Here is a 56111-nt window from a genome sequence, read left to right on the forward strand (position 1 = left end):
CCCCCCCCCCCCCCCCCCCCCCCCCCCCCCCCCCCCCCCCCCCCGCGCTCCCATCACCCATCGAGTGGGCAGTTCGGGCCCTGAGGTCGGGGTTATGGGGCCCGAACTGCCCACTCGATTGGGCTGGGGTGGGGGGTCGGCGAGGGCGCGGGCGGGGGGCGGGGGCGGGTGTCGGGGGTGGCGCTTAGGCTGGTGGGGTGAGCGAAGCGAAGCGGGCGGCGGGGTGGAAGTCCCGGCCGATTCCGTCGCGCACGCCGATTCCCGAGCGCACACCCACCCCGGGCAGCTCGAAGGCGCCGGGCGGCGACCGCGCAGCATCCGGCGCCATGCCGAGCGCGGGGGAGCACGTCTTCGGCGGAGGCCCCGACGACGGCACCTCGACCATGCTGCACATCGACATGGATGCGTTCTTCGCCTCGGTGGAGCTCCTCGAGCATCCGGAACTCCGCGGCCTGCCCGTGATCATCGGCGGTGCGGGCGGGCGGGGCGTCGTCACCAGCGCAACCTATGAGGCACGTCGGTTCGGGGTGCACTCCGCCATGCCGACAGCCCGTGCCCTGCAGCTCTGCCCGAAGGCCATCGTGCTGCCGAGCCACCACGAGAAGTACCGGCACTATTCGGCGCAGGTGATGAATGTCTTCCGGGACGTCACGCCGCTCGTCGAACCGATCAGCATCGACGAAGCGTTCCTCGACGTGGCGGGCGCCAGGCGCCTGCTCGGGTCGCCGTCTGCCATCGGTGCCGCCGTGCGGGCGCGCGTCTACGCCGAGACGGGGCTCACCTGCTCCGTCGGCGCGGCGTCGACGAAGTTCATCGCCAAGATGGCCTCGGGCAGGGCCAAGCCCGACGGGATGCTCGTGGTGCCCGCCGCCGAGTCGCTGGCGTTCCTGCATCCGTTGCCCGTCGGCGCCCTGTGGGGTGTCGGCGCGAGCACGGCCGAGGCGCTCACCCGGCTCGGAATCCGCACGGTCGGCGACCTTGCCGCCACCCCGCTGCAGACGCTCGTCTCGCGGGTCGGTGAGGCGTCAGGCCACAAGCTCCACAGCCTGGCGAACGGTCACGATCGGCGCTCGGTGGTGACCGAACGGGTGGAGAAGAGCATCGGCCACGAGATGACGTTCGAGTTCGACATGTCGGATCCGCGCCAGCTCCGCCTCGAACTGCTGCGCCTCTCCGACCAGGTCGCGGTGCGGCTCAGGCGCGCCGGCCTCGCGGCGAAGACCGTTGCGCTGAAGGTGCGGTTCAGCGACTTCTCGACGATCTCGCGCTCCCGCACGCTCACCGAGCCGACCGATCTCGCCCAGACCATCTCCGACGCGGCGCGCGATCTCTTCGACCATGTCGGACTCGACCAGCGCGTGCGCCTGATCGGCGTGCGGGCCGAGAACCTCGTCGAGGCGCACGAGACCGTGCATCAGCCCTCGCTCTGGGAGGACGAGTCGGCGGCCCCGTCGAGCTGGCGCGACGCAGAGGTCACGGTCGACCGTGTCGCCGCGAAGTTCGGCCGCGACATCCTGAAGCGCGCTTCGCTGGTCGAGCCTGGCCCCCGCGAACGCCGCCGCCCCGACCGCCCCGCTCCGCCCGACCGGCCCGCTCCGCCCGCCTGACCCGCAGGCCCGGCCCCGCCCGACCCGATCCGAGGCCCGAAGGAGGCGCAGATCGCGGCCGGGAGGGCGGGGTGGGCGGGGGCGGCAGCGTCAGGCTCGGCGGTACACGGTCGCCGAGTGGGCCGGGAGGGTGCCGAGCGGTGAGCGGGTGGATGTCGCGGGTCCGGCGTCTCTGAGTACGTCCGCGGTCGCGAGCAGCAGTTCACCCGCGGCGGCACCGGCATCGATCGTCGCCGCGTCGACAGGGGCGTCCGCGAAGTTGATCAGGATGCTGATGTCACCACGGCGGAGCTCGAACCAGCGCGCTGCCTCGTCGAATCGCACCGACACCTGCGTGAAGCGAGGGTCGGTGAACTCGGGGGCCTCCCGGCGGAGCGCAGCCAGTTCGCGGTACAGGCGGAGGAGCTTCGTGTGCCGGGTCTCGCCCGAGCCACCCTCCGCCTCCCGCCAGTCGAGCTTCGAGTTCTCGAACGTCGACAGCTCCTGCGGGTCGGGCACCGACGCTTCGTCCCAGCCCATCTTCGCGAACTCCGCGATCCGCCCCTTGGCGGTCGCCTCGCCGAGCTCAGGCTCCGGATGCGACGTGAAGAACTGCCACGGAGTCGAGGCCGCCCACTCCTCACCCATGAACAGCATCGGGGTGAACGGCCCGAGCAGCGTCAGCACCGCGGCGATCGCGAGCTGGCCATCCGTCAGCGAAGCGGTGAGCCGGTCGCCGGTCGCCCGGTTTCCGATCTGGTCGTGGTTCTGGTTCGCCACCACGAGCCGCCAGGAGGAGGTGTGGTCGGTGTCGATCGGCTTGCCGTGGTTCTTCTCGCGGAACGACGAATACGTTCCATTGTGGAAGAACCCCTCGGTCAGCACCTTGCCGAGCGCCGCGAGCGAGTCGAAGTCCTCGTAGTAGCCGGTCGTCTCGCGGGTGAGCGCGACGTGCACCGCGTGGTGGAAATCGTCGCTCCACTGCCCGGTCAGCCCGTACCCGGAGCTCTCCCGTGGGGTGAACATCACGGGGTCGTTGAGGTCGCTCTCGGCGATGAGGGTGAGGGGTCTGCCGACAAACGACGAGAGGGCGTCCACCTCGGTCGACAGCTCGGCGAGCAGGTGCGGGTCGGATGAATCGTGCAGTGCGTGCACGGCATCGAGCCGCAGCCCGTCGACGTGGTAGTCGTTCAGCCACATCAGCGCGTTGTCGATGATGTACCGGCGCACCTCGGCCGAGTCCGGCCCGTCGAGATTGATTGCCGAGCCCCAGGTGTTCGCGGCGGCGTCGTTCAGGTACGGACCGTACAGCGGCAGATAGTTGCCGCTCGGCCCGAGGTGGTTGTAGACGACGTCCTGGATGACGCCGAGACCTGCCGAATGGCAGGCATCCACGAAGCTCTGGTACCCCTCCGGGCCGCCGTAGAGTTCGTGCACGGCAAACCAGAGCACGCCGTCGTAGCCCCAGTTGTGCGTGCCGTTGAACGCATTCACGGGAAGCAGCTCGACGAAGTCGACCCCGATCGACACCAGGTGGTCGAGCTTCTCGATCGCGGCGTCGAGGGTTCCGGCCGGCGTGAACGTGCCGAGGTGCAGCTCGTAGATCTCGCCGCCCGCGAGCTGTCGGCCCTTCCACGCCTGGTCGTGCCAGGTGAACGTTGTGGGGTCGTAGCTGCGCGAGAGTCCGTGCACGCCGGCGGGCTGGCGCCGGGAACGCGGATCGGGCAGCACCTGCTCGTCGCCGACGCTCGGCGCCACCTGGTCGTAGACGGGGCCGGGCGCACCCGCGTCGGCGTAGGAGTCTCCGTCGTCGTCGGGAGCGTCGTCGGAGTCGGCCGGAACCACCACGTAGCCGTAGTTGGCCTCGACGAAGCCGTCGAGCCCGGGGGCGGTCCACCAGCCGTCGCCGCGCGCCTCCATCACGACAGAACGGAGCCCGTCGCCAGCACCAGCGCCCGCAGCATCCACGTCCGTCGTGGCCGGGTCGGCGCTCGCCGCCGCCGTGGCCGCTGCCAGGTCGACCGCCTCGTCGGAGGCCGCCACCTCGCGCAACCGCAACGTCACCGCTGACGCCCGCGGCGCCCACACATCGAATTGCTTGATCGTCATGACTCTTCGCCTCTACGCTTCGGTTGCCGGCACGAGCAACGCGACCGGGTACTCATCGAGCAGTTCTGAGAGCATCACGCGCGAGCCGTCGAACGACCGACCGGTGATCACGTCGACGACGCGGTCGACGTCGAGGTCGAGGCACGTGTCTCCCCAACCGCCGGCGGCAGCCAGGCCGACCGGTAGGCGAGTCGCGACGGTGACGGCTGAGTCCCGGTCGAAAGCGACGACATGAGCCGAAGCCGACCCGGAAGCCACGAGGGGACGGTAGCCCTGGAAGAACCCCGGCCGATCCCGCTTCAGCCTGAGCGCCCGCGAGGTGACGAGCAGTTTCGCCGCTCCCGTCTGATCGATTGCGGGACGCAGCCCGCCGTCGATCGACGCCAGAAGAGCCCGGCGCTTCGCATAGTCGACGGGTCGCCGGTTGTCGGGGTCGACCAGCGACGTCTCCCAGAGTTCGCTGCCCTGATAGACGTCGGGCGAGCCGGGGGCGGTGAGCTGCAGCAGCTTCAGCGAGAGCGAGTTCGACCAGCCGGGCTGCTCCACCTTGGAGATGAAGGCCGACAGCACGTCGGCGACAGCTGGGCTGTCGAACACGCTGTCGATGAGCGCGTGCATCTTCTCTTCGAAAGCCTCATTCACGTCGAGCCATCCGGTCGAGTCGCCAGCCTCGCGCGACGCCTTCTCGGCGTAGGCGTGCAGGCGCTCCCGTGAGGCCGGCCACGCACCGATGACGGCCTGCCAGAGCAGGTTCTCGAGCTGCGCGTCGCCGAGCGGGGCGAGCGTGCGGAGCTGCTGCAGAGTGGATGCCCATTCCGCCGGCAGCTCGGAGATGACACTGATGCGCGCCCGGGTGTCCTCCCCGCGCTTGGTGTCGTGTGTCGACAGGGTGGTCATGGCGTTCGGGTAGTTCCGGAGGCGCATCACCTGCCTTCTGTGGAACTCGGCCACATCCACCGCGAACTCGCCCGGATCGGCGCCGACCTCGTTCAGCGACGTGAGCCGGTTGTAGCGGTAGAACGCCGTGTCCTCGACACCCTTCGCCATCACCATGCCGGAGGTCTGCTGGAAGCGCCTCGCGGCCTCATTCGAGGCATCCGAGAGAGCCGGAAGGATCGCCTCGATCGAAGCGGCGAGTTCGGGCCGGTGCGACACGGACAGGGCAGCGGCGGCTTCGAGCTGGTTGAGGCCGAGCGGCAGGTAGGAGCGGTAGACCGGGAAGCAGGTGAGCAGCTCGGCGATCGCGTCGGCGACGGAATCGTCGTGGGCGTCGATCCCGGATGCGCCCGGCCCCGAGGCGCCGGGCCCTGCCGCACCACCTGCGAGGGCACCCGCAGCGCCGTCGAGCGCTCCGCTGGCTGCGAGGTCGCGCTGGATGCGCAGCACCTCCGAGCGGAGGATGCCGTCGGCGATGCCCCGCTTGGTGGTGTGGATGAGCGACTCGAACGACGACGGAACGGGCCGGTCAGCCGTGGCCGAGGCCTCGTCAAGGGCATCCAGAGCCGCCTGACCGGCCGGGTCGACGAGCACCCGGTCGAAGTCGGCCAGCGCGTCGTACCCGGTCGTGCCCGCCGTGGCCCACGACGACGGCAACGGCTCCCGCCCCTCGAGGATCTTCTCGACGAGCACATAGCCGTTCGAGGTGAGCGTGGCGAGCCGTTCGAGGTAGACCTCCGGATCACGCAGACCGTCGGGGTGGTCGATCCGCAGCCCATCGGCGAGCCCTTCGCGGAACCAGCGTGCGATCTCGACGTGCGAGTCGTCGAACACGACCTGCTCCTCGACCCGGATGCCCGCCAGCGAGTTCACGGCGAAGAAGCGTCGGTAGTTGAGCTTGTCGTCGGCGCGACGCCAGTCCATCAACTCGTAGTGCTGGCGGGCGAGAACCTCGGTGGGGGAGCCCGGCGCCTCGGTGCCCGGAGCGATCGGGTACACGTTGTCGTAGTAGTGCAGCTCGTCGCCCACGATCTCGAGGCCCTCGATCTCCTCGCCCGCGACCGGTGCCGAACCGAGAACGGGGATCCGCACCTTGCCGCCGCCGAACGACCAGTCGACGTCGAAGTACGACGCGAAGGCCGACGAACGACCGTTCTTCAGCAGATCCCACCACCACCCGCTGATCGTCGGCGTCGCGACCCCCACATGGTTCGGCACAATGTCGATCAGCACGCCGAGCCCCAGAGCGCGTGCGGCTGCCACCGCTTCATCCAGACCCGCGGCACCGCCCCGGTCGGGATCCACCAGCGAGTGGTCGACCACGTCGTAGCCGTGATCGCTCCCCTTCTCCGCCTTCAGAAGCGGAGAGAAGTAGAGCCAGTCGGCTCCCAGATCGTGGATGTAGTCCGCCGTGGCCGCCGCGTCGTCCAGGGTGAACGACGGGGTGATCTGCACGCGGTAGGTCGACTTGGGGGCAGGAGCAGGCATGGGACTCGTCTCGTGGAGGCCCCGCGGGGAACCCGGCGTACCGGGCACCCGCGAGGCGATGGAGGGGCTAGCCGGCCGACGGCCGGGTGGCGGGGATGATCGTCTGGATCGCACCCGTCATGCTGCTGAGGGAGGCAGCCACGGAGTGATCGGGGTCGGTGGTCTCGCGCCGATGGGCGCGGAGCACCATCATCGACTTCGGCCAGACGGTGAGCACGTCACCGGGCCGGGAGGGCGCCTCGTCGGTGGCCTGGCCCGCGGTGTCGATCACGACGTCCCACGCGGAACCGTATTCGGCCGCGGGGAGCGTGAACGCGACATCCGAGTCGTCGGCGTTGAAGTAGACGAGGAAGTTCACGTCGACCACCCGCTCACCGCGGTAGTCGCGGCCGCGGATGCCCTGGCCGTTGAGGAACACGCCGAGCGAACGGTGAAGCGGAGCATCCCATTCCTCCGGCTCCATCTCGAGCGCATCGGGGTTCAGCCACACGATGTCGGGCAGCGGCTCGCCGCGCCCCCGCCTGACCGGCCGGCCGTCGAAGAATCGCGAACGCCGGAACGTCGGGTGCTCCTTGCGGAGCCGCATCAGCGCGGCGGTGAACTCGGTGAGGGGTTCGTCGGCGCGCTTCCAGTGCACCCACGAGATCTCGTTGTCCTGCGCGTAGGTGTTGTTGTTGCCGTTCTGGGTGCGGCCGAGTTCGTCGCCGTGCAGGAGCATCGGCACGCCCTGGCTGAGCAGCAGGGTCGCGAGGAAGTTGCGCTGCTGGCGCGCTCGGAGGCTCCGGATGGCCGTGTCCTCTGTGGGGCCCTCTGCGCCGCTGTTCCAGCTGCGGTTCGACGACTCCCCGTCGTTGCCGTTCTCGCCGTTGGCGTCGTTGTGCTTCTCGTTGTACGACACGAGGTCTGCAAGCGTGAAGCCGTCGTGGGCGGTGACGAAGTTGATCGAGGCGACCGGGCGACGGCCCGAGTGCTCGTACAGGTCGGCGGATCCGGTGAAGCGCGACGCGAACTCGCCGAGTGTCGACGGCTCGCCGCGCCAGAAGTCGCGCACCGTGTCGCGGTACTTGCCGTTCCACTCCGACCACTGGGGCGGGAAGTTGCCCACCTGGTAGCCGCCGGGTCCGACATCCCAGGGCTCCGCGATCAGTTTCACCTGCGAGACCACCGGATCCTGCTGCACGAGCTCGAAGAAGCTCGACAGGCGGTCGACGTCGTAGAACTCGCGGGCCAGGGTCGAGGCGAGGTCGAAACGGAAGCCGTCGACGTGCATCTCGGTCACCCAGTACCGCAGGGAATCCATGATCAGCTGCAGGGAGTGCGGGTGCCGCACGTTCAGCGTGTTGCCGGTTCCGGTGTAGTCCATGTAGTACCGCTTGTCGTCATCCATGACCCGGTAGTACGCCGCATTGTCGATGCCCCGGAAGGAGATCGTCGGGCCCAGATGGTTGCCCTCGGCGGTGTGGTTGTACACGACATCCAGAATCACTTCGATGTTCGCCGCGTGCAAGGCCTTGACCATGCCCTTGAACTCCTGCACCTGCTGGCCTCGTTCGCCTGCTGAGGAGTATGAGCTGTGCGGGGCGAAGAAGCCGATCGTGTTGTAGCCCCAGTAGTTCGAGAGACCCTTCTCGAGCAGGGTGCTGTCCTGCACGAACTGGTGCACGGGCATCAGTTCGAGCGATGTGATGCCGAGTTTCTGCAGGTGCTCGATGGTCGCCGGATGCGCGATGCCGGCGTAGGTGCCGCGCTGGTCCTTCGGGATCTCGTGGTTGAGCTCGGTGAGCCCCTTCACGTGCGCCTCGTAGATGATCGTGTCCTGGTAGGGCACCTTCAGCACGCGGTCGCCCGACCAGTCGAAGAACGGGTTGATCACGACGCCGAACATCATGTGCTTGGCCGAGTCGAGGTCGTTCTCGCTGTCGGGGTCACCGAAGTTGTACGAGAAGAGGGACTGGTCCCAGTCGATCGTGCCGCTCGTCGCCTTGGCGTACGGGTCGAGCAGAAGCTTGTTCGGATTGAAGCGCTGACCGTTCGCCGGGTCGTACGGACCGTGCACTCGGTAGCCGTAGCGCTGGCCCGGCTGCACCTGGGGCAGGTAGCAGTGCCAGACGAAGGCGTCGACCTCGTGCAGCAGCACGCGGGTCTCCGCCCCCTTCTCACCGAACAGGCAGAGCTCGACCTTCTCGGCACCCTCACTGAAGAGGGCGAAGTTGGTGCCGCTGCCGTCGAAGGTCGCCCCCAACGGATACGCGGATCCAGGCCAACTGTCCACAGGAAACTCCTCAAAGATTGCACGGCCCTACGGCGCCCCGGGTGGGCGCTCGTCGCGGGCCGGTCCTACTGTACGTGTGGCGCGATCTCAGCCGCGATGAATTCGAGGTGCTCCAGATCGTGAAGATCCATCACCTGCAGGTAGAGCCTCTCGACGCCCAGCTCGGCGAGCCGGTTGATGCGGTCGATGGCTTCGGATGCCGTGCCGGCGATCCCGTGCTCGCGCAGTTCTTCGGGCTGGCGGCCGACCGCCGCGGCCCGGCGCGCGAACTCTGCTTCATCGGCGCCCGCGACCACGATCAGCGCCGCCGAGTACGTCAGGCTGTCGGGGTCGCGTTCCACACTCTCGCAGGCTGCGCGCACGCGATCGAACTGCGGGCGGATCTGGTCGAGCTCGGGGAACGGCGCATTGAACTCGGTGGCGAAGCGCGCGGCGAGTGACGGCGTGCGGGCCTTGCCGCTGCCGCCGACGATGACCGGGAAGGGGTCCTGCACCGGCCTGGCCAGCGCGGGCGTGTTCTCCAGCGTGTAGTGCTCGCCCGTGAACGAGTAGGTCTCGCCGGCGGGGGTTCCGTAGAGGCCTGTCACGATCTCGAGTTGCTCTTCGAGCATCCCGAACCGCTTTTCGGGAAAAGGGATGCCGTACGCCCTGTGCTCGGCCTCGAACCAGCCGGTGCCGAGACCGAGTTCGGCGCGGCCCCCCGACATGGCGTCGACCTGGGCGACCTGGATGGCGAGGATGCCCGGCTGCCGGTAGGTCACGCTCGAGACGAGCGTGCCGAGCTTGATCCGGCTGGTCTCGCGGGCGAGCCCGGCGAGGGTGGTCCAGGCGTCGGTCAGGCCGGGGAGCCGGGAGGCGTCACCCATGGCGAGGTAGTGGTCGGAGCGGAAGAACGCGTCGAAGCCCAGTCGCTCGGTCGCCTGAGCAACGGCGAGAAGGTCGTCATAGCTGGCGCCCTGCTGTGGCTCTGTGAAGATTCGCAACTGCATGGGCCCAGTTTTTCACACTTCCGGTGCGAGCCGGGCGCTCTGCCCTCAGGGGCTGCCGCTCTGTGCGGCTACGCTGCCTGGCGGATGCGCACCCGGTGCCAGCGTTCCGGTGCGCTCCCGAAGCCGACGCGGATGCGGTCCTCCTTCAGCGGATGCGCTCCGTCATAGAGAACGGTCACCCCACCGCCGGCGCCCGAGAGCTTGAACGTGGCGGCGCCCGAACGCGGCACGAGGCTGCGGGCCGCGCCATCCGCCGACGTGAACGAGATGATCGTGACGGTCGACGTCAGCCGCGAGATCAGCCCGGCCGACATCGGAGGTGCGACCGTGACCGCCTGGCCCGGCGCGCGGGTGCCCTTCCGCAGCAGCCATGTCTCGGTCATGTGCCTGTGCGCGCGCACAGCGAGGAACAACCCCGCGATCACGATCAGCACGGCAAGAACGATGAGTACCTGCATGGAACCTCACACTATGGGATACTTGCCGTAACACGGGAGTCCGGTGAGCCGGGCTGAGAGGAAGGTTCTCAACCTTCGACCGTCGAACCTGATCTGGATCATGCCAGCGCAGGGAGGACAATCTCTCGAGCCGTCGCTGTGCTGACTGAAACAGGCGTTCTGCCCGTGGGAGTCTCCGCTCGCGGCGTCTCACAACCCGTGCCCTACACAATTCGTATCGACGAAAGGGCACGACAGTGCACGCCACAACCTCAACCCTGAAGACCTCCTCCTCTTCCTCTTCCCCGGCGACTCCGGCCGGGGGCGGGCGCTTCCGCTGGCGGGTGGTCGACATCATCGTCGCCAGCGTCATCGGTGTGGCCGCCGGCCTCATCTTCTGGGCGTGGGGGCTCGCCTACAACCCCGTGACCACTCCGCTGAGCGCGGCGCTGCCGGGGCTCCAGGGGCTGTTCAACGGCGGCTGGCTGTTCGCTGGCGTGCTCGGGGGGTTGATCATCCGGAAGCCCGGCGCCGCTCTCTACACCGAGCTCGTCGCCGCCATCGTGTCTGCTCTGATCGGAACGCAGTGGGGCATCACGACGCTCGTCTCCGGAGCGATCCAGGGAATCGGCGCGGAGATCGTGTTCGCGCTGTTCCTGTACTCGAGCTACCGCATCTGGGTGGCGCTGCTCGCGGGAGTCGGAGCGGGCATCGCTCTCTCGATCACCGACCTCACGCTGTCGTACCCGGGATCGGACACTCCCTTCATCCTGACCTACTCGGCGACGTCGATCGTGTCGGGAATCGTGCTCGCGGGGCTGCTGTCGTGGCTGGCGATGCGCGGTATCGCGGCGACCGGCGCGCTGAACCGTTTCGCGGCCGGGCGCGAGACTCGGGCGCTGGTCTGAGCGCCGCACCCCGCGCGTCGTTCTCTCTCGCGCCTCTTTCTCGCGAGAACGACACCCCCTGCCGAGAGCGACAGCCAGACGTGTCGGTCTCGGCCCGAGGTGGCATTCTCGCGAGCGGAGGGGGCGGCGCATGAGCGGCGGCGCTTCGGTGTCGGCCCGGGGCTGGGGCTGGCGGCACGCCGGTCGGCGGGCCTGGGCTGTCGAGGGGCTCGACCTCGAGATCGCGGCGGGGGAGCGGGTGCTGTTGCTCGGGGCATCCGGAGCGGGCAAGTCGACGCTCATCAGCGCCCTCGCGGGGGTGCTCGGCGCCGCCGACGAGGGCGAGGAACGCGGGACGCTGCTCGTCGGCGGCACCCGGCCCCAGGATGCCCGGGGCCGGGTCGGGCTGCTGCTCCAGGACCCGGATTCCCAGGTTCTGCTCGCGCGGGTCGGCGACGACGTCGCCTTCGGCTGCGAGAACCTCGGCGTGCCACGGGACGAGATCTGGCGACGGGTCGGTTCCGCGCTCGACGCCGTGGGGCTCCACCTTCCCCTCTCCCACCCCACCTCGTCGCTCTCGGGCGGACAGAAGCAGCGGCTGGCGCTCGCCGGGGTGCTCGCGATGCAGCCCGGGCTCCTGCTGCTCGACGAACCCACGGCGAACCTCGATCCGGCCGGCGTCGAGGAGGTACGGGATGCCGTCGCCCGCGTGCTCGCGCACTCGGAGGCGACGTTCGTGGTCATCGAACACCGCGTCGCGGTCTGGCGGCACGTGGTGAACCGCGTGGTCGTGCTCGCACCGGGCGGGGGCGTGCTGGCCGACGGCCCGCCCGAGGAGGTACTCGCCACGCGTGGTGCGGAGCTCGCGGCATCCGGTGTCTGGGTTCCGGGCTTCCCGCCCGCCCGCCCCCTTCGAGCGGCGTCACCGCACGGCTCCGCGCCGCTGCTCGGGGCACCGCTCCTGCGAGCATGCGAACTCGCCGTCGCCCGGGTGAAGGGCGTGCCCGTGGCGAGCGGTCTCACGCTCGACGTCGATCCCGGCGTGGCGACCGTCATCACCGGCCCGAACGGTGCCGGCAAGTCGACGCTCGCGCTCACCCTCGCGGGCCTGGTCGCGCCCGAAGGAGGCGCCCTCGAGGCGGGAGACACACTTGCGGCCGGCGCAGGATCCCACCCCATCCGCTGGAAGTCGCGCGAACTCCTCACCCGCATCGGAACGGTCTTCCAGGATCCCGAGCACCAGTTCCTCTCGAGCACCCTCCGCAAGGAGCTCGCCGTCGGCCCCGCCGCCCTCAGGATCCCGCAGCGGGAGATCGACGAGCGGGTCGACGAACTCCTCGCCCGCCTCCGTCTCACAGCGCTCGCGGAGGCGAACCCGTTCACGCTCTCGGGCGGCGAGAAGCGCCGCCTCTCCGTCGCCACCGCCCTTGCCACCCGCCCCGCCCTCCTCGTTCTCGACGAACCCACTTTCGGCCAGGATTCCCGCACCTGGGCCGAACTCGTCGCCCTCCTCGCCGAGCTACTCGACTCCGGAACGGCCCTCGTCGCAGTGACGCACGACGCCGACTTCGTCGACGCGCTGGCCGACCGCGAGTTCCGGATGCCCGGGGCTCCGGTTCCGGGCGGTGCCGCGTGAGCGCCCACGAGATCCGGATGCCCGGCTCGGCCCCGGCAACCTTCACGGCACGAGGTGCCGCAGCATGAGCATCCTGAACCCGGTGCGCGGCACGCAGGCCGTCTACGCGATCAACCCGGTCGCCAAGCTCGTCGCGGCCCTGCTGCTGAGCCTCACCCTCGTGCTCTCGATCGACTGGGTCTCGGCCGGTGTCGCCCTCGTGCTCGAGGCGGTGCTGTTCTTCTGGGCCGGGCTCGGGCTCCGCACCTTCCTTCTCCGCACGCTGCCCGTGCTGATCGCCGCGCCCGCCGCCGCACTCACCACGCTGCTCTACGGGCGACCGTCGGGGCAGGTCTACCTGCAGTTTGCGCTGGTGAACGTCACCGACGGCTCGATCGAGCTCGCGGTGGCGACCGGGCTCCGGGTGCTCGCCATCGGACTTCCCGCGATCGTGCTGTTCGTGACGATCGATCCGACCGACCTCGCCGACGGCCTCGCGCAGGTACTGCACCTGCCCAGTCGCTTCGTTCTCGGCGGGCTGGCGGGGCTCCGGCTCGTCGGTCTGTTCCTCGAGGACTGGCGCTCGCTCGAACTGGCCCGGCGCGCCCGGGGCGTGGGAGACTCCGGGCGTTTCCGGCGTTTCTTCAGCCAGGGCTTTGCGCTGCTGGTGCTCTCGATCCGTCGCGGCAGCAAGCTCGCGACGGCGATGGAGGCGCGGGGATTCGGATCCTCCGGCGAGCGGACCTACGCCCGGGCGTCCGTCATGGGCTGGCGGGAAGGTGTGCTCATCGCCCTGGCCGTCATCGTGGCGCTCGCGGCTGTGCTGGTGTCTGTGTCAACCGGACACTGGAATTTCATCGGCAGCCAGAGCTAACCGCTGCCGCCCGGTACGGTGGGAGCATGACTGATGCAACACAGACCCCGAATTCCTACGTCGTCGAATACAGCGACGGCCCCCTCGTCGGGCAGACCGACACGCGGATCTTCGTCGGCGGAGAATACGACACGACGTTCGGCGTGATCGCCCTCGTCGACGGTATCGAAGCGAACTTCGAGTACCACGCGACCGGCACCCGCGAGCTGAACGGCCAGACCCACGTCACGTATTCGTTCGATGCCGCGAACAGCGACTCCCCGGTGAGCGACGAAGACGGGCAGGAGCCCGGCGAGGCTCTCGTCTGACCTCTCGCCCTGCCGCCACCATGGAATGCGCTGAGCCGATCCTGACCCGTCTGGGCCGCAGTTTCGCTGGGCGCATTCCTACAATCGGGCCAGCAGCGCTGGGGATCAGCCGGGCGAGGCGATGAACGCCCCGATCACGTCGAACGGATGCGCCAGGCGCCAGAGCGGCCCGGGATCGGTGAGCGACCCGTCGAGCGTGAGCGGCGCATCCACCGCCCCCTCCGGCAGGGCGAACGTCACCGTTCCGGCCGGAGCGCCGGAGCGTGCCGTTGTGAGCGTCAGCGGAGTAGCGGTCTGCGTGACGGGGGTGGTGGCCCAGAGCATCCGCGACTCCGCCTCTGTCGTGACTGCGCGTGCCGTCTGCCCCCAGGCGGCGGTGTACTCCACGAAGGGTGTCTGGGCCGCCGCGAGTTCGGTCGGCTTCAGACCGGTGGATGCGCTCGCCACCAGCGCCGTGAGGTCGGCCTCGAGCGTGGGGTAGTCGGGCTCCCTCAGCATCGCGCCGTAGATCGTCGCCACGCCATCCGCGCCCGCAAGTGGAACCGTCGCCCGGTACAGCAGGCACAGCCCGGCTTCATCGGTGTAGCTCAGCGACAGGCCCGTGACGCCCTGATCCGGCAGGTAGACCGCGAGGTTCTGCACCTGCCGGTTGCCGTTCACGGTCGTCGACGGCAGGGCCATGATCTCGGCGATGACCGGGGTCTCGAAGGCGAGCTCTGCGATGCGGGTGAGGTCGGAGGCTGTTCCGACGGACGTCTCGCTGAGACCCGTGGTGTCCGTGATGGTTGTGCCGGTCATCCCGTTCGCCGCCAGCCAGGCGTTCGCGGCCGTGACGTAGGCCTCCGTCGTGCCGAAGGCCCAGCGCGCGAGGGCATCGGCGTGGTTGTTGCTGGATCCGAGCAGCATCGCGATGAGCATGTCGCGCTCCGACCAGCTCTCGTTCGTGATGAACGACACCGCGCGGGAGCTCTCGGAGATGTAGCGCACGTAGTCGGCGTAGTCCTCGGACGTGATGACGACAGGGTCACCGGGAGTGCCTGCGTCGAGTGGATGCGCGCTCAGCACGACGAGCGCCGTGATGATCTTGGTGGTGCCGCCCAGGGGCACCGGGTCGGCGATGCCCGCGGTGGTGACGGCACTCGCGGGAGGGGCTGTCGGTTGCGCGGTCGCGCCCGGGGTGGCGGGCGTGCCGGCTGCAGCGGGGGTGGCGGCTGCGGCTCCGGATGTCGCGGCGGCAGCGGTTTCGTCGGCCACCGTGACTCCGCTCGCGCCGGTCGACGGCAGCGCCGGCGCGGCAGCGGCAGGAGTGATGGCGGCGGTGTCGAGCACCCGCGCGGTCGCGGCCGGCAGCGGCCCGAGCAGTGTGGCCGGTCCGTAGACCCCGATCCCGAGGATGACAACGGCGCCGATCGCGATCACCACGCCGCGCCGGATGCGATGTGCGGCGGTCGAGGTCATGCCCCCAAGCTAGCGCGGCACCGCCGTGATCGCCGCGACCGACCCGCGCGCCTCGCCTCGCGGCCCTCGGAGGGGTCGGTCAGGCCCAGCCGAGCTCGTGCAACCGCTCGTCGTCGATGCCGTAGAAGTGCGCGATCTCGTGCACCAGCGTCACGTGGATCTCGTCCCGCAGCTCGTCGAGGTCGGCGCACATACCCAACAGCGGCTCGCGGAACAGCACGATGCGGTCGGGCATCTCGCCGAAACCGTACTGCCCGCGTTCCGTCAGGGCGATGCCGTCGTAGAGGCCGAGCACGTCGAGGGATCCGTCTTCGGGGCGATCCTCGACGACGAAGGCGACGTTGTCGAGCCCGTCGATCATGTCGTCGGGGAGAAGATCGAGTTCTGCCACAACGAGCTCTTCGAAGGCGACGGCGTCGAGCTCGAGCATCCGGAACCTCCAGGCGAAAGTAAAACGAGCGACCCGACAGTGTCGGGCCGCTCGTTTCGGTGGGGTGAGTAACGGGGCTCGAACCCGCGGCCTCCTAGACCACAACCAGGCGCTCTGCCAACTGAGCTATACCCACCATGGCCCCGCCCGAGGGCGAAGCACTTTTTGGAACGAAACGAGTCTACAGCTTCGCGGCGAACTCGTTCACCACTTCTGCCGAGATGGCCTTCAGATCTGCCGACGGCGGCCCGGGGGGCGCCACGAAGATCGCCTTGCGGTAGTACTCGAGCTCGCGGATCGACTCGAGGATGTCGGCCAGAGCACGGTGCCCGCCGTCTTTCGCGGGTGCGTGGAAGTAGATCGGCGGGAACCATCGGCGCGCCAGCTCCTTGATCGAGGAGACATCGACGCTGCGGTAGTGCAGGTGGGCATCCACCCGCGGCATGTACTTCGCAAGGAACATGCGGTCAGTGCCGATGGTGTTTCCCGCAATCGGAGCCTTCAGCTCGTTGGGAACGAACTTCAGGATGTATTCGAGCACCTCGAATTCTGCCTCCGCAAGGCTCACGCCGTTCGGAATCAGCTTGTCGAGGCCCGACGTGGCGTGCATGTTGCGCACAAAGTCGCCCATGTGCTCGAGGGCGGAGTCGTCGGGCTTGATCACGATGGTGAAACCGGGGTCGAGGAGGTTCAGCTCGAAGTCGGTGATGACGACGGCCACCTCCACGAGTTCGTCGACGCTGAGGTCGAGGCCGGTCATTTCACAGTCGATCCAGACCAGTCGGTCTGATTGTGCACTCATGCTGCGAGTCTACCGTCGGCCCCCGACACCGGCCGGGCCGTTGCCCGCCTCGCACCGTGCGATATGGTTGAAGCTGCAACTGAAGTGGAGTGTCACCCGTGTCACCAGAACCTCTCGCCCAGACGCCCGCTCAGACGCCCGCTCCGACGCCCGGCCAGATCCTGCTCGTACGGCACGGCGAGACCGCGTGGAGCCTGACCGGCCAGCACACCGGTGTCACCGACATCCCGCTCACCGCCAACGGTGAAGAGCAGGCGCGCGCAGTGGGCCGGGCGCTTGCGGGTCGCCGGTTCAGCCAGGTGCTGACGAGCCCCCGCCTCCGCGCCCGCACGACCGCCGACCTGATCGGATTCGGCGACCAGGCCGTCGTCGAACCGCACCTCGCCGAGTGGGACTACGGAGCCTACGAGGGTCTCACGTCTCTGGAGATCAAGGCCGAACGCGGGCACTGGAACCTCTGGACCGATGGTGTGCCCGCGGGTGCGACGCCGGGGGAGAACAATGCCGAGGTGCAGTCTCGGGCCCTCCGGGTTCTCGGTCGGGTGCGGGCCGACGTGCTCGCCGGCAACGACGTGCTGCTGGTCGCGCACGGCCACATCCTGCGCGCACTCGCCGCAGCGTGGGTCGAGCTGCCGCCCACGGGTGGGCAGGTGTTCGCGCTCGGAACGTCGACCATGAGCGCCCTCGGCTACGAGCACGATGTGCCGGTCATCCTGCTGTGGAACGCCCCCGCGCCGCGCGCCGGCGTGTAGGTCTCGGCTGCCGAAGCCCGCGGTGGCGGTGCGGCTGCCGAAGCCCGCTCACGGTGTGAAGACGACCCGTCGCGGGTCTGCCGTGTCGAGCCACGCCGATTCGACGTCGCGGAGCGGGATGCTGCGGGTCTCGACCTCGAACGAGCCCTCGGAGATCGCGGCGACGAGCGCGGGGAGTTCGCCGAGGATGTTTTGCGGGCTCACGGAGCCCTGGCCGCTGCCCACGATGCTGAGCCGCGCCGAACGGAGTGCGGCAGACGGAATGGATGCCGTGGCCCCCGCAACCGAGCCGATCTCGATCCACGTCAGCGGTCTGCCCTCGTCGGCGCGGTGTGTGACGACAGCAGTCATCGCTCGCGCGGTGGGTTCGCCCCAGAGGTAGTCGAGCACCACGTCGACCTCGGCGGACGCCCTACCCAGGCGCTCGGCGACCTCCGCCTGGTCGCCGTCGAGCAGCACGGTCTGGATGCCGCCGCCGGCGCTCGCCTCGGCCAGCAGAGCGGGGTTCCGTGCCGCAGCCACGATGGATGCCGCACCGAACCGTTTCGCGATCTGCACCGCGAGGCGCCCGGCGTTCCCGGTGGCGCCGAGTACGAGCACGTTCATGCCGGGAGCGAAGTCGATGCGTCGGCGGAGGGCGATCCACGACGCCATCGCCGGGTTCATGATGGCCGCGATGGCGACCGGATCGGTGTCCCCCGGCAGCACGATGCTCCGACGCGTGTCGATCACCGTCTGCTCGGACATCGACCCCATCGTGGTGTCGGGCAGCACGAAATAGCGGAGCAGGCCATCCGCACCCCGGCCGACACCGTCGATACCGGGGACGAGGGGGAGTTCGCTTGTGCTGGTGTAATGCGACCCGTCGGCCTGCGAACGCACCCGGGGGTGCAGGCCCGCGGCGAGCACGTCGACGATGATTTCCGTCGGGGCGAGCGCCTCGGGCGCGGCGATCTCCTCGCAGCGGGGAGCTGAATCGAACGAGGTGACGACGGCTGCGAGCATGGGATCCTCCGTAAATCGGTTGGTATTACGAATTAAACTAGTTGGGATCACGAATCACGTCAAGTAGACTCCAGCCATGTCACAGCAGAGCCGGGACGACCAGGATGCTCTCATCGACGCCCTCGCGCAGACGGCTTTCGTCGTGACCGCCGTGCTCGGCCGGATCGGCCTGGAACACGACCTCTCGCTCACACAGCTCCGGATGCTCGGGGTGCTCCGCGACCGCCGCCTCCGCATGTCGGGGCTGGCGTCCTTTCTGGGGCTTGAGAAGTCCACGCTCTCCGGGTTGGTCGACCGCGCCTGCGCCCGCGGCCTCGTCGAGAGGTCTGCTGATCCGGATGACCGGCGAGCGGTCATCGTCGCGCTCTCCGCACGCGGGGCTGAGCTCGCAGCCGAGGTTTTCGCTGAGGTGTCAGAGCAGCTGCTCCCCCTGCTCGCCGCGCTCGGGCCGGCCGAGCAGAGTCGACTCCGTGCCCTCCTGGCCGGTCTGCTGGCCTCGCCCTGACAGGGCGCACCGGATACACTGTGGCGTGCGTGTGGCAGTGGTGCCACGTACCGGGCGCTCAGAATCGAAGGATCCACCTCCGTGGTGGGCCGTCGGATGGGAAGACTATGGACGCGTTCCTTTCACACACCGGTATTGCTGCACCGCTTCGACGAAGCAACGTCGACACCGACCAGATCCTGCCGGGCAAGTACCTGAAGCGAATCACCCGCACCGGCTTCGAAGACGCGCTCTTTGCCGAGTGGCGCGGCGACAGCGATTTCGTGCTGAATCTGCCGCCGTATCTCGGCGCCTCGATCCTGGTCGCCGGACCGGATTTCGGCACCGGTTCCTCCCGCGAGCACGCGGTGTGGGCGTTGCAGGACTTCGGCTTCCGCGTTGTCGTGTCCCCCCGCTTCGGCGACATCTTCTTGAGCAATGCGGGCAAGTCCGGACTTCTCGCGGCGCTGGTCACCGCGGAAGGCAGCGAGACGCTCTGGCGGGCTGTGGAGGCAGAGCCCGGCCTGGCCCTGACGGTCGATCTCGAAAAGCAGACCATCGACGCGCCCGGGGTCACGGTTCCTTTCACCATCGACAGCTACACCCGCTGGAGGATGATGAACGGCCTGGACGACATCGCGATCACGCTTCAGAGCAATGGGGAGATCGACGCCTTCGAGCGGCAGCGCCCGGCATACAAGCCGTCGCTGAGCTGAACCCTCCCGAAGGCTGAACGCTCAGGTCGAGTTCGCATCCGCCGATGGGGTAATCACTACGCCCCACCGGGAAACATGCCTGATCTCCCGAGCATCGCCTCAGGATGGATTCCGAGCGCGGACGTGACGAAGCGGGAAGCTGTGAGCAGGCCCGGGAACGACAGCCCGGTCGGGATACCACTTCGCTCGGCGAGATAGTAGAGGTCCTCGGTCGCGATGTTCCCGGTCGCCGCGGGGGCGAAGGGGCATCCACCGATACCGCCGCTCGAGGCATCGAGGCCCTCCACGCCCAGCTCCAGTGCTTCCGCGGCATTTGCATATCCGGTGTTCCGCGTGTTGTGCAGATGCAGGCGCAGGGGGAGGGTGGTCAGGAGCCGACTGGCCGTGACGAGGCGTCGCACGTCTGTCGGTACAGCGACGCCGATGGTGTCGGCGAGGGCGATCTCGTCGAGGTCGTGGTGACCGAGCTGTTCGACGATGCCGGTGACGCGGTCCGCGGGCACTTCGCCCTCGAACGGGCATCCGAAGGCAGCCCCGATCGTCACGCTCACGCGCAGTCCGGCGTTCTTCAGCAGGGGAACGATGTGGTCGAGCGCCCGGAGGGAGTCTGCGGTCGACATGCCCTGGTTCCGCAGGGAGAACGTATCGGTCGCCACGATCACGATGTTCGCCTCGTCCACGCCCGCATCCACCGCCCGGCGAGCACCGAAGTCGTTCAGAACGAGACCGATGTAGCTCGCGCCCCGGTCGCGGGGTACGGCCGACATCACCGCCTCGGCGTCTTTCATCTGCGGCACACGGTCGGCTTTGGCAAAACTCACCGCTTCGATGCGGCGAAGCCCCGCGTCGAGCAACGCGTGAATGTACTCGACCTTGATGGCGGTGGAAAGGATCTTGCTCTCGTTCTGCAGGCCGTCTCTGGGTCCGACCTCAATGATCTCCATGCTTATTCCTATCACGGAGCCGGAACTCGGGAAAGGCAAAAAGCATGCAACTGATCGTTAAGAGTATGCAATCTGTCCGAAACACTTGCCAACTAGACATGAACATGAACTAATTGGATGCAATTAGTTCATCGACGAACCGGAGAAAATGCAATGACGCAGTTTGATTCAGCCCTGAATCAGCTTCGAGAGCGCCTGCTCTCGGGTTTCTACTCGCCCGGGGTTGCTCTGACTGCTGCAGATCTCGCCGAAAGCCTCGGCATGAGCCGCACGCCCGTTCGGGAGGCGCTTCGAACGCTCGCCTCCGAAGGCCTCGTCGAGATGGAAATGAATCGCGGAGCGCGCGTCACCGTCTGGGACGACGAGAAACTCGCCGTGGTCTTCGACATCCGTTCGCTGCTGGAGGGGCTTGCCTGCCGCCGTGCTGCTGAGCGCGCCGAAGCTCACGACCTCGATGAACTCGATGCCCTCGCCCAGCGCATCCTGGCCAAAGGTGAGCCGGGCCCCGACCGCGACGAAGATGCCGTGCAGAGCCTGAACTCGGAATTCCACAACGGAATCCTGCGCATCGCCGACAGCCCCATGCTCGAAACGGCCATGCACGGAGTCGTGCATGCCGCAGTGCTGGCGAGAACGCGGGGGTCGTACACAGACGAGGAACAGCGCCGCTCCTCCCTGCATCACCTCGAGATCGTGGCGGCACTCCGAAGCGGTGATGCCAACTGGGCGGAGAGCGTCATGCACAGTCACCTCGCTCAGGGCCGTATTGCAGCGCTCCGAGCCCGCAACGAGAGTGAGGCCGCAGGATGACCGATGCAACCGATGGGCGGATGGCCCTGGATGATCTCCGGGTGATCGAATTGGGCCAATTGCTGGCAGGTCCTTTCTGTGGACAACTACTCGGTGACTTCGGCGCGGATGTCATCAAAGTCGAAGCGCCCGGCAAGGGCGATCCGATTCGGCAGTGGGGCCAGGCAAAGGCCGATGGCCACTCGCTGTGGTGGCCGGTGCTCGGGCGCAACAAGCGGACCATCACGCTCAACCTCCGTGAGAAGGACGGGCAGGACGTGCTTCGACTGCTCGTTGCGGAGGCCGACGTGCTGCTGGAGAACTTCAGGCCGGGAACTCTCGAGCGCTGGGGGCTGTCGCCCGATGAACTCTGGGAGATCAACCCCCGTCTGATCATCACGCGGGTGAGCGGGTACGGGCAGACGGGCCCCTACGCCGCCCGGGCGGGCTTCGGATCGGTGGGGGAGGCGATGGGCGGGATCCGTTACGTGACGGGATCCCCCGAGACCGCTCCATCGCGTGCGGGAATCTCCCTCGGCGATGAGCTCGCGGCGGTCTTCGCGTGCATCGGAACTCTGGCGGCGCTGCACGACAGGGGGCGCACCGGCCGCGGCCAGGTCGTGGACTCCGCGATCTACGAAGCGGTGTTCGCCATGATGGAATCGCTCATACCGGAGTGGCAGATTGCCGGCTACACGAGAGAGCGCACCGGAGCGACCCTTCCCGGTGTCGCCCCGAGCAACGTCTACCCGACGCGTCGAGGCGAGATGGTGCTGATCGCAGCGAACCAGGACTCGGTGTTCGGGCGGCTCTGCACGGCAATGGGCCGGCCTGAGCTGGCAACCGACGAACGTTTCGCGACGCACAACGCTCGGGGCGAGAACATGAAAGAGCTCGACGATCTCGTTGCCGGTTGGACAGCGACGCACGAGCTTGACGATGTGCTCACGAGGATGCACGAAGCGGGTATCCCTGCCGGGCTCATCTACACGGCGAAAGACATGCTGAGCGACCCGCACTTCGCCGCCCGCGATGCCATCGTCACCCTCGCCGACAAGCATTTCGGCGAGATCTCGATGCAGAGCACTTTTCCGCGCCTCTCGGCGAGCCCGGGGCGCGTACGCCACACGGGCCGGGAGATGGGCGAGGACAACGAAGACGTGTACGGCCACTTGCTGGGGCTGGGCACAGAAGCCATCGCGCGACTACGCGCCGACGGAATCATTTAGAGAGGAATCACCGTGGCCTATCGAGTCGGAGTGGACGTGGGTGGAACATTCACCGATGTGCTGCTGATCAATGAAGAATCGGGCAGGACCTGGCGATCGAAAGTTCCTTCCACTCCGGAGGACCAGTCGATCGGGGTGCTGTACGGCATCCAGAAGGCGTGCCGGGAGGCGGGCATCGACCAGGGCGAGGTCTCCCATGTTCTGCACGGCACGACGGTGGCCACCAACGCCGTACTCGAGGGAAAGGGCGCGCGTGTCGGGCTCATCACCACGCGCGGTTTCCGCCAGGTGCTCCAGATCGCTCGCTCCTACGTGCCCGGCGGCCTCGCCGGCTGGATCGTCTGGCCCAAACCGACTCCTCTTGCGAGTCTCGAGAACACGATCGAGGCCGAGGAGCGCACCTCGACGCGGGGCGAGATCATCGAACCGCTCGACGAAGACGATCTGCGCGCCAAGCTGCAGACCCTTCGAGCCAACGACGTGGCATCCGTCTGCATCAGTCTGATCAACTCGTTCGCCAATGCCGAGCACGAACTTCGTGTCGCGGCGATCGTCAAGGAGGAAATGCCGGGGATCCCGGTCTCCCTGTCGACGACGGTGCTCCCGGAAATGCGTGAGTACGAGCGCACCCTCACCACGGTCGCCAACGGTTACGTGCAGGTGCAGGTCGGCAACTACGTGCGCAATCTCGAGGAGAAGATCCGTGCAGGTGGACTCGATGCCGAGCTCGCTCTGCTCCGAAGCGATGGTGGTCTCACCAGCCCTGCTGCCTCGATCGAGCGACCCGTCTCGCTGCTCATGTCGGGACCTGCGGGTGGTGTCACCGGTGCGACCTGGGCGGCCAAGGCTTCACAGCAGGGCAACTTTCTCTCGTTCGACATGGGTGGAACATCCACCGATGTCGCCATGGTCATGGACTACAAACCCAAGATCGCCAAAGACACCCAGGTCGGTGACCTGAAGATTCGCGTCAGCTCCGTCGACGTACGCACTGTCGGCGCCGGAGGTGGCTCGATCGCCCACGTTCCCGAATTGACGCGTGCACTTCGGGTCGGGCCCCAGTCGGCAGGCGCGGTCCCCGGCCCGGCCTCCTACGGGAAGGGTGGAACGCTCCCCACGGTGACGGATGCCAACGTCGTGCTCGGTTACCTCCCGGAGGAACTCGCCGGTGGTGAGATCCGGATGGATGTGGCTGCCGCCCGCACTGCCGTCGCCAGCCTTGCGGAGGCGGCGGGCCTGCCCGACATCGAGACCGCAGCGGCCGGCGTCATCGCCGTCGTCAACGAGAACATCCTCGGTGCCATCCGTCTGGTCTCGGTGCAGCAGGGCTATGACCCGAGGGACTTCGCCCTCATCGCCTTCGGCGGGGCAGGGCCGCTGCATGGCAACGCGCTCGGCAAGCTGCTCGGCTCCTGGCCGGTGATCATTCCGCCGTCGCCCGGTGTGCTGAACGCCTACGGAGACGTCATGACGAGCTATCGGGAAGAGGCCGCGCGTACTCTCGTGCGTTCGCTCAGCAGCATGTCGGATACCGAACTCGGCTCACTGTTCGAGCAACTGCGGGTCACCGCGACGGACCGGCTCATTGTGCAGGGTGTGGCGGCAGACGAGTTGAGCTACGCCTACAAGGCCGATGTCCGCTATCACGGGCAGGGTTTCGAACTCACGATCGAACTGCCGACGGACGGTCTGGGGGAGGGCGTCACAGACACCCTCGCCTCGGGATTCGATGCGGAGCACCAGCGGCTCTTCTCCTTCCTGCTCGAGGCTGATCACGAGATCGTCTCGCTGACCGTCGTGGCGATCCACACGGCCACCGAGATCCCGAGCGTTCCCATCGAACAGGGCACCGGAGACATCTCGGCTGCTCTCATCCGCACGACCGAGATCTGGGTCGAGGGCAAGCGTCATGAGAGCGCCCTCTACGATCGTGGCCTGCTGAGGGCGGGAGACGTCGTCTCCGGCCCCGCCATCATCGTCGAGATGGACTCGACGGCACTCGTCCTCCCCGACCACGAAGCCACCGTCGATCCCAGCGGATGTCTTCTCATCAACCCGACAAGGAGCTGACTCATGGCACGGATCATCGAAACCAACACCGAACCGCTCGCGCCGGTGGATGTCGACGTCATCACGCTCGACCTCATTGAGAACAGTCTGCGGAACGCCCGCTACGAGATGGACGAGGTGCTCTTCCGCACGGCGCTGTCCCCGGGCATCCGCGAGCAGCACGACGAGTTCCCCCTGATCGCCGACGCGCAGGGTCGCATGGTGGTCGGCCAGTTCGGACTGTCGGTACCCGCACTGCTCGGCAGGTTCACCGACACGATCGAGGAGGGCGACGTTCTCCTCACCTCCGATCCCTACAGCTGTGACGGCGCGATCAGCCACGCCAACGACTGGCTCGTCGTCACCCCGATCTTCTTCGACGGCCGGCTGGTCGGCTGGGCCGCGATGTTCGGTCACATGACGGATGTCGGCGGCAAGACCCCCTCGAGCATGCCGACCGATGCGTTGACCATCTTCGAAGAAGGTGTCGTCATCCCGCCGTTCAAGCTCTACAAGGCGGGAACCCTCAACAAGGATCCGCTCGACATCATCCTGAACCAGGTGCGCCAGCCGCAGTGGAACCGGGCAGATCTGAACGGTCTCGTCGCAGCAACGCGCATTGCGGGAAAGCGCGTACAGGAGATGTGCGAGCGTTTCGGCGTCGACACCTACGCCTCCGGTCTCGACGCACTGCTCGAGCGCAACTACCGTGCCATGAAGATCCTGCTCTCGACCATCTTCGAAGACGGTGAGAGCATCTCGTTCACCGACTACATCGACGACGACGGAGTGGGCAATGGGCCGTTCCAGCTCACCCTGACGCTGACGAGGAACGGCGACACCGTCACCCTCGACTTCGCGGGAAGTTCCTCGCAGGCGCCGGGACCGATCAACTACTACCTCAACGAGTCCCTGGTGAAGATGTTCTTCGGCATCTACATCATCACCGTGGCCGACCCGCAGATCCTGTGGAACGACGGGTTCTATCCGCTGATCGACGTGAACATTCCGGAAGGCTCTTTCTGGAAGCCGAAGTACCCGGCAGCTCTGAACGCGCGCAACCACGGAATCGGTCGGCTGTTCGACCTGTTCGGGGGTCTGCTCGGACAGAAGACGCCGGATCTGTTGAACGCTGCCGGATTCTCCTCCTCGCCTCACTTCATGTACTCCGGGCACCACTCGGAGGGGGAGAAGAAGGGTGAGTGGTTCCAGCTCTACTCGATCGGTTTCGGTGGTATCCCCGGTCGACCCATCGGTGACGGCCCCGACGGTCACTCGCTCTGGCCGTCATTCATGAACATTCCGTGTGAGTACCTCGAGAGCTATTACCCAATGCGGATCGAGAAGTGGGAGACCATCGCCGATTCGGGCGGAGCGGGCCTTCACCGGGGCGGAAATGGCGTCGAGGTGGTCTACCACTTCCTCGAGAGCGGCACCATCACCATCCATGACGACCGGTGGCTCACCTACCCCTGGGGAGTGAACGGCGGCCACCCGGGCGAGCGGTCCCGCAAGTGGCTCGACCATCTCGACGGATCGGTGGAGGTCCTGCCGAGCAAGATCCACGACGTCCCCGTTCGCGCAGGGGAGTCGTTGCATTTCGGCACGTGGGGCGGCGGCGGATGGGGCGACCCGTTGCTCCGCGATCCCGAACTGGTGGCGACCGAGGTGCGGGAAGGCCTCGTCACCCAGGTGGGTGCCCGGGCGTATGGAGTCGTCGTGACGGATGCGGGTCGGGCCGATGCCGATGCCTCTGCAGCACTCCGAGCCGAGCTCCGTTCGACTCGAGGCGAACTCCCGCTCTTCGATCGTGGGCCGGAGCTCGAGATCATCCTTGCCAACGCTCTCGAGGAGACGGGACTGCCGGCGCCGAAGATGCCGGCCGCCTCATGACTGAGCCGTCGGTGACCGCGCGTCGGCGAGACCCCCGCGTGTTGGAGAGTGATGAGGCCGGATTCGAGAGGCGGCTGCCGCTCGGTGTCAAGCCGGCGATCGTGCTGGTGGACTTCGTGAGGGCCTATTTCGAACCCGGCGCCCAGCTGTACATGGGAATCGACGAGTGCCTCGGAGTTGCCGGGGAGGTTCTCTCAGCAGCACGCGAGGCAGGGATCCCGGTCATCCACACTCGGGTGTCCTTCACGGAGGGCGGCAGTGACGGTGGCTTCTTCTTCCAGAAGGTGGGCGCTCTGGCCCATTTCGTCGGCGACACGTCGCTCGGCGAGCTGGTGCCCGAGCTGGCGCCACGGCCCACCGAACCTGTGCTCGTGAAGCAGTACGCGAGTGCCTTCTTCGGAACCAGCCTCTCGTCGACTCTCACCAGCCAAGGCATCGACACCCTGATCATCATGGGTGTCTCGACCAGTGGCTGCATCCGTGCAACGGCGGTGGATGCCATCCAGCACGGCTTCCTTCCGGTGGTCGTTCGCGATGGGGTCGGCGATCGTGCCGACGGGCCGCACGAAGCGAGTCTCTACGACATTCAGGCCAAATACGGCGAGGTGCGTTCCTCGACCGAGGTTCTGGCCTACCTCCGCGGCGATGGGAAGAACAGATCATGACGAAGGTCGCAGAACCCTCCCCGCCAGCGACGGACCTTGAGCCCCGGGGATCCCGCGCGTCGAGATTCAGCCCGCTCGGGCTGCTCGAGAAGAACGGCGTGCTGATCGCCTGGCTCATCGTGATCGGAGTGTTCTCCCTCCTTCGCCCGAACACCTTCCCCACCTCGGGGACAGCTTCGGTCGTCTTCGGCACGCAGACCGTGATCCTGATCGTGACGATGGGCCTCCTGCTCGCGCTCGCGGTGGGCGAGATCGACCTGTCAGTCGGCAGTGTGGTCGGATTCGGGGCCGTCCTGCTGGTGGTCTTCAACGGCCAGCTCAAGCTGCCGATCGGTGTCGCCCTTGTGCTCACACTGGTCTGCTGCGCGCTGGTCGGCGTGGTCAATGCGCTGCTCGTGGTTGTGGTCGGGGTGCAGTCGATCATCGTCACACTGGGTATGGCGACGCTCCTGACCGGATTCACGCTCGCGGTCTCGGGCTCGAAGGTCGTGACCGGGCTGGATGTCTCTGTTGTGCAGTTCGTCGCTACCCGATGGCTGGGCATCCCGCTGCCCTTCTATCTCGGAGTCCTGCTGACCGTGGCGATCTGGTTCATCCTGCAGCACACACCGATCGGGCGCCGGATGGCGTTCGTCCTGGCGAGCCGGGAAGTGGCACGCCTTGCGGGGCTGCGAGTGAACCGCATCCGTTTCGGCGCGCTGGTCTCCACGTCGCTCATCGCCGGGCTGGCGGGTGTCGTGCTCGCCTCGCAGAACGGAGCCGCCAACCCCCAGGCCGGTGCCTACTACCTCCTGCCCGCCTTCGCAGGTGCCTTTCTCGGCTCCACCACCGTGCGACCGGGCCGGTTCAATGCGATCGGTACCTTCATCGCGGTCTACTTCCTGGTCACCGGCATCACGGGTCTTGTCTATCTGGGCTTCGCGGGCTGGCCTGAACAGGTCTTCTACGGAGCATCTCTCCTGGTCGCAGTCACGCTCAGCCACATCGCCGGCCGAAGAGCGCGCGGCGGCGGCTCCTGACCGCATCGCACGGAGGCTGAACCTCAGGTCGGCACCGCACAAGCCAGCACCTCGCACACCAGCACCACAGCACTACATCACTACATCACCTCCGCATTTCCTCAACCCACACCAATCACGGGAGTCACCATGCGCACCTTACGTAAACATTCCGCCGTCTTCGGCGTCGCCCTGGCCGCCACTGTCGCCCTGGCCGGGTGCTCCGGGGGTGGGACCGATACGAACGCGGCGCCCGCGGCCCAGGGCGACGCCGCCGGCATCGCGACGGCACAGTCCAACCTCGACGCGTACCTCAACCCGCCCACCTGGCAGGGTCCGACCGATCCGGTGAAGACGAGTGGGCTCAGCGGGAAGAGGGTCGTCTACATCAACGTGTCGAGCTCGATCCCTGTGCTGAAGTACTGGTCCGACACGTTGAAGGTCATTCTGAACGACACGGCTGGCGTGCAGCTCGAAGAGATCGACGCCAAGGGCTCGGTGGACGAGGCGAACAAGGGCTTCCAGCAGGCCATCGCCTCCAAAGCCGACGTCGTCGTTCTCGTCGCACTCTTCCCCGACCTCTTCACGCAGCAGATCGCTGCGGCTCACGCACAGGGCATGAAGGTGATCACCGCGCAGTCGGGAGTCCCCGGGGACATCTCGAAGGGCCAGGATGCTGAGGTCTCGTTCGACTACGTCAAGGTCGGCCAGCTCATCGCCGACTGGATGATCGTGGACTCCAAGGGCACCGGCAAAGCCACGATCTTCTCCTCCGACGACGTTCCGGCTTCGCAGCCTCAGGTCAATGGCACGAAGGACGAGGTCGCCAAGCTCTGCCCCGGCTGCGACGTGACCGTCAGCGATGTGCAGATCCCGCAGTGGGAGACCGGCATTCCGACGGCGTTCCAGTCAGCGCTGAACACCGACCCCGACCGTACCTACTTCCTCCCGCTGTACGACGGACAGGGTCTGACCGGACTCAGCGCCATCCGTTCCGCTGGTGCGGGCGAGAAGGCGAACGTCGGTACATTCAATGCGACCCCAGGGATCGTGGATGGCCTCAACGACCCGACGAGCGGGCTCAAGCTCGACATCGGCGGTCACAACGAGTGGTGGGCCTACGCCATGGCGGACCAGATCTTCCGTGAGCTCAGCGGGACCGCACCTGTCGAGAACTACAACATCGGGCTCCGTGTCTTCGACCAGTCGAACAAGGACCTCATCACGGGCACGGATGAGTTCTCGTGGTACGACTACGACGGATACAAGGCGGAGTTCGCGAAGCTGTGGACTAAATAGCACATGGCGACCAACCCCGACCGGAGCAGCGCGCTCGTTGTCGATCACGTGTCGAAGACGTTCGGTTCCATCACTGTGCTGAACGACGTGTCGTTCAGCATCGCCCGCGGCGAGACGGTGGGACTCATCGGTGAGAACGGTTCCGGCAAGTCGACCTTCATCAAAGTGCTCTCGGGCTTTCACGCTCCCGATCGGGGTGCCGTCGTGAGCATGGGGGAGCGCGACATCTCCGGGGTTCTCGCCGCGGGTCCGACACAGACCGGTCTCGGCTTCATCCATCAGGACCTCGCGCTCGTGGAGAACCTGACGATCGTCGAGAACCTCCGGATCTCCCAGTTCACGACAGGGCTGCTCGGTCGCATCCGGTGGAGGCAGGAAGAGCGAATCGTCGCCGGGATGATCGCCAAGGTCGGTCTCACCATGTCGCCGACAACGCTTGTCAGTGACCTCAGCGTGACCGATCGTGCGCTCGTGGCCATTGCCAGGGGGCTGGCCGAGATCGACTCTGCCGGAACCGACCGCCCCCGCCTGCTCGTGCTCGACGAGCCGACCGCCTACCTGCCGGCGGAAGGCGTCGCCCGGCTCTTCGCCGCCGTTCGACGACTCACCGAAGACGGCACCAGTATCCTCTTCGTCTCGCACCGGCTCGACGAGGTGATCGACCACTGTGAGCGTGTGATCGTCTTCCGCGGCGGAAATCTCGTGGCCGACGAGCTGACAGAGGGTCAGACCGAGAGAGATCTCGTGACGCTCATGCTCGGTCGGTCCCCCGAAGGGCTGTACCCCGACTACAACGAGCGTTCGGGTGAAACCGTTCTGACCGTCGAGAAGCTTTCGGGCGGAACAGTCGAAGAGGTCGGCTTCAGTGCTCGTGCGGGGGAGATCGTCGGTTTCATCGGACTGCCGGGCGGCGGCTACGAGCACATTCCGTATCTGCTGTCGGGTGCGTCACGACCCAGGTCCGGCTCGATCACCATCGACGGAGCGAGGGTCGACGCACGCGCGCAGACACCGCAATCCGCCATTGCGCGCGGTATTGCACTGCTGCCCGCCGACCGGAAGAACCGCAGTGGCGCTCAGACCCTGAGCCTCGCCGAGAACGTCACCATCGCCACTCTCTCGAAGTTCCGTGCACGAGGCGTCATGCTCGATGCTGCCCGTGAGCGCACCGTGGTTCGCGAGCAGATCGACAACTATTCCATTCAGGCCCCGCACCCGGATGCTGCGCTGTCGAGCCTCAGCGGTGGTAACCAGCAGAAGGCGCTTCTCGCCAAATGGGTGATTGCCGAGCCGCGGGTCTATGCACTGCACGAACCGACGCAGGGGGTCGATGTCGGTGCCAAACGCGACGTCTTCCGCCAGATGGCCGGCCTCGCCGCCGAGGGCACGGTGCTGGTGATCGCCAGCGTCGAATACGAAGATCTCGCCAGACTGTGCACTCGTGTGCACGTGGTGAAAGCAGGGAGGATCACGTTGACCATTGAGAGAGACGACTTGAGCGCCCACGCGCTCGCCGTTGCGGTGCACGAACGATGACCGGCACGACCCTGGTCGAGAAGATCTGGCAGAAACAGGCCATCCCCCGCGAGGGCGACCGTCCCGATCTGCTCTTCATCGATCTGCACTTCCTGCACGAGGTCTCGAGCCCCCAGGCGTTCGACGGGCTGCGGTTGTCAGGCCGGACAGTGCGGCGTCCCGAACTCACTCTCGCCGTCGAGGACCACAACGTCCCCACGGACACATTCGAGTTGCGTGAGCCGCTCGGTCGCATCCAGGTCGAGGCCCTCCGAAAGAATTGCGCGGAGTTCGGCATCCGATTGCGGAGCCTCGGGGCTACCGGCCAGGGGATCGTGCACATCATCGGTCCGGAGACGGGGCTCACCCAGCCCGGGATGACGATCGTCTGTGGCGACAGTCACACCTCCACCCACGGTGCTCTCGGGGCACTCGCCTTCGGCATCGGCACGAGCGAGGTCGAGCATGTGCTCGCCACACAGACGCTGCCCCAGGCGCGCCCTCTGACGATGGCTGTCAACGTTGTCGGCTCTCTGTCCAACGGTGCCACGGCGAAGGATCTCGCTCTCGCGCTCATCGCCCAGGTCGGAACAGGAGCGGGAGCGGGTCACATCGTCGAATATCGCGGTCCGGCTATCCGTGCGCTCTCGATCGAGGCGCGGATGACTCTCTGCAACCTCAGCATCGAGTGGGGTGCTCGAGCGGGTCTCGTCGCGCCCGACGAGACCACCTTCGCCTATGTGCACGGGCGGGAGCACGCTCCCACCGGAGCCGCGTGGGATGAGGCGGTCGCCGGGTGGTCGCAGTTGTTCAGCGATGAAGACGCCGTGTTCGACACCGAAGTCACGATCGATGCCGACCTCGTGCAGCCGTTCGTCACCTGGGGAACGAACCCCGGGCAGGGCGTGCCGCTGGACGGCACCGTGCCCGATCCGGGGATCCTGGTCGATGACGCCCTGCGCGCTGCAGGCGAGCGGGCCCTGGAGTACATGGGGCTGGTGCCGGGCACCCGCATGCGCGACATCCCGGTCGACACGGTCTTCATCGGCTCGTGCACCAACAGCCGCATCGAAGACCTCCGGCTCGCCGCCGGAGTGCTCAAGGGCAGGAGCGTCGCCGACGGTGTCCGGATGCTGGTCGTTCCCGGGTCGCTCGATGTGAAGAAGCATGCGGAGGAGGAGGGGCTCGACCAGATCTTCCTCGCCGCCGGCGCCGAGTGGCGCTCAGCCGGATGTTCGATGTGCCTCGGCCTGAACGAAGACCGCGGGAAGCCCCAGGAGCGAATCGCTTCGACCTCCAACCGGAACTTCGAGGGCCGCCAGGGCCCCGGTGCCCGCACTCACCTGGTGTCGCCCGGCGTCGCAGCGGCGACGGCAGTGCGCGGAACGCTCTCGAGCCCCGCCGACCTCTCCAACGGACGGGACGACCGATGATCGACGAAGATGCAACGTCCCGGCGAGGCACCGTGCGTGGCGCTGTGCTCAGCCGCATCGGATCGAAGCGACCCTACTCAGTCAGCCGGCCACTCGAGATTCGCAGGGTGCAGCTGGATGCGCCCGGAGCGACCGAGATCGAGGTGCGCATCGAGGTCGCCAGCCTCTGTCACTCCGATCTCTCGGTCGTGTCGGGAGTGCGCCCGCGGCCCGTACCCATGCTGCTCGGTCACGAGGCCGCCGGAATCGTGGAAGTGGTGGGCTCTGAAGTCGTCGGTGTGAGCATCGGTGACCGGGTGGTCATGACCTTCTTGCCGCGGTGTGAGGAATGCGCCGCCTGCGCGAGTGGTGGCGCGAGCCCCTGCGAGCGGGGGAGCGCCTCCAACGGCGAGGGGACACTGCTCTCCGGTGGCATCCGGATCCACGACGACGAGGGTGCGATCTTCCACCATCTCGGGGTTTCGGGCTTCGCCGAACGTTCCGTGGTCGACTACCGTTCGGTTGTCGTCGTCGATCAGGATGTCCCGCCTGACGTCGCGGCTCTGATGGGCTGCGCTGTTCTCACCGGGGGCGGTGCCGTTCTCAACACCGGCCAGCTCGTCAGCGGTGAACGACTCGCCGTGATGGGTCTCGGCGGAGTGGGAATGGCCGCCCTCCTCGTCGGTCTGGCGCACGACGGGGTGACGGTGATCGGCATCGATGTGCACGCCGACAAGCTCGAGACCGCACGCGGGCTCGGGGCGCACGAGGTGTACACACCCACGGAAGCGGCGGAACTCGGCATCACCGCCGATCTCGTCGTCGAAGCCGTCGGCCGGGCTGTGGCGTTCGAGGCCGCCGTCGCCATGACGGCGATCGGCGGCAGAACCGTCACTGCGGGTCTCCCGGCCCCGGACGATCTCGCCAGCATCTCGCCTCTTGCGCTCGTGGCCGGCGCGCGCCGGATCCTCGGCAGCTACCTCGGTGGCTCGGTTCCGAAGCGTGACATTCCCCGGTTCGTCGACCTCTGGCGGGCCGGTCGGCTTCCGGTCGAGAGCCTGGTCTCGTCGGAGGTGAGCCTCGAGAACATCAACGGCTCCATGGATGCTCTGGCCGATGGCCATGTGCTCCGCCAGATCATCCGATTCGACCAGGCGCCGACGCAGGCACCCCCAGACTCCATTCTCACCACCGAAGCACCGAACCAAGAGAGTATCCAGATATGAACGCCAGCGAGAGATTCCGTCATCGGCTTGCCTCCATCGAGACCGATCCGCTTCTCATCCCGGGTGGAGGAACACCGCTCGAGGCCCGGGTGGCCGAGCAGTCGGGGTTCGACGCGTTCTACCTGAGCGGTTACGCCGTTGCCGCTTGGCGGCACGGTCTGCCCGACATCGGTCTGTTGGGTGCGCGAGAGACTCTGGATGCCCTGGCTGCTGTGCGGCGGGTCACCGAGTTGCCCCTCATCTGCGATGCCGACACCGGGTACGGAGATGTGATCGCGGTGACAGAGAATCTTCGCGCCATGGAAGCAGCCGGTGCCTCGGCGATCCAGATCGAAGACCAGGTGTGGCCCAAGAAGTGCGGTCACATGAGCGGCAAGGAGGTCATTGCGTTCGACGAGGCTGTGCGCAAGGTGGCGGCCGCGGTGCAGGCCCGCCGCAATCCCGACACCGTCGTCATCGCTCGAACCGATTCGCTCGCACCGCGAGGCTTGGATGAGGCAATCCGGAGAGGAGAGGCTTTCGCTGACGCGGGCGCAGACATCGTCTTCATCGATGCTCCCGAAGCGGTGGAACAGCTCGCCACCATCGGGTCGGCGTTCGGCCCGATGACCATGGCGAACATGAGCGAGGGTGGACGCACGCCCGCGCTGAGCCTTGCCGAGCTTCACCAGAAGGGATTCGGGGTCGTCATCTACCCCACGACGACGCTCCGCATCGCCGCGCGCGAGTTCGGGGACTTCTACAAAGATCTTGCTGCTGACGGGTCCTCCGCCTCGTGGATGGACCGAATGCACGGCCTCGACGGTCTCAATGCCATCGTCGACCTGGACCGCTACCTGGCGATCGACGCCCGCTTCCAAGGACAGAACGCGACCACGTAGTCGACCCCCCCCAGGCAGGTGGGTGGGTTCGGTGGCGTCCGGTCGCTGCGGAACCCACCCACCGATTCTCTGCACGCCACACCGGTCTGCTGCCGACGGGATGGCATACGATCAGGCCCGAGGCAAGGAGACCTGAGATGAATCCGACCGAGGAGATCGACAGCCTGATCGAGAAGCACCCGGACTGGCGCGGCGCGAAGCTTGCTCAGATGCGCGCCATCATCCGCGGCGTCGATCCGGCCATCGTCGAGGAATGGAAGTGGATGGGAGCCCCCGTCTGGGAACTCGACGGCATCCTCGTGGTGGGCAACATCTTCAAGACCAAAGTGAAGCTCGGGTTCATGTACGGCGCGTTGATCGACGACCCCGACGGCCTGTTCAACGGCGAGCTGGGCGGCAATCAGCGACGTTCCGTGGAATTCGCCGAGGGCGACGAGGTCGACGAAGAGGCCTTCGCGACGTTGGTTCGGGCGGCAATCGCCTACAACCGGTCGAAACCGCGAAAGACCCCGGCGCGAAAGACTCCGGCTCGACAGACTCCGGCGAAGCAATAGGCCGTCTGCCGGATGCTCGGAGCAGCCGGAGCCGCTACGGCATAATGGATGCTGGAGTCCTCCCCCCGTAGCTCAGCGGAAGAGCAAATGGTTTCTACCCATCAGGCCGGGGGTTCGAATCCCTCCGGGGGGACTCCGCGGCGGATGCCCGTTCTGCGGGGTGCTCGCCGAGGTGCTCGCCGAGGGTGGGCTGTCAGCGCGGGGCCGGGGTGTCGATCTGGCGCTGCACCGCGTCGACGTCGTTCAGCACGCGTGCGGTGTCGAGTGTTCCCGTCGTTGCGCGGGGGGCCTCTGTCGACTGCGCCGGGTACGTGGGGGCCTGGTATGCGGATGCCTGGTACGCAGGAGCTGCGGGCGCAGCTTCGCGCCCCGTGGATGTCGCAGCCTGCGTCGGTGCCGCGGCGGTCGTGGCACTCTGCTGCTGCGCTCCGGGAGCCCCGTGCTGCTCGTGATGCTGCTGGGCCACCCAGGCCTCCTGCTGCTCCTTGAGGGTGCGCTCGCTGTCTGAGCCCTGTGTCGACCAACGGTCGAGGTCGCTCTGGAACGAGCGCCGCGTGCGGCCGGGACGGTTCTGCCATTCGACGAGCTGGTCGCGGAACACGATGACGGCGGGTTCGACCTGGTAGCCGAAGGTCGCAGAACTCCGCTTCATCTCGGCGAGCGAGTGCGCTGCCCAGTTCGCGGCGACAGCGGCGCCCTTGATCGGCAGCAGGCGAACCTGGATGTCGGCCTGCCCTGTGGCGCGGTCGGAGAGCACCTGTTCCTGCGGGGTGAGGGAATTCCAGACGGACGCCTGCTCCGCGGCATCCACCAGCGCGCCGATCGCTGCGACTTTGAGGTCGCGGTCACGGCTGGCCAGCAGCCGTTTGATCGACCCGCTCGCGATCCACGCCGCGAGCAGCCCGGCGACGATGATCGAGACCGCGGGCACCGCGATGCTCGTGATCACGTAGGCGCCCCCGTCGGTGTCGGCCCAGGTCAGAAAATCACTCCACCATTCCATGGGGGAAGACTACCTCTGGCCTGTTCTCTGGCCCCGGATGACGGGGGCGTGTGTTGCGATGGTCGGAACGGCCATCAGCGGAAGCAGGAGAGTGCATCGTCGATCGAGGCGAAGTCACCGACGCCCACCACCTGGCGCGTGGAGGCGATCATCCGGCGGGCCTCGAACCGTTCGGTCGCCTGCTCGATGTAGCCGGCCATGCTGCCGTCGGAACGGAGCACCCGCCAGAGAGTGGGGCGCACCTGGCGGAGGGTCGGGGGCGACGAGGGGAATCGGCTGGCTCTGAGGGTGTTCATGTCGTACCTCCTGTGATCGCGCCGGCCCGGCTGATGGTGTGACTGCAGGCTATGCGCGACCACCGACATCGGTGGAGGGCGGACGTGGGGCTCTCCTCTCGCCCACAACGCCGGCCTTGCAGGATCTCTCCACAGATGGTTGCTGAGCCCCCCACCAGCGCAGGGTCACGGGACCAGAATCGTCGCAGCGGCCGAACCACAGCCCTTCGCATCCCGCGTCGGACGTCGGCCCGATCACCCCGAGGAGCACACCATGCCCGACACCATTTGCCTGACAGGGGTCGTCGCGACGACACCGCGGCACATCACCACCACAGAGGGGCTCGACATCACGAGTTTCCGGCTGGCCTCCAGCCAGCGCCGATTCGACCGGCACCAGAACAGCTGGGTCGACGTGGGCACGAACTGGTACACCCTCACGGCGTTCCGCCAACTCGCGTCGAACCTGGCGACGTCGGTTTCCAAGGGCGACAGGGTGGTGGCCGCGGGCCGGCTCCGCATCCGTGAGTGGGAGAACGCCGAGAAGAGCGGAATGACGGTGGAGATCGAAGTCGAGTCTGTGGGGCACGACCTCGGCTGGGGCACGACCCAGTTCAGCCGCACAGTGCAGCCGGAGGCGCAGGCCGGGGTGTCTTCCGCTCCGCCCGGTGCCGGTCCGGGCGGAGGGCACGGTATGCCGCCCGGACCGGGCGACCTGGGGCCAGGGTCGGGCGACGTCACCGCACCGGCTGTCACCGGATCGGGTGGCTGGGCGATACCCGGGGCACGGTCCGAACCTGCCGCCGGGCTCGGATCCGACGGCTTCACTCCGGCGTCCACGGCCGATTCGGAGCATGGCGCGCTCACTCCTCACCTAGACTCGACCCGTCTGTAGGGGATCCCGCCACAACAAATGGAGTTTTCATGCCAGCGCGCTCGTCTCGCGTCGTGCTCACTGCGGTTCTGACGGCAGCCACCGCGCTCGCCCTCGCCGCCTGCACGGCGACGGCTACCCCGGATCCGGCCCCGACAGAGTCCTCCTCGGTGCAGTCAGGTGCCCCGACCGCACCGCCCACGGCGGCACCGAAGCTGGTTCCCGGCGGATCGGCGACCGACAACCTGCCGTTCTTCGACTCGGTCAACAACGGGGTGATCGCCGCTGCGACGGCGGCGAACTCGACGGCCGACGGAAAGGGATTCGTCTCGGCGCTCCGCGACGGGGGTTTCACCGTCGCCGACATGCAGGTCACCCCCGACATCACCACGGTGGGGGTGAAGGCCGATTCGATCCAGTTCTCAGTGGCGCTCGGTGGCCAGTGCCTCATCGGCCAATACAGTTTCGGCGAGTACCACAGCCTCGTGGCCCCGCTGCTCGGCACCGGCAAGTGCCTGATCGGGGAGACCCGCACCATAGACTTCTAATCATGGCCGAATACATTTACTCCATGGTGCGCGCCCGCAAGGCCGTGGGCGAGAAACTGATCCTCGACGACGTCACGATGTCGTTCCTACCGGGGGCGAAGATCGGTGTGGTGGGTCCGAACGGCGCCGGAAAGTCGACCATCCTGAAGATCATGGCGGGCCTCGACACCCCGAGCAACGGCGACGCGACTCTCTCCCCGGGCTACACCGTGGGAATCCTGATGCAGGAGCCCGAGCTCGACGAGTCGAAGACAGTGCTCGAGAACGTGCAGGAGGGCGTGGGCGAGATCAAGGGCCAGATCGATCGCTTCAACGAGATCTCTGCGGCGCTGGCCGACCCCGATGCCGACTTCGACACCCTGCTCGAAGAGATGGGCACGCTGCAGGAGAAGATCGACGCCGCCGACGCCTGGGATCTCGACTCCCAGCTCGAACAGGCGATGGATGCCCTCCGCACCCCGCCCGGAGATGCCAGTGTCTCGAACCTCTCCGGTGGAGAGAAGCGCCGGGTGGCGCTGACCAAGCTCCTGCTGCAGAAGCCCGACCTGCTGCTGCTCGACGAACCGACGAACCACCTCGACGCCGAGAGCGTGCTGTGGCTCGAGCAGCACCTCGCGAAGTACCCGGGCGCTGTGCTCGCCGTCACACACGACAGGTACTTCCTCGACCACGTCGCCGAATGGATCGCCGAAGTCGACCGCGGCAAGCTCTACCCCTACGAGGGCAACTACTCGACCTACCTCGAGAAGAAGCAGGAGCGCCTGCAGGTGCAGGGCAAGAAGGACGCCAAGCTCTCGAAGCGCCTCGCTGAAGAGCTCGAATGGGTCAGGTCGAATGCGAAGGGTCGCCAGGCCAAGTCCAAAGCGCGCCTGGCGCGCTACGAGGAGATGGCGAGCGAGGCAGAGCGCACCAGGAAGCTCGACTTCGAGGAGATCGTGATCCCCGTGGGCCCACGTCTCGGCTCGCAGGTCATCGACGCGAAGAAGCTGAGCAAGGGATTCGGTGAGCGCGTGCTCATCAACGACCTCTCGTTCACTCTTCCCCGGAACGGTATCGTCGGCGTGATCGGCCCGAACGGTGTCGGCAAGTCGACACTGTTCAAGACCATCGTCGGCTTCGAGCCGCTCGACTCGGGCGAGCTGACGATCGGCAACACGGTCGACATCTCCTACGTCGACCAGGACCGCGGCGGCATCGACCCGAAGAAGACGCTCTGGGAGGTCGTGTCCGACGGCCAGGACTACATCCAGGTCGGCAAGACCGAGATCCCGTCACGCGCCTACGTCTCCACGTTCGGCTTCAAGGGCCCCGACCAGCAGAAAGCCGCGGGTGTGCTCTCCGGTGGTGAACGCAACCGGTTGAACCTCGCACTCACGCTCAAACAGGGTGGAAACCTGCTGCTGCTCGACGAACCGACGAACGACCTCGACGTCGAGACCCTGGGCAGCCTCGAGAACGCCCTGCTCGAGTTCCCCGGCTGCGCTGTGGTGATCACACACGACCGGTGGTTCCTCGATCGCATCGCGACGCACATCCTCTCCTACGAGGGCACAGAGGACGACCCGGCGAACTGGTACTGGTTCGAGGGCAACTTCGAGGCCTACGAGCAGAACAAGATCGAGCGTCTCGGCCCGGATGCGGCGAAGCCCCACCGCTCCGCGTACCGCAAGCTGACCCGCGACTGACGCGCCGCCGCCGAGAGACAGCCGTGACCCTGCACCACCTGGGCCGCTGAGATGCGACTGAACGTTCCGACCAGACTGCGCTGGTCCGACCTCGATGCCTACGGGCACGTGAACAATGTCTCGATGCTGCGCCTCCTCGAAGAGGCGCGCATCGAGGCGTTCTGGTCGACCGAGTCCACCACACGTCAGACTGCAGATGGCGAGGTGACCGAGTTCACCGGGAACACCGCCATGGCGGTGCTCGACGGCCGCGCCGACGCGCGCACGCTCTCCCTGATCGCCCGCCAGGAGATCGAGTACCTCGCGCAGATACCGTATCTGCGGGAGCCCCTCGACCTCCAGCTCTGGATCGGGCGTCTCGCGGGGGCGAGCCTCGACGTCTGCTACGAGGTCTGGAACCCCGTGGCATCCGAGACACGTGTGCTCTTCACCCGGGCAGCCACCACCCTCGTGCTGTTCGACGCAGAACTTCAGCGGCCCCGTCGCATCTCCGCCACGGAACGCGCCGCGTGGGAGCCGTTCGTCGAGGCACCGCTCGAGTTCACGCACCGTCGCTGACGCTGGCAGGAGCCAGAGGGATCGGGGTGGAACCTAGACGCCCGGAACGCGGATCGTCCCCTCCTGGGCGATGCTCGCGAGAAGGGTTCCGTCCCGGGAGAACATCCGCCCGAGCGCCAGTCCGCGCCCGCCGGTCGCGGAAGGGGATTCCTGCGTGTAGAGCACCCACTCGTCGGCGCGGCCGGGGCGGTGCCACCACATCGCGTGGTCGAGGCTCGCGACCTTCATTCCCGGTGTCATCCAGGTGAGGCCGTGCCGACGGAAGACCGCCTCCAGGATGGAATAGTCGCTGGCGTAGGCCAGTGCCGCCCGGTGCAGCACCGGGTCATCGGGGAGCCGCGAGACAGCGCGCACCCAGACCGCCTGGTGCGCAGCACGACTCTCATCCGCCTGGAGATAGACCGGCTGCGAGATGTGGCGCACGTCGAAGGGGCGTTCGTGGGCCCAGCTCCGAGCCACCGGGTGATCCAGCGACCCGATGACATCTGCGGTGGTCGGCAGCGATTCGGGATCGGGTAGTCCCTCGGGCATTCCGATCTGGTGGTCGAGACCGGGGTCATCGGTCTGGAACGAGGCGATCATCGACAGGATCGGCACCCCGTTCTGGTAGGCCTGCGTGCGCCTGGTCGAGAAGGAGCGCCCATCGTGGATGCGGTCGACCGAGAAGGTGATGGGCTGGTTCGCATCTCCGGGCCGGAGGAAGTAGCCGTGCATCGAATGTGCAGGGCGATCGCCCTCGATGGTGCGACTCGCGGCGACCAGCGACTGCGCCAGGACCTGCCCGCCGAAGACCCGGCCGAGCGGCGTCCAGATCGACGGGGCGACGAAGATGTCCTCGGTCGTTCTCACCGAACTCTCGGTGATGTCGAGCGCTTCCAGAAGGCTGTTGAAGGCGTCGGTCATGTTCTCTCCGTCTCGATCCGGCCACGGCTGCCCGATGGTCATGCGGGGCGTCCTCGCCTTCTGTAGTTTAGGAGTTGATGGTTCAAACGTTCTCCCTCGTCGATGCGCTCTCCCTCGGCGACCTCAAGGTGTATCTCGGGCGTTCCGCCCGGGTGGGCACCGATTCGGTGCGTCTGATCGCCGGCCAGGGGGTTCTCGCCGTCTATGCGTCGGTGCTTGCGCCCAAGGGTCTGCTCGACACCGGCCCGACGGTTCTCGGCCTCCGCACGTTCGCCCTGAGCGACAGGCAGCTGGAGTTCGATGAGATCGTGTCGATCCGGGCTCTCCTCGACCGGCTCGCCCTGCTCTCGGTCGTCGCGAACGGGGACACAGGGCCTGTGGAGGTCACTCTTCCGCCTTCCGAGGGCCCGACGGCGTGGGCCGGGATCTCACCGCCCCGCGGCGGCTGGACGAACCTCGGGCTCGTCGATTCGGCCGTACTGGAGAAGACCGCCGGCGACGGCATCACCGAGGTGGCAGCTGCCCTGCCCCCCGACGCCGGCGAGCAGCTCGTGCATCGCGTGCGGAGCCAGGTCTGGGGCCGCCCGATCGAGGGCATCGGCCGCCGCACACCGTCGGGCGCCGCCTTCGCCGCGGTGAGCCTCGGATTCCTCCGCCCCGACGATCCTGTCGCCCTCTACGAGTCGGGCCCCTGGACGCGGCTCAGCACCCGCCGCGGCCACATCCTGACTCGCTGACCCGGCGCAGAGCGGGGTTCCCGTCAGAGCGCCGCCGCCACCGCACGCCCCACCTGGCGGCCCGAGAACAGGCACCCACCGAGGAACGTGCCCTCGAGCGAGCGGTAGCCGTGCATCCCGCCGCCACCGAACCCGCTCGCCTCGCCCGCCGCGAACAGCCCCGGCACGGGCGACCCCGATCCGTCGAGCACCCGTCCCGAGAGGTCGGTCTGGATGCCGCCCAGCGACTTGCGCGTCAGAATGTGCAGCTTCACCGCGATCAACGGCCCGGCCGCCGGGTCGAGGAGCCGGTGCGGAGCCGCCACCCGGATCAGCTTGTCCCCGCGGTACCGCCGGGCCCCGCGCACCGCCGTGATCTGGGCGTCCTTCGTGAATTCGTGCGAGATCTCCCGGTCGCGCCCTTCGATCTCGGCGCTCACCCGCGCCGTGTCGAGCGGGGCATCGCCGGAGAGCTTCTGCATTCCCACCAGCAGCTCTTCCAGCGAGGAGGCCACGACGAAGTCGGCCCCGTGCGCCTTGAACGCCTCGACGGGCCCGGGAGCGCCGGGCCCGACGCGCGCCGCCAGCAGCCGCAGGTCCTTCCCCGTCAGATCGGGGTTCTGTTCGCTGCCCGAGAGCGCGAACTCCTTCTCGATGATCTTCTGCGTCAGCACGAACCAACTGTGGTCGTAGCCTGTCGAGAGGATGTGTTCGAGTGTTCCGAGGGTGTCGAAACCGGGGAACAGCGGCACGGGCAGGCGGCGCCCCGTGGCGTCGAGCCAGAGCGACGACGGGCCCGGCAGGATCCGGATGCCGTGGCGCTGCCAGACGGGATCGAAGTTCGTGATGCCCTCCGTGTAGTGCCACATCCGATCGGAGTTGATCAGGGTTCCCCCTGCCTGGCGGGTGATGCCGAGCATCCGACCGTCGACGTGGGCGGGCACTCCCGAGAGCAGGGATGCCGGGGGAGTGCCGAAGCGCGCCGGCCAGTTCTGCCGCACGAGGTCGTGGTTGCCCCCGATGCCGCCGCTGGTCACGATGACCGCCGACGCCGCCACCTCGAACGAGCCAACGACCGTGCGCGAACTCGTGACGCCGCGCCCGGCGGATGACGGCTCGAGAACAGCGCCGCGCACACCAGTGACGCCCCCGTCTGTCGTGGTGAGTCCATCGACCCGGTGCCGGTGCAGCAGGGTCACGAGCCCGCTCCGGACGCCCGCCCGAACCCGCCGCACGAAGGGTTCGAGCACACCGGGGCCGGTGCCCCACGTGATGTGGAAGCGCGGCACGGAGTTGCCGTGGGAGAGAGCCGTTCCGCCGCCCCGCTCCGCCCAGCCGACCACAGGGAAGAACCGCACCCCCTGCTGGCGGAGCCACGCGCGCTTCTCGCCGGCCGCGAACTGCAGGTAGGCCTCGGCCCACCGTCTCGGCCACTCATCGACGTCCCGGTCGAAGCCGGCGGAGGCGAACCAGTCCTGGCGGGCGAGTTCGAGGCTGTCGTGCACACCGAGGCGGCGCTGCTCGGGGCTGTCGACCAGAAAGAGCCCGCCGAACGACCACCAGGCCTGCCCGCCGAGGGAGGCGGCCGGCTCCTGCTCCACGATCGTCACGCGCCGGCCGGCGTCGACCAGCTCGGCGGCCGCCACGAGGCCGGCGAGCCCCGCGCCCACGATGATCACGTCGGACTGTGCAGTCATGTCAGAACTCCTTCGTTCCTACCGGGTGGGGCGACCCGGGGTGCGGCCCCACGGGCTGTGATACCTACTCGTCGAACGTGTTCACCATCGCATGCGCGGCTCGTTCGAGATAGTCCCAGAGCGTCGCATCCTGCAGCGGAGCGAGCTCGAGCGAGTCGACCGCAGCCCGCATGTGCAGCAACCATCGGTCGCGGGCGTCGGGGTTGACCTTGAACGGATTGTGGCGCATCCGGAGCCGTGGGTGGCCGCGCTCCTGGCTGTAGGTCGTCGGGCCGCCCCAATACTGTTCGAGAAAGCCGGTGAGGCGCTGGATGGCTCCCTCGAGGTCGTCCTCGGGGTACATCGCCACCAGCACGGGGTCGGAGGCGACGCCGCGATAGAACTCCCGCACGAGGCGTTCGAAGGTGGGGCGACCGCCGAGCTGCTCATAGAACGTGCTCCCGGTGGCTTCGTCGGTTCCGGATGCCGCGGCTGAAGCCGTGGGGACGACGGGGATGAGCGGGATGCCGCTGCCCGCGGCGGCCGGAGGTGTGACGGCGGGGGTGCCTGGCTGGTCGGTCATCTGTTCCGTCCTCGGGGTGTGCGCGGGCTGGTGCCGTCTGGCGGCGTGCCGCCCGATCCATTCTCCGGCGCGCCGTCGGGCCCCGGCGTCTCCGCGACCGGCACTGGGCGGGTTCGCGGCGGCCGGGAGCCCGTCACGGATGTGGCACCCTCGAAGCCGCTCAGCACGATGCTGTTCAGCGATGGCAGGTGCACGCCCATCTCATCGAGGGCGCGCTTCAGCTGGATCCGGAGTTCGCGCGCGACGTCGTCCTTGGCGTTCGTGCGCGTCTTGACAACGAGCCTGATGACCAGAGCCTCGGCGGAGATGCTCTCGAGGCCCCAGATCTCGGGCTTCTCGATCACGCGCGACCGCCACTTCGGGCTCGACGTCATCGTACTGGCCGTGTCCAGCATCTTCGCCTGCACGGCGTCGACGTCGGTGTCGTACGGCACGGCGAGGTCGATGATCACGCGCGCCCAGCCCTGCGACATGTTGCCGACCCGCAGGATCTCGCCGTTCCGCACGAACCAGAGGGTCCCATTGACGTCGCGGAGGGTCGTCACGCGGATCCCGACGGCTTCGACCACGCCGGTCGCCGGCCCGAGGTCGACGACGTCACCGACGCCCAGCTGGTCCTCGACCACCATGAACAGCCCGTTCAGCATGTCCTTGATGACGTTCTGGGCGCCGAAGCCGAGGGCCGCGCCGAGCACACCGGCAGAGGCGACGATCGCGGTCACCTGGAACTGCAACTCGCCGAGGATCATGATGAAGGCGAAGACGACGACGACCCACGTGATGAGGTTCGACAGCACGCTGCCCATGGTGCGCGTGCGCTGCACGACGCGCACCGCAGCGACCGGTGAGGTCATGATCGCCTGCGTGTCCTCGGCGTCGTGCTTCCTCTTCACCCCGGTGACGATGCGTTTCACCACGCGGTCGACCGAATGCAGCAGGATCAGGCGGATGACCAGCGCACCCAGCACGATGAAGACGATGTTGAGCAGGTGCTGGTACGAGGTGTAGAAGTTGCCGAGGTTGGTGAAGAATTCGCTCATATGGCCTCAATCGTAGCGAGGGCCCCCCAGACGATTCTGAGGGGCCCCTGATGATGCGCTCGAGTCGAGCGTGCTACTCGGCGTCGCGAGCCTGGGCGGCGAGTGCCCGCTCGACGCCCGCGAGGTTCTCCACCACGAGCCGGCGGAGCGCTGCGGGCTCCGGGTCGGTCGCCAGCCAGGCGAGGGTCGCGTCGCGGAGCTCCACCGAGGCGAGTCCCGACGGGTACAGCCCCGTGATCAGCGTTGCCGCGATCTGGTAGGTGCGGGTCTCCCAGAGCGTCTTCACGACCTCGAAGTACTTCGCGATGTACGGCGTGAGGAGCGAGGCATCCGATGCTCGCTGGAAGCCCACTGTGGTGGCCCGCACGATCAGGTTCGAGGCTGCGTCGCTGTCGACGAGGGATGCCCAGGCCGCCGCCTTGGCCTCCGCCGTCGGGATCGACGCCCGCGCGCTCGCGGCCGACTGAGCACCCGACGCGGTGTTGTCCGCGGCGAGTGCCGCGTCGATCTCGGCACTGCCGGCCTGGCCTGCAGCCACCAGGGCGGTGAGCAGGTCCCAGCTGAGGTCGGTGTCGATGCCGAGGCCCTCGAGAACGACGGAACCGTCGAGCAGCCCTGCCACGTGCCCGAGGGTCTCCTCGGTTCGGGCGGACGCTGCGAAGAACTTCACGAACTGGAACTGCTCGTCGGAGCCCGGCGCCGCGTTCCGCGCCAGCGCCCACAGCTCGTCGGCGGCCTGCGCCAGCGTCGAGGCCTGGAACGGCGGGGACACGTAGGAGTTCGCCGTCTGCACGACCTGGTTCAGCGCCGTGCGGAGCGTGGTCGACTCGTCTTCGGTCGCCACATTGCCGAGCACCAGGCGCACGAAGTCGCGGGGCTTCGTCTCGGCATCCCGTGTGGCATCCCACACCGAACCCCAGACGATCGCCCGGGCCAGCCCGTCTTCGATGGCCGCGAGGTGCGCGATCACGGTCGAGAGCGACTGCTCGTCGAGGCGGATCTTCGCGTAGGCGAGGTCATCGTCGTTCAGCAGCACGAGGTCGGGACGGTTCAGTCCGATCAGCTCATCGACCGAGGTCGAGGTGCCCGCGACATCCAGTTCCACCCGGTGGTTGCGGATCAGCGCACCCTCGTGCATGTTGTAGAACCCGATGGCGAGACGGTGCGGGCGGATGGTCGGATACGCCTCGATGGCGCTCTGCTCGATCACGAACGAGGTGATCACCCCGTCGGCGTCGGTCTCGATGACCGGGCGCAGGGTGTTGACGCCCGCGGTCTCGAGCCAGTCGGCCGACCAGCCTGAGAGGTCGCGGCCGCTGGTGTGCTCGAGTTCGAGGAGCAGGTCGCTGAGTTCTGTGTTGCCGAACTGGTGCTTCTTGAAGTAGTGGCTGACCCCGGCGAGGAACTGCTCCTGGCCGACCCAGGCGACGAGCTGCTTCAGCACGGAGGCGCCCTTGGCGTAGGTGATGCCGTCGAAGTTCACCTGCACGTCGTCGAGGTCGTTGATGGTCGCGACGATCGGGTGGGTGGAGGGAAGCTGGTCCTGGCGGTACGCCCAGCTCTTCTCGGTCGAGGCGAAGGTCGCCCAGGCGCCTTTCCACTCGGTGGCCTCAGCGGTCGCGAGGGTGGAGGCGTACTCGGCGAACGACTCGTTCAGCCAGAGGTCGTTCCACCACTTCATCGTGACCAGGTCGCCGAACCACATGTGCGCGAGCTCGTGCAGGATCGTCACGACGCGGCGCTCCCGCTGGGCATCCGTGACCTTCGAGCGGAACACGTAGGCCTCGGTGAACGTGATCGCGCCGGCATTCTCCATGGCGCCCGCATTGAATTCGGGCACGAAGAGCTGGTCGTACTTCGCGAACGGGTAGGGGTAGTCGAACGCCTTCTCGTAGAACTCGAAGCCCTGGCGGGTCTTCTCGAAAACGTAGTCGGCATCCATGTACTGCGAGAGGGAGGCACGCGAGAAGACACCGAGCGGGATGACGCGGCCGTCGCTCGAGGTGAGTTCGCTCCGCTCGACGACATAGGGGCCAGCGACGATCGCGGTGACGTACGACGACAGGATGGGGGTCGGCTCGAAGCTCCACGTCGAGATGCCCTCGCCCGCTTCCACAGGCGCCGGGGTGGGGGAGTTCGACACGACCTGCCAGTAGCTCGGCGCGGTGACCGCGAAGGTGAAGGTCGCCTTGAGGTCGGGCTGCTCGAACACCGCGAAGACGCGGCGGGAGTCCGGAACCTCGAACTGGCTGTACAGGTAGACCTCGCCGTCGACCGGGTCGACAAAGCGGTGGAGGCCCTCACCGGTGTTCGTGTAGAGCGCATCGCTCACGACGGTGAGCTCGTTCTCGGCCTGCAGGCCGTCGAGCTGGATGCGCACGCCGTCGCTGACGGCGGCGGGGTCGAGCTCGGTGCCGTTCAGCGTGACGCTCCGCACCGTCTTCGTGATCGCGTCGATGAACGTCGAGGCGCCCTCGGTCGCCGTGAAGCGCACGGTCGTGGTGCTGAGGAACGTCTCAGGGCCGGTCGTCAGGTCGAGGCTGATGTCATAACTCGACGTCGAGACGAGCGAGGCGCGCTCGCGGGCCTCATCGCGGGTGAGATTCTCTCCAGGCAACTGATGTTCTCCGAACTGGTCGTGGGGCTGATGCGGCGAACCCGGCCTCGTGGGCTGTGGGAGCCGCCGTTATTTCCGTCCTCCAGCCTAACCACTTGCAGGGCCCGGCTGACTTGTAAACTCGGGGGATGCGCATCCACCTCGGCACAGACCACGCGGGGCTCGACTTCAGCCGTCACCTCTTCGATCACCTGACCGCCGCCGGGCACGAGGTCATCGACCACGGCCCAGCGGGATACGACCCCATCGACGACTACCCCTCGTTCTGCATCAACGCGGCGCTCGGCGTCGTGCGGGACCAGCGGGCCGGCGTCGAGGCGCTCGGCATCGTCTTCGGCGGGTCAGGCAACGGCGAGCAGATCGCGGCGAACAAGGTCAACGGCGCCCGGGCCGCGCTCGTCTGGAGCGAAGCGACGGCGCTTCTGGCCCGCCAGCACAACGACGCGAACCTGATTGCGATCGGTGCGCGCCAGCACACGGTCGACGAGGCCGTCGCCTTCATCGACACGTTCATCGCCGAGCCGTTCTCGTTCGAGGAGCGTCACGCGCGCCGCATCGCACAGCTCGCGGAGTACGAGGCGACGGGCGCCATCGCGGGCATCCACGTCGGTGCCGACGTCGCCGCCAGCGCGGCCTCCGCGGAGTAACGGGTACCGGCATGCCCGAGGGTCACTCCGTCCACCGCATCGCGCTGCAGTTCGAACGCGACTTCGTCGGCCACACCGCCGCCATCAGCTCCCCGCAGGGCCGCTTCGCCGAGGGCGCCTCCGAGATCGATGGGCTTCGGATGCTGAGTTCCCACGCCATCGGCAAACAGATGTTCCTCGAGTTCGAGAACGACAAGTGGCTGCGCATCCACCTCGGTCTCTACGGCGCCTGGGACTTCTTCGGCATCGTGTCGCCGATCACCGACGAGTCGGATGCCCGCGGCAGCATGGGCGCCCCGCGGCTTCGCCGGGCTCTCCGCATGGCCGAGAGCGAGTCGGCGAAGTCCACCGACCTCGAGACGTTCCCGCCCGAACCGGTCGGCCAGGTGCGTGTGCGCCTCCTGACAGACGAGAGTGTCGCCGACCTGCGCGGGCCGACCGCCTGCGAGGTGATCGACTCCGCCCAGGTCGCCGTGGCGATCGACAAGCTCGGCCCCGACCCGGCCGAAGACGCCAGCCGGGCATCCGAAGACCGCTTCGTGAAGCGCGTGCGCACCAAACCGACGCCGATCGGGCTTCTGCTGATGGACCAGTCCGTCATCGCCGGCATCGGCAACGTCTACCGCGCTGAGCTTCTGTTCCGGGCGCGCCTGAACCCCCACACGCCCGGCAGGAACGTGTCGGTCAAGCGCCTGCGGGCGATCTGGCAGGACTGGGTGTACCTGCTCGACATCGGCATCCGCACGGGCATGATGCTCACGATGGACGACCTCTCTCCCGCCGATGAGGCGAAAGCGCGCCGCAGCCGTGCCGACCGGTACTGGGTGTACAAACGCGAGGGTCTACCCTGCCGCGTCTGCGGAACGAACATCCTGCTCGAAGAGATGGGCTCGCGAAAGCTCTACTGGTGCCCCAAAGACCAGAAGACGCCGCGCACGACGGTGGCGTCGTGAGACGAGGTATCCTCGACTCATGAGAGAAAACCAGAGCTTCGCCCAAGCCGATGACGACGAGATCCGCCGCCTGATCAGTGAGAACCCGTGGGTCACGCTGGTCAGCAACACGTCTCGTGGCCTCGTCGCGTCGCACTACCCGGTGGTGCTCGACGAGAGCGCCCCGGGCATCACGATCCTGAGTCATGTCGGGCGACCGGATGAACGCCTCCACGAACTCGGCCAGCACGAGGTGCTCGTGGTGGTGCAGGGCCCGCACGGCTACATCTCGCCGGGCTGGTACGACGCCGACCCGGCCGTGCCCACCTGGAACTTCACGGTGGCGCACCTGCACGGAGTGCCCGAGATCCTGCCGGCGGCTGAGAACCTCGAGGTGCTGGCCGCTCTGGTCGACCATTTCGAAGACAGGATGCCCGAGCCGCGCCGCATGCGGGGAACGCTCGAGAACGCCGAGTACGCGGCGCGGATCAGCGCGGGCACGGTCGGCTTCCGCCTCACTGCGACCCGCGTCGAGGCGAAGTGGAAGCTCAGCCAGAACCGTCCGGCCGAGACCGTCGAGCGGATCATCCACGAGCTGACCGACGGCGCCCACTACGCGAACCCCGCCCTCGCCGCCGAGATGCGCCGCGTGCACCCCCTCGCCCCATGACGGATGACATCTTCCTGCAGGGCGGACGGATGCCCGGGCACGAGGGCACGTTCGATGTGCTCATGGCTGACGGGCGGATCCGCGCCATCGTGCCGAGCGGCATCGTGTCGACTCCGGCCAGGTCACGCGCGCTGGCGCTCGACGGGCGCTTCTTCGTTCCCGGGCTCTGGGACAACCATGTGCACTTCACCCAATGGGCGGCGCAGGGGCGCCGGCACGACTTCTCCTCGTGGACAGCCTCGGCCGCCGACGTGCTCTCGCGGGTGGCGTCGATCGCCGGCACCGGTACGGGCGCAGGAGCAGGCGCCGTGGGCAGAGCCGGCGGTGCGACGCTGGCGCCGCTCATCGGCTTCGGCCTCCGCGACGGGCTCTGGGACTCGGCGCTCGACCGCTTCGGTCTCGATACCGTGGCGGGTGGCCGGCAGGTCATCCTGATCAGCGGCGACCTGCACTGCTGCTGGCTGAATTCGGCAGCCCTCGCCCACTTCGGGTTCGACGGGCACCCGACGGGTGTGCTGCGGGAGGACGACTGTTTCCGGGTGACTGGCCTCGTGAACGACCTGAGCGCTGAGGCGGGCGACGAACTGGCGGCTGAAGCGGCCCGCGTGGCGGCCTCCCGTGGCGTGGTCGGCATCGTCGACCTCGAAATGGCCGACAACCTGGCCGTCTGGCGTCGACGCATCGGGGCCGGCCAGCGTGACCTCCGTGTTGCGGCAGGCATCTACGCCATCCACCTCGACCAGGCGATCGAGGCGCGGATGCGCACCGGCGACATCGTTCCGAAGACCGGGGGACTGCTGAGCGTCGGCCCGTTCAAGGTCATCACCGACGGTTCCCTCAACACGCGCACCGCATACTGCTACGACGAATACCCGGGACTCGAGGGCCAGGAGGGCTCCCGTGGAATGCTCACCGTGGCTCCGGATGACCTGCTCGCCCTGCTCGAACGGGCTACGGCCGCGGGCCTGGTGCCAGCGGTGCACGCGATCGGCGACCACGCCAATGCCCTCGCGCTCGACGTGTTCGAGCGACTCGGCACGGGCGGGCGCATCGAGCACGCCCAACTGGTCGCAGAGGCCGACTTCTCACGGTTCGCCGCGGCCGGGGTGACAGCCAGTGTCCAGCCCGAACACGCGATGGACGACCGCGACGTGGCGGACCACTTCTGGGTGGGCCGCACCGACCGCGCATTCGCGCTGGCATCCCTCCGGGCCTCCGGGGCGTCACTCCTGCTCGGCTCGGATGCGCCGGTCGCCCCGCTCGACCCGTGGGTGACGATGGCCGCGGCCGTCGGGCGTTCCCGCGACCAGCGCCCCCCGTGGCATCCGGAGCAGCGCATCGCGGCGGCTGAGGCTCTCGCTGCGTCGGCCAACGGCACGTCGCTCATCGGCGTGGGCATGCCAGCCGACCTCGTCGTCACCGACCTCGACCCGCTCGCCTGCAGCACCGACGACCTCCGAAAGATGCCGGTCTCGGCGACCTTCCTCGCAGGTCGCCCGACGCACCTCGCCTCGTGGGCTGCGGCCCTCGCCTGACAGCCTCCGCTGAGACCGTCGTGCGGTCAGACCGTCGCGATGTGTGCGAAGAGGAACCAGCGGTCCTTCTCGAGGCTCCGCGCGATCTGGATCGCCACGTCCTGGCTGGGGGCATCGATAGCGCCCAGCTCGGTGATCGCCTTGTTCACGCTGACGAGCAGCGCGTCGATCGAGGCGACGAGCACGGCCACCATGACCTCGGCGGGCTGGAACCCGGCGGGCAGCTCGGGGAGCGTCGTCTTCGCTGCGACGGTTCCGACGCGGGCGTCGATCGGCAGGCCCAGGGCGACGACGCGCTCAGCGGCGGTGTCGGCGTGGTCTTCGGCGTGCTCGACGATCTCATCGATCAGCTCGTGCACGGCGATGAAGTTCGCGCCGCGAACGTGCCAGTGGGCCTGCTTGCCGTTCAGCACGAGAGCCTGCGAGTCGATGACGACCTGGCTCAGGAACTGCGCGGCGGCGGCGGCGACATCCGGGTTGGACGAGCTCTTGGTGGTGGTGACAACGTCGGACATGACGTCTCCCTTCGTAAGTGTTCGACCCATCGGGCGGGTCATTGACTCCAACGTTACTCAGCCTCGAATGTTGCGCAAGCAAGCTGAGGCTCGGCTTAGGAAGGGCAGGATTACCTGTATTCATGCGGATCTCACGTCAGCAGCCACGCTGCTCGGAGTCTGTGGGCCAGCGGATGTCGAGCACAGTTCCGGGTTGCACGTTGAGCGGGTCCGAGCAGGGGAAGTTCACCCGGACGACGTCTGCGACCTGCAGGTTGAAGCGAGAGGCGATCGCGAGCACCTGGTCCTCCTTCACCACGGTGTAGCGGTATTCGTAGTCGTTGATCTGCTTCACCTTGCCGACCGCGTAGGACTGGGGGCCCGTGTCCTCGACCTCGGGCGTGTTCGCGGTGTTCCCGCCATCCGTCTGGCCGCCCATCGCATTGGGCGGTGTGGGCGGGGGAGGCGGTTCCGGCGTGGTTGTGACCGTCGGGATCGGCGTGGGTGTCGGTGTCGGTGTCGGCGTGGGTGTCGGCGTGACCGTGATGGTCTGTGTGGGCGCCGGACTCAGCTTCATCGCCGTCGTGCAACCGGTCACGGTGAGCGCCGATACTGCCGCTATGGCGAGCAGGGCTGTGAGACGCCGGCGGGAGTGGGGCATCCACCCATCTTCGCTCGTCCGGCCGCGGTCGGACAGTCCTCATTTGTCAGGACGCGGCCGCGCCCAGGTTGGCCGGCGAGCTATTTCGCAACCGGTACGGCCGCACTCGTCCGGCTGGCTGTCACGTAGTGCGCCTTCGTCCCCGTCACCCTGACGCTGATCGAGGTGCCCGCGTCGGCCTTCACGAGGGTGTACGTCGATTTCGATGCACCGGGGATCGCCGATCCGTTCCGAAGCCACTGGTAGCTGAGCGCCACTGGGGCGGGGGTCCACGTTCCCGGCTGAGCAGTCAGCGTGTACCCCGCTTTGGCGGTACCCACCACCTTCGGCACCGGCATCGCCGACAGGGCGACCAGAGGGATGGAGACGGCCGCACTGGTTCTGATCGAGGTCGTGTAGCCCGCTTTCTTCACGGTCACGGTCACCGTCACCTTCGTGCCGGCGTCATCGACTGTCGGGGTGTACGTCGACTTCGTCGCTCCCGCGAGGGCGGTGCCGTTCCTTGACCACTGGTAGCTGTGCGTCACCGGCGCCGGCGCCCAGGTGCCCGCCTCGGCGGTCAGGATGCTTCCCACCTTCGCCGTGCCCATCACCGTCGGCACCGGCGCTGCCGTGAGCGGGTACGAGACCGACAGCGAGTAGGCCCTGCCCCAGGATGGCGCGTAGTCGTAGCCCGAGACATCGATGTAGACGCGACCCTTCGGCAACGTGACCAGCTGGCTCCTCAGCCAGCTGCCGTCGTAACGATCGCCCGTCAGAGGGAAGCTGTAGAGACGGCTCCCGGATGCGCTCAGCACATCGACGTCGTACGACCTGTCGGCACCGAGGCCGGAGGGGAATCGCACGTCGAGGATCGTGCGACCCGCGACGGGCACATCGATGGCGTAGTAGTCGTCGTCAGAGTTCGATGTTCCGAGGAGCGAGCCCGACACGGTGGTGCCGAGTGCCAGAACGTCTGCTCTGGATGTCGAGCCGTTCGGCTCGGTCTCGACCGTGCCAGCGGTGGAGGTCGCGGTCAGCGTGTACTTCTTACCCCAGGACGGCTGATACGAGTACCCCGAGATGTCGATGAACACCCGGCCCTTGGGCACGAACATCGCCTTCGAGCGGAGCGCCGATCCGTCGGACTGATCACCCGACACGGGAAAACCGAACAACGTGGTGCCTGTCGCGTTCAGAACGTCGACGTAGTAAACGCGGTCTGTGCCGAGATCCGCGGGGAACTGCAGGTCGAGCGTGAGACGACCGTCTGCCGGCACATCGACGGCGTAGTAGTCGTCATCATCGTTCGACGTGCCGAGCAGCGACGCCGAAATCCTCGAATTCAGAGCGAGAACGTCCGCCTTCGCCGTCGTTCCGTTCGGTTCGGTCTCCACGTGGCCGGGAGTCAACGACACTGTCAGCGAATACGGCCGCCCCCACGACGGTTGGTAGGAATACCCGGAGATGTCGATGTAGACCCGTCCCACCGGCGTGAACATCACCTGTGACAGCAGCTTGGTGCCGTCGGACTCACCGCCGGACACCGGGAACCCGTACAGGGCCGAGCCCGTGGCGTTCCGCACAGTGACGTAGTAGGCCCGGTCGGTGCCGAGGTCTGATGGAAAGCGCAGATCGAGAAGCAGCCGTCCGTCTGCCGTCACATCGACGGCGTAGACGTCGTCGTCGGAGCTCGACGTGCCCTGCAGGGTGCCTGCGACGGTGGAACCGAGCGCCAGCACGTTCGCGGTGGATGTCGAACCATTGGGTTCGGATTCTGAAACGGTCGCCGCGGTCGCCGCGGTCGCCGCGGTCGCCGCGGTCGCCGCGGTCGTTCCGGTTGCCACCAACGCCACCGCCAGAAGCGCAGTCGACACAGCAAGGGCGAGTATCCGCCTCGGTCGACGCGCTACAGTCTCTTCGCTCATCTGAAATTTTCCCCCGCGCCCCAGCGCACCCCCGAAACGCCGACCCGGCGTGACGTCTGAAAGTACCACGGCGTGTGATGCGAGCGATCGACCCCATTAGGGGGTGATCGGGAGTGCGCTGCCGACTGATATTCGTCAACCTGTGCACCGCCGGATAGGCTCTCGACATGGAATTCAGATGCCCGAACTGCGGCCACGAGGTCGGCCGTGAGGACGACGCGGAGCAGGTGGCGTCGTTCCTGCCCGGCCAGTGGATCTGTCCCGAATGCGGCTGGCAGGCGGAGACGAACGCCAGCATCTTCCCCTGATCGAGGCCAGCCTCGGCGCCGTGGTTCCTACTGCACGGTGCTGGTCGCCGTCGGTGAGGCCTTGGCCGTCCCCTTCGCGGGCGGAGCATCCAGAACCGTGGCGCTCGCGGCTGTCTTCGCGGTCGCGGTGTTGTAGCCGAGCCTCGACGCTGTCACCTGAGCCGTGATCCGATGGCCCCTGTCGGCTGCGACGACACTGTGCGTCGAGCCGGTCGCACCGGAGATCACGACGCCGTCGCGGTACCAGGCGTAGGCGAAGGTGAGGCCGGTCGTGTTCCAGGTGCCGGTCGTCACCTTCATGACCTGGCCGACCTGCGCAGCGCCCGAGAGTGCAGGCGGGGCGGTGCTCAGGGCGCGCGGGCCGACCGAGACGACGGCTGTCGCAAGGGTCGTGGCGGAGGCGTCGGCATAGGAGGCGGAGGTGGCGTTCACCCGGGCCGAGATTTTCTGGCCGAGCGCCGATCCGTCGATCGTGTAGGTCGACTTCGTCGCCCCGGCGATCGACGCGCCGTTCAGGTACCACTGGTAGGTGTAGCTGAGGCCGGGCTGGCTCCACGTGCCGCTCGACACCGTCAGCGTCGATCCCACCTGCGTCGTTCCCGTGATCGCGGGCCGCACTGTGTTCACCGGCGCCGCCATCTTGATCGTCGTCGCGGTGCTGGGGGAGACGACCGAGCTCGGCGAGTATCCCGGCGTCGTCGCGGTCACCCGGATGCTCAGCTTCTTGCTCACGTCGGAAGGTGTGACCCGGTGTGACGGCGAGGTCTCACCGGCAATCTCCGTGCCGTCGGCGAGCCACTGGTAGCCGAAGGCGACACCGGGTCGGTCTCAGGTGCCCGATGTGGCGACGAGGATGCGCCCCACCTGCGCGGTGCCATCGATCTTCGGAGGCACCGTGTTCACGGCCGGGAGTCCCGCAAGCACCGTGACCTCTGCCGTGCTCACAACCGCCGGCTGGTATCCCGGCGTCGTCAGGTGCACCTGAACCAGATAGCGGTGGCCGTAGTCAGCAGCGGACAACACTCTGACGGTGTCGCACGCACCGACCGGGCCATCCGGCTTGCCGTCCCGGAACCAGGCGCACGTGGTCTGGTAGTCGGGCAGGTTCCAGTACCCCTTGTCGACCTTCAGCGTATTGCCCACACGAGGGGCGCCGGAGAGGGACGGTGCCTTCACCGGCACCGGGGCGGGCCCGAGCGCCACTGTCGTCGTGGGGGCACTGACCGACGGGGACGGAGCCTCACGCTCCGCGCCTGAGACGGGGAGCACGGAGACCGTCATCACCTGACCGACCGCGAGCGGGGTGACCAGTTTTCTCCCGTTGGTGGATGTGCCGACGTACTTCGATCCGGCGTACCAGCGGTAGGTGAACTGCGTCGGAGAGCCCGTCCAGACTCCGGGATCTGCGGTGAGGTACTGGCCCACCGTCGGGTCGCCCGAGATGACGGGTGGGGATGTAGCGACGTAGCGGGGTTGGAACGTCGGCGCGCAACTGAGCACGCTCGTGTAGTCACCGTAGCCCGGGGCCGAAACGGTGAGATCGAGTTTCAGGTCCCGGTAGACGAAGCCGAACTCCTCGCTCGACGAGAGGGGGACGACGACGGACTGCCCCACTCCGACCTCCTTCGTCCAGCTGTTGTCGCTACCCTGGGTGTGGCCGTAAATGGACCACCGGTACCGGGCGGAGACATCCACCGGCCACGCGCCCAGGTCGACGGTGAGCGTCTTCCCGTACTGGCACACACCCTGCAGGGAGGGGCTCGTCGTCGGAACGAGACCGGGACTGAGCCGCACGTCTCGCACCGCAGAGGTGGGATGGCTGGAACCGCTCAGGTAGACGGTCGAGGTGGCCAAGGCAGGCGAAGCCGTGGCCGGCG

At 67.5% G+C, this 56111-nt stretch carries 52 protein-coding genes and 2 tRNA genes (1 of these 54 running past the window's edge); 31 read left to right on the plus strand and 23 right to left on the minus strand.

The window, feature by feature from the left end:
- Positions 1 to 326 precede the first annotated feature (326 nt).
- Positions 327 to 1607 carry a DNA polymerase IV gene (locus tag B7R21_RS05930; RefSeq protein ID WP_116282338.1) on the plus strand — a complete coding sequence of 427 codons (1281 nt, stop codon included), beginning with the start codon at positions 327 to 329 and terminating at the stop codon, positions 1605 to 1607.
- Between the two features lie 90 nt (positions 1608 to 1697).
- On the opposite strand, the gene treZ is transcribed toward B7R21_RS05930, so the two are convergent.
- The 5 genes from treZ to B7R21_RS05955 all read right to left on the minus strand — a co-directional run bounded on the left by treZ (position 1698) and on the right by B7R21_RS05955 (position 9838).
- Entirely contained in the window at positions 1698 to 3695 is a 1998-nt protein-coding gene (treZ, locus tag B7R21_RS05935) for a malto-oligosyltrehalose trehalohydrolase (protein ID WP_116282339.1), read from the minus strand.
- Positions 3696 to 3707: 12 nt separating this feature from the next.
- Complete coding sequence (gene treY / locus B7R21_RS05940; protein ID WP_116282340.1) at positions 3708 to 6119, minus strand: malto-oligosyltrehalose synthase; 2412 nt, start codon at positions 6117 to 6119, stop codon at positions 3708 to 3710.
- A gap of 67 nt (positions 6120 to 6186) precedes the next feature.
- Complete coding sequence (gene glgX / locus B7R21_RS05945) at positions 6187 to 8391, minus strand: glycogen debranching protein GlgX (protein WP_116282341.1); 2205 nt, start codon at positions 8389 to 8391, stop codon at positions 6187 to 6189.
- A gap of 65 nt (positions 8392 to 8456) precedes the next feature.
- Entirely contained in the window at positions 8457 to 9380 is a 924-nt protein-coding gene (locus tag B7R21_RS05950) for an LLM class F420-dependent oxidoreductase (protein ID WP_116282342.1), read from the minus strand.
- Between the two features lie 68 nt (positions 9381 to 9448).
- Positions 9449 to 9838, minus strand: coding sequence for a DUF3592 domain-containing protein (locus tag B7R21_RS05955; protein ID WP_116282343.1), 390 nt, complete (start codon positions 9836 to 9838; stop codon positions 9449 to 9451).
- 236 nt (positions 9839 to 10074) lie between these two features.
- Here B7R21_RS05955 and B7R21_RS05960 point away from each other — a divergent pair, with 236 nt between their 5' ends.
- The 4 genes from B7R21_RS05960 to B7R21_RS05975 all read left to right on the plus strand — a co-directional run bounded on the left by B7R21_RS05960 (position 10075) and on the right by B7R21_RS05975 (position 13501).
- Complete coding sequence (locus tag B7R21_RS05960; RefSeq protein WP_116282344.1) at positions 10075 to 10725, plus strand: ECF transporter S component; 651 nt, start codon at positions 10075 to 10077, stop codon at positions 10723 to 10725.
- A 130-nt stretch (positions 10726 to 10855) separates the two neighbouring features.
- Positions 10856 to 12340 carry an ABC transporter ATP-binding protein gene (locus tag B7R21_RS05965; RefSeq protein WP_116282345.1) on the plus strand — a complete coding sequence of 495 codons (1485 nt, stop codon included), beginning with the start codon at positions 10856 to 10858 and terminating at the stop codon, positions 12338 to 12340.
- A gap of 64 nt (positions 12341 to 12404) precedes the next feature.
- The gene (locus B7R21_RS05970) at positions 12405 to 13193 is read left to right on the plus strand and encodes an energy-coupling factor transporter transmembrane component T family protein (protein WP_116282346.1); all 789 of its coding nucleotides are present in this window, start codon (positions 12405 to 12407) and stop codon (positions 13191 to 13193) included.
- Between the two features lie 26 nt (positions 13194 to 13219).
- Positions 13220 to 13501, plus strand: coding sequence for a hypothetical protein (locus B7R21_RS05975; RefSeq protein ID WP_116282347.1), 282 nt, complete (start codon positions 13220 to 13222; stop codon positions 13499 to 13501).
- Between the two features lie 105 nt (positions 13502 to 13606).
- On the opposite strand, the gene B7R21_RS05980 is transcribed toward B7R21_RS05975, so the two are convergent.
- The 4 genes from B7R21_RS05980 to orn form a co-directional block, all read right to left on the minus strand.
- On the minus strand, positions 13607 to 14959 hold the full coding sequence (locus B7R21_RS05980; protein ID WP_116282348.1) for a hypothetical protein: 1353 nt from the start codon (positions 14957 to 14959) through the stop codon (positions 13607 to 13609).
- A 79-nt stretch (positions 14960 to 15038) separates the two neighbouring features.
- Positions 15039 to 15389 carry a metallopeptidase family protein gene (locus tag B7R21_RS05985; protein ID WP_116282349.1) on the minus strand — a complete coding sequence of 117 codons (351 nt, stop codon included), beginning with the start codon at positions 15387 to 15389 and terminating at the stop codon, positions 15039 to 15041.
- A gap of 60 nt (positions 15390 to 15449) precedes the next feature.
- Positions 15450 to 15525 (minus strand) — tRNA-His (locus tag B7R21_RS05990).
- A 45-nt stretch (positions 15526 to 15570) separates the two neighbouring features.
- Positions 15571 to 16191, minus strand: coding sequence for an oligoribonuclease (gene orn, locus B7R21_RS05995; RefSeq protein WP_116282350.1), 621 nt, complete (start codon positions 16189 to 16191; stop codon positions 15571 to 15573).
- 98 nt (positions 16192 to 16289) lie between these two features.
- Here orn and B7R21_RS06000 point away from each other — a divergent pair, with 98 nt between their 5' ends.
- Entirely contained in the window at positions 16290 to 16943 is a 654-nt protein-coding gene (locus B7R21_RS06000; protein ID WP_116282351.1) for a histidine phosphatase family protein, read from the plus strand.
- A gap of 48 nt (positions 16944 to 16991) precedes the next feature.
- Here the strand turns inward: B7R21_RS06000 and B7R21_RS06005 are convergent, their stop codons facing one another.
- Complete coding sequence (locus B7R21_RS06005; protein ID WP_116282352.1) at positions 16992 to 17948, minus strand: quinone oxidoreductase family protein; 957 nt, start codon at positions 17946 to 17948, stop codon at positions 16992 to 16994.
- A gap of 76 nt (positions 17949 to 18024) precedes the next feature.
- On the opposite strand from B7R21_RS06005, the gene B7R21_RS06010 reads away from it, so the two are divergent.
- Positions 18025 to 18453, plus strand: a complete 429-nt coding sequence (locus B7R21_RS06010) for a MarR family winged helix-turn-helix transcriptional regulator (protein ID WP_116282353.1) — start codon at positions 18025 to 18027, stop codon at positions 18451 to 18453.
- A gap of 107 nt (positions 18454 to 18560) precedes the next feature.
- On the plus strand, positions 18561 to 19148 hold the full coding sequence (leuD, locus tag B7R21_RS06015) for a 3-isopropylmalate dehydratase small subunit (RefSeq protein WP_116282354.1): 588 nt from the start codon (positions 18561 to 18563) through the stop codon (positions 19146 to 19148).
- 56 nt (positions 19149 to 19204) lie between these two features.
- Here the strand turns inward: leuD and B7R21_RS06020 are convergent, their stop codons facing one another.
- The gene (locus tag B7R21_RS06020; RefSeq protein ID WP_216364134.1) at positions 19205 to 20092 is read right to left on the minus strand and encodes a hydroxymethylglutaryl-CoA lyase; all 888 of its coding nucleotides are present in this window, start codon (positions 20090 to 20092) and stop codon (positions 19205 to 19207) included.
- Positions 20093 to 20245: 153 nt separating this feature from the next.
- Between B7R21_RS06020 and B7R21_RS06025 the strand changes: the two genes are divergently transcribed.
- From B7R21_RS06025 to B7R21_RS06085, 13 genes are all read left to right on the plus strand, one after another.
- The gene (locus B7R21_RS06025; RefSeq protein ID WP_172592072.1) at positions 20246 to 20902 is read left to right on the plus strand and encodes a GntR family transcriptional regulator; all 657 of its coding nucleotides are present in this window, start codon (positions 20246 to 20248) and stop codon (positions 20900 to 20902) included.
- Complete coding sequence (locus B7R21_RS06030; RefSeq protein ID WP_116282356.1) at positions 20899 to 22110, plus strand: CaiB/BaiF CoA transferase family protein; 1212 nt, start codon at positions 20899 to 20901, stop codon at positions 22108 to 22110. Before B7R21_RS06025 ends, B7R21_RS06030 begins: the two co-directional genes overlap by 4 nt.
- Before the next feature lie 12 nt (positions 22111 to 22122).
- A complete protein-coding gene (locus B7R21_RS06035; protein ID WP_116282357.1) occupies positions 22123 to 24180 on the plus strand; it encodes a hydantoinase/oxoprolinase family protein in 2058 nt (685 codons plus the stop codon).
- A gap of 3 nt (positions 24181 to 24183) precedes the next feature.
- Positions 24184 to 26052, plus strand: coding sequence for a hydantoinase B/oxoprolinase family protein (locus B7R21_RS06040; protein ID WP_116282358.1), 1869 nt, complete (start codon positions 24184 to 24186; stop codon positions 26050 to 26052).
- Positions 26049 to 26717 carry an isochorismatase family protein gene (locus tag B7R21_RS06045; protein ID WP_116282359.1) on the plus strand — a complete coding sequence of 223 codons (669 nt, stop codon included), beginning with the start codon at positions 26049 to 26051 and terminating at the stop codon, positions 26715 to 26717. The genes B7R21_RS06040 and B7R21_RS06045 overlap by 4 nt, the downstream gene beginning before the upstream one ends.
- Positions 26714 to 27736 carry an ABC transporter permease gene (locus B7R21_RS06050; protein ID WP_116282360.1) on the plus strand — a complete coding sequence of 341 codons (1023 nt, stop codon included), beginning with the start codon at positions 26714 to 26716 and terminating at the stop codon, positions 27734 to 27736. The genes B7R21_RS06045 and B7R21_RS06050 overlap by 4 nt, the downstream gene beginning before the upstream one ends.
- Before the next feature lie 129 nt (positions 27737 to 27865).
- Complete coding sequence (locus tag B7R21_RS06055) at positions 27866 to 29014, plus strand: sugar ABC transporter substrate-binding protein (RefSeq protein WP_116282361.1); 1149 nt, start codon at positions 27866 to 27868, stop codon at positions 29012 to 29014.
- Positions 29015 to 29017: 3 nt separating this feature from the next.
- Positions 29018 to 30550, plus strand: coding sequence for a sugar ABC transporter ATP-binding protein (locus tag B7R21_RS06060; protein ID WP_116282362.1), 1533 nt, complete (start codon positions 29018 to 29020; stop codon positions 30548 to 30550).
- The gene (gene leuC / locus B7R21_RS06065; protein ID WP_116282363.1) at positions 30547 to 31962 is read left to right on the plus strand and encodes a 3-isopropylmalate dehydratase large subunit; all 1416 of its coding nucleotides are present in this window, start codon (positions 30547 to 30549) and stop codon (positions 31960 to 31962) included. Before B7R21_RS06060 ends, leuC begins: the two co-directional genes overlap by 4 nt.
- Positions 31959 to 33167, plus strand: coding sequence for an alcohol dehydrogenase catalytic domain-containing protein (locus B7R21_RS06070; protein WP_116282364.1), 1209 nt, complete (start codon positions 31959 to 31961; stop codon positions 33165 to 33167). The genes leuC and B7R21_RS06070 overlap by 4 nt, the downstream gene beginning before the upstream one ends.
- Positions 33164 to 34048, plus strand: a complete 885-nt coding sequence (locus B7R21_RS06075) for an isocitrate lyase/PEP mutase family protein (protein ID WP_116282365.1) — start codon at positions 33164 to 33166, stop codon at positions 34046 to 34048. The genes B7R21_RS06070 and B7R21_RS06075 overlap by 4 nt, the downstream gene beginning before the upstream one ends.
- A gap of 137 nt (positions 34049 to 34185) precedes the next feature.
- The gene (locus B7R21_RS06080) at positions 34186 to 34602 is read left to right on the plus strand and encodes a DUF1801 domain-containing protein (RefSeq protein ID WP_116282366.1); all 417 of its coding nucleotides are present in this window, start codon (positions 34186 to 34188) and stop codon (positions 34600 to 34602) included.
- Between the two features lie 61 nt (positions 34603 to 34663).
- A tRNA-Arg gene (locus B7R21_RS06085) sits at positions 34664 to 34735 on the plus strand.
- Between the two features lie 60 nt (positions 34736 to 34795).
- Here B7R21_RS06085 and B7R21_RS06090 read toward each other — a convergent pair.
- Both B7R21_RS06090 and B7R21_RS06095 read right to left on the minus strand, forming a co-directional pair.
- Positions 34796 to 35605, minus strand: coding sequence for a hypothetical protein (locus B7R21_RS06090; RefSeq protein WP_216364136.1), 810 nt, complete (start codon positions 35603 to 35605; stop codon positions 34796 to 34798).
- A 74-nt stretch (positions 35606 to 35679) separates the two neighbouring features.
- On the minus strand, positions 35680 to 35901 hold the full coding sequence (locus tag B7R21_RS06095) for a hypothetical protein (protein WP_116282367.1): 222 nt from the start codon (positions 35899 to 35901) through the stop codon (positions 35680 to 35682).
- A gap of 253 nt (positions 35902 to 36154) precedes the next feature.
- Here B7R21_RS06095 and B7R21_RS20390 point away from each other — a divergent pair, with 253 nt between their 5' ends.
- Genes B7R21_RS20390 through B7R21_RS06115 form a run of 4 tightly spaced genes read left to right on the plus strand, consistent with a single transcriptional unit; the run spans position 36155 to position 39545 of the window.
- On the plus strand, positions 36155 to 36775 hold the full coding sequence (locus tag B7R21_RS20390; RefSeq protein WP_216364138.1) for a single-stranded DNA-binding protein: 621 nt from the start codon (positions 36155 to 36157) through the stop codon (positions 36773 to 36775).
- A 29-nt stretch (positions 36776 to 36804) separates the two neighbouring features.
- Complete coding sequence (locus tag B7R21_RS06105; protein WP_116282368.1) at positions 36805 to 37302, plus strand: DUF6993 domain-containing protein; 498 nt, start codon at positions 36805 to 36807, stop codon at positions 37300 to 37302.
- Between the two features lie 2 nt (positions 37303 to 37304).
- Positions 37305 to 38987 (plus strand): energy-dependent translational throttle protein EttA, encoded by a 1683-nt coding sequence (gene ettA, locus B7R21_RS06110; RefSeq protein WP_116282369.1) that lies wholly within the window; start codon positions 37305 to 37307, stop codon positions 38985 to 38987.
- Positions 38988 to 39038: 51 nt separating this feature from the next.
- Positions 39039 to 39545: an acyl-CoA thioesterase gene (locus B7R21_RS06115; protein WP_116282370.1), complete on the plus strand. Its 507-nt coding sequence runs from the start codon at positions 39039 to 39041 to the stop codon at positions 39543 to 39545.
- 33 nt (positions 39546 to 39578) lie between these two features.
- On the opposite strand, the gene B7R21_RS06120 is transcribed toward B7R21_RS06115, so the two are convergent.
- A complete protein-coding gene (locus B7R21_RS06120) occupies positions 39579 to 40448 on the minus strand; it encodes an acyl-CoA thioesterase (RefSeq protein WP_116282388.1) in 870 nt (289 codons plus the stop codon).
- A 77-nt stretch (positions 40449 to 40525) separates the two neighbouring features.
- Between B7R21_RS06120 and B7R21_RS06125 the strand changes: the two genes are divergently transcribed.
- Complete coding sequence (locus B7R21_RS06125; RefSeq protein WP_116282371.1) at positions 40526 to 41185, plus strand: hypothetical protein; 660 nt, start codon at positions 40526 to 40528, stop codon at positions 41183 to 41185.
- Positions 41186 to 41208: 23 nt separating this feature from the next.
- Here B7R21_RS06125 and B7R21_RS06130 read toward each other — a convergent pair whose 3' ends face one another.
- From B7R21_RS06130 to pepN, 4 genes are all read right to left on the minus strand, one after another.
- Complete coding sequence (locus tag B7R21_RS06130) at positions 41209 to 42861, minus strand: FAD-binding dehydrogenase (RefSeq protein ID WP_116282372.1); 1653 nt, start codon at positions 42859 to 42861, stop codon at positions 41209 to 41211.
- 64 nt (positions 42862 to 42925) lie between these two features.
- On the minus strand, positions 42926 to 43423 hold the full coding sequence (locus B7R21_RS06135; RefSeq protein ID WP_116282373.1) for a globin: 498 nt from the start codon (positions 43421 to 43423) through the stop codon (positions 42926 to 42928).
- Positions 43420 to 44463 (minus strand): mechanosensitive ion channel family protein, encoded by a 1044-nt coding sequence (locus B7R21_RS06140; RefSeq protein ID WP_116282374.1) that lies wholly within the window; start codon positions 44461 to 44463, stop codon positions 43420 to 43422. The genes B7R21_RS06135 and B7R21_RS06140 overlap by 4 nt, the downstream gene beginning before the upstream one ends.
- Before the next feature lie 73 nt (positions 44464 to 44536).
- Positions 44537 to 47080 carry an aminopeptidase N gene (gene pepN / locus B7R21_RS06145; protein WP_116282375.1) on the minus strand — a complete coding sequence of 848 codons (2544 nt, stop codon included), beginning with the start codon at positions 47078 to 47080 and terminating at the stop codon, positions 44537 to 44539.
- Between the two features lie 128 nt (positions 47081 to 47208).
- Here pepN and B7R21_RS06150 point away from each other — a divergent pair, with 128 nt between their 5' ends.
- From B7R21_RS06150 to B7R21_RS06165, 4 genes are read left to right on the plus strand one after another with little or no spacing between them, the layout of a single operon-like run.
- Positions 47209 to 47727: a ribose-5-phosphate isomerase gene (locus B7R21_RS06150; protein WP_116282376.1), complete on the plus strand. Its 519-nt coding sequence runs from the start codon at positions 47209 to 47211 to the stop codon at positions 47725 to 47727.
- Between the two features lie 11 nt (positions 47728 to 47738).
- Complete coding sequence (locus tag B7R21_RS06155; protein WP_116282377.1) at positions 47739 to 48680, plus strand: Fpg/Nei family DNA glycosylase; 942 nt, start codon at positions 47739 to 47741, stop codon at positions 48678 to 48680.
- A gap of 19 nt (positions 48681 to 48699) precedes the next feature.
- Positions 48700 to 49329, plus strand: coding sequence for an FMN-binding negative transcriptional regulator (locus B7R21_RS06160; RefSeq protein WP_116282378.1), 630 nt, complete (start codon positions 48700 to 48702; stop codon positions 49327 to 49329).
- A complete protein-coding gene (locus tag B7R21_RS06165) occupies positions 49326 to 50864 on the plus strand; it encodes an amidohydrolase (RefSeq protein ID WP_116282379.1) in 1539 nt (512 codons plus the stop codon). Before B7R21_RS06160 ends, B7R21_RS06165 begins: the two co-directional genes overlap by 4 nt.
- 26 nt (positions 50865 to 50890) lie before the next feature.
- On the opposite strand, the gene B7R21_RS06170 is transcribed toward B7R21_RS06165, so the two are convergent.
- The 3 genes from B7R21_RS06170 to B7R21_RS06180 form a co-directional block, all read right to left on the minus strand.
- A complete protein-coding gene (locus B7R21_RS06170) occupies positions 50891 to 51379 on the minus strand; it encodes a Dps family protein (protein WP_116282380.1) in 489 nt (162 codons plus the stop codon).
- 136 nt (positions 51380 to 51515) lie between these two features.
- On the minus strand, positions 51516 to 52019 hold the full coding sequence (locus tag B7R21_RS20395; protein ID WP_116282381.1) for a LysM peptidoglycan-binding domain-containing protein: 504 nt from the start codon (positions 52017 to 52019) through the stop codon (positions 51516 to 51518).
- Positions 52020 to 52099: 80 nt separating this feature from the next.
- Entirely contained in the window at positions 52100 to 53875 is a 1776-nt protein-coding gene (locus B7R21_RS06180) for a hypothetical protein (RefSeq protein WP_172592073.1), read from the minus strand.
- A 218-nt stretch (positions 53876 to 54093) separates the two neighbouring features.
- Here B7R21_RS06180 and B7R21_RS20015 point away from each other — a divergent pair, with 218 nt between their 5' ends.
- The gene (locus tag B7R21_RS20015; RefSeq protein ID WP_172592074.1) at positions 54094 to 54234 is read left to right on the plus strand and encodes a hypothetical protein; all 141 of its coding nucleotides are present in this window, start codon (positions 54094 to 54096) and stop codon (positions 54232 to 54234) included.
- A gap of 27 nt (positions 54235 to 54261) precedes the next feature.
- Here B7R21_RS20015 and B7R21_RS06190 read toward each other — a convergent pair whose 3' ends face one another.
- Positions 54262 to 54966 carry a hypothetical protein gene (locus B7R21_RS06190; protein WP_147305823.1) on the minus strand — a complete coding sequence of 235 codons (705 nt, stop codon included), beginning with the start codon at positions 54964 to 54966 and terminating at the stop codon, positions 54262 to 54264.
- A 96-nt stretch (positions 54967 to 55062) separates the two neighbouring features.
- A protein-coding gene (locus tag B7R21_RS06195; protein ID WP_147305824.1) for a carboxypeptidase-like regulatory domain-containing protein crosses the window boundary here: on the minus strand, positions 55063 to 56111 show its 3' portion. The gene runs 289 nt beyond the window's last position; 1049 of the gene's 1338 nt are visible here — the last part of the coding sequence; its start codon lies beyond the right edge, outside the window; the stop codon is at positions 55063 to 55065.

This window comes from Subtercola boreus (genome assembly GCF_003399625.1).
Classification (GTDB): domain Bacteria; phylum Actinomycetota; class Actinomycetes; order Actinomycetales; family Microbacteriaceae; genus Subtercola; species Subtercola boreus_C.

Bases quoted from the DNA above. Each gene is read 5' to 3' on its own strand.
- B7R21_RS06150 (WP_116282376.1), top strand. From the start codon at position 47,209: ATGCGCATCCACCTCGGCACAGACCACGCGGGGCTCGACTTCAGCCGT.
- B7R21_RS05930 (WP_116282338.1), top strand. From the start codon at position 327: ATGCCGAGCGCGGGGGAGCACGTCTTCGGCGGAGGCCCCGACGACGGC.
- B7R21_RS05975 (WP_116282347.1), top strand. From the start codon at position 13,220: ATGACTGATGCAACACAGACCCCGAATTCCTACGTCGTCGAATACAGC.
- B7R21_RS06120 (WP_116282388.1), bottom strand. From the start codon at position 40,448: ATGACCGACGCCTTCAACAGCCTTCTGGAAGCGCTCGACATCACCGAG.
- B7R21_RS05985 (WP_116282349.1), bottom strand. From the start codon at position 15,389: ATGCTCGAGCTCGACGCCGTCGCCTTCGAAGAGCTCGTTGTGGCAGAA.
- B7R21_RS06075 (WP_116282365.1), top strand. From the start codon at position 33,164: ATGAACGCCAGCGAGAGATTCCGTCATCGGCTTGCCTCCATCGAGACC.
- B7R21_RS06105 (WP_116282368.1), top strand. From the start codon at position 36,805: ATGCCAGCGCGCTCGTCTCGCGTCGTGCTCACTGCGGTTCTGACGGCA.
- B7R21_RS06020 (WP_216364134.1), bottom strand. From the start codon at position 20,092: ATGGAGATCATTGAGGTCGGACCCAGAGACGGCCTGCAGAACGAGAGC.
- B7R21_RS06025 (WP_172592072.1), top strand. From the start codon at position 20,246: ATGACGCAGTTTGATTCAGCCCTGAATCAGCTTCGAGAGCGCCTGCTC.
- B7R21_RS06010 (WP_116282353.1), top strand. From the start codon at position 18,025: ATGTCACAGCAGAGCCGGGACGACCAGGATGCTCTCATCGACGCCCTC.
- B7R21_RS06155 (WP_116282377.1), top strand. From the start codon at position 47,739: ATGCCCGAGGGTCACTCCGTCCACCGCATCGCGCTGCAGTTCGAACGC.
- B7R21_RS20395 (WP_116282381.1), bottom strand. From the start codon at position 52,019: ATGCCCCACTCCCGCCGGCGTCTCACAGCCCTGCTCGCCATAGCGGCA.
- B7R21_RS06070 (WP_116282364.1), top strand. From the start codon at position 31,959: ATGATCGACGAAGATGCAACGTCCCGGCGAGGCACCGTGCGTGGCGCT.
- B7R21_RS06030 (WP_116282356.1), top strand. From the start codon at position 20,899: ATGACCGATGCAACCGATGGGCGGATGGCCCTGGATGATCTCCGGGTG.
- B7R21_RS06165 (WP_116282379.1), top strand. From the start codon at position 49,326: ATGACGGATGACATCTTCCTGCAGGGCGGACGGATGCCCGGGCACGAG.
- B7R21_RS06050 (WP_116282360.1), top strand. From the start codon at position 26,714: ATGACGAAGGTCGCAGAACCCTCCCCGCCAGCGACGGACCTTGAGCCC.
- B7R21_RS06005 (WP_116282352.1), bottom strand. From the start codon at position 17,948: ATGCTCGCAGCCGTCGTCACCTCGTTCGATTCAGCTCCCCGCTGCGAG.
- B7R21_RS06115 (WP_116282370.1), top strand. From the start codon at position 39,039: ATGCGACTGAACGTTCCGACCAGACTGCGCTGGTCCGACCTCGATGCC.
- B7R21_RS06055 (WP_116282361.1), top strand. From the start codon at position 27,866: ATGCGCACCTTACGTAAACATTCCGCCGTCTTCGGCGTCGCCCTGGCC.
- leuC (WP_116282363.1), top strand. From the start codon at position 30,547: ATGACCGGCACGACCCTGGTCGAGAAGATCTGGCAGAAACAGGCCATC.
- B7R21_RS05965 (WP_116282345.1), top strand. From the start codon at position 10,856: ATGAGCGGCGGCGCTTCGGTGTCGGCCCGGGGCTGGGGCTGGCGGCAC.
- B7R21_RS06090 (WP_216364136.1), bottom strand. From the start codon at position 35,605: ATGGAATGGTGGAGTGATTTTCTGACCTGGGCCGACACCGACGGGGGC.
- B7R21_RS06060 (WP_116282362.1), top strand. From the start codon at position 29,018: ATGGCGACCAACCCCGACCGGAGCAGCGCGCTCGTTGTCGATCACGTG.
- ettA (WP_116282369.1), top strand. From the start codon at position 37,305: ATGGCCGAATACATTTACTCCATGGTGCGCGCCCGCAAGGCCGTGGGC.
- B7R21_RS20015 (WP_172592074.1), top strand. From the start codon at position 54,094: ATGGAATTCAGATGCCCGAACTGCGGCCACGAGGTCGGCCGTGAGGAC.
- B7R21_RS06170 (WP_116282380.1), bottom strand. From the start codon at position 51,379: ATGTCCGACGTTGTCACCACCACCAAGAGCTCGTCCAACCCGGATGTC.
- B7R21_RS06080 (WP_116282366.1), top strand. From the start codon at position 34,186: ATGAATCCGACCGAGGAGATCGACAGCCTGATCGAGAAGCACCCGGAC.
- leuD (WP_116282354.1), top strand. From the start codon at position 18,561: ATGGACGCGTTCCTTTCACACACCGGTATTGCTGCACCGCTTCGACGA.
- B7R21_RS05950 (WP_116282342.1), bottom strand. From the start codon at position 9,380: ATGCAGTTGCGAATCTTCACAGAGCCACAGCAGGGCGCCAGCTATGAC.
- B7R21_RS06040 (WP_116282358.1), top strand. From the start codon at position 24,184: ATGGCACGGATCATCGAAACCAACACCGAACCGCTCGCGCCGGTGGAT.
- B7R21_RS06045 (WP_116282359.1), top strand. From the start codon at position 26,049: ATGACTGAGCCGTCGGTGACCGCGCGTCGGCGAGACCCCCGCGTGTTG.
- B7R21_RS06095 (WP_116282367.1), bottom strand. From the start codon at position 35,901: ATGAACACCCTCAGAGCCAGCCGATTCCCCTCGTCGCCCCCGACCCTC.
- B7R21_RS05970 (WP_116282346.1), top strand. From the start codon at position 12,405: ATGAGCATCCTGAACCCGGTGCGCGGCACGCAGGCCGTCTACGCGATC.
- treZ (WP_116282339.1), bottom strand. From the start codon at position 3,695: ATGACGATCAAGCAATTCGATGTGTGGGCGCCGCGGGCGTCAGCGGTG.
- orn (WP_116282350.1), bottom strand. From the start codon at position 16,191: ATGAGTGCACAATCAGACCGACTGGTCTGGATCGACTGTGAAATGACC.
- B7R21_RS06125 (WP_116282371.1), top strand. From the start codon at position 40,526: ATGGTTCAAACGTTCTCCCTCGTCGATGCGCTCTCCCTCGGCGACCTC.
- treY (WP_116282340.1), bottom strand. From the start codon at position 6,119: ATGCCTGCTCCTGCCCCCAAGTCGACCTACCGCGTGCAGATCACCCCG.
- B7R21_RS20390 (WP_216364138.1), top strand. From the start codon at position 36,155: ATGCCCGACACCATTTGCCTGACAGGGGTCGTCGCGACGACACCGCGG.
- B7R21_RS05980 (WP_116282348.1), bottom strand. From the start codon at position 14,959: ATGACCTCGACCGCCGCACATCGCATCCGGCGCGGCGTGGTGATCGCG.
- B7R21_RS06135 (WP_116282373.1), bottom strand. From the start codon at position 43,423: ATGACCGACCAGCCAGGCACCCCCGCCGTCACACCTCCGGCCGCCGCG.
- B7R21_RS05955 (WP_116282343.1), bottom strand. From the start codon at position 9,838: ATGCAGGTACTCATCGTTCTTGCCGTGCTGATCGTGATCGCGGGGTTG.
- B7R21_RS06130 (WP_116282372.1), bottom strand. From the start codon at position 42,861: ATGACTGCACAGTCCGACGTGATCATCGTGGGCGCGGGGCTCGCCGGC.
- B7R21_RS06160 (WP_116282378.1), top strand. From the start codon at position 48,700: ATGAGAGAAAACCAGAGCTTCGCCCAAGCCGATGACGACGAGATCCGC.
- B7R21_RS06140 (WP_116282374.1), bottom strand. From the start codon at position 44,463: ATGAGCGAATTCTTCACCAACCTCGGCAACTTCTACACCTCGTACCAG.